41 protein-coding genes (1 of these 41 cut by a window edge) are annotated in these 42,585 nt (G+C 73.4%); 21 read left to right on the forward strand and 20 right to left on the reverse strand.

Features of this window, described 5'->3' with window-relative positions:
- The 6 genes from ABD143_RS35135 to ABD143_RS35160 all read right to left on the reverse strand — a co-directional run.
- Positions 1-1,500 carry the 5' portion of an AMP-binding protein gene (locus ABD143_RS35135; RefSeq protein ID WP_425563754.1) on the reverse strand. 111 nt of this gene lie to the left of the window's left edge, so 1,500 of the gene's 1,611 nt are visible here — the first part of the coding sequence; it begins with the start codon at positions 1,498-1,500; the stop codon falls past the left edge of the window.
- 253 nt (positions 1,501-1,753) lie between these two features.
- Complete coding sequence (locus ABD143_RS35140) at positions 1,754-3,802, reverse strand: ArnT family glycosyltransferase (protein WP_343987052.1); 2,049 nt, start codon at positions 3,800-3,802, stop codon at positions 1,754-1,756.
- A gap of 44 nt (positions 3,803-3,846) precedes the next feature.
- On the reverse strand, positions 3,847-5,109 hold the full coding sequence (locus tag ABD143_RS35145; protein ID WP_343987055.1) for a bifunctional glycosyltransferase family 2/GtrA family protein: 1,263 nt from the start codon (positions 5,107-5,109) through the stop codon (positions 3,847-3,849).
- An 89-nt stretch (positions 5,110-5,198) separates the two neighbouring features.
- The gene (locus ABD143_RS35150) at positions 5,199-7,292 is read right to left on the reverse strand and encodes a glycosyltransferase family 39 protein (RefSeq protein ID WP_343987210.1); all 2,094 of its coding nucleotides are present in this window, start codon (positions 7,290-7,292) and stop codon (positions 5,199-5,201) included.
- Between the two features lie 241 nt (positions 7,293-7,533).
- Positions 7,534-8,892 (reverse strand): sensor histidine kinase, encoded by a 1,359-nt coding sequence (locus tag ABD143_RS35155; protein ID WP_417715290.1) that lies wholly within the window; start codon positions 8,890-8,892, stop codon positions 7,534-7,536.
- Positions 8,893-8,927: 35 nt separating this feature from the next.
- Positions 8,928-9,668, reverse strand: a complete 741-nt coding sequence (locus tag ABD143_RS35160) for a response regulator transcription factor (RefSeq protein ID WP_343987061.1) — start codon at positions 9,666-9,668, stop codon at positions 8,928-8,930.
- A gap of 130 nt (positions 9,669-9,798) precedes the next feature.
- On the opposite strand from ABD143_RS35160, the gene ABD143_RS35165 reads away from it, so the two are divergent.
- Entirely contained in the window at positions 9,799-10,485 is a 687-nt protein-coding gene (locus ABD143_RS35165) for a DUF2461 family protein (protein ID WP_343987064.1), read from the forward strand.
- A 411-nt stretch (positions 10,486-10,896) separates the two neighbouring features.
- Here the strand turns inward: ABD143_RS35165 and ABD143_RS35170 are convergent, their stop codons facing one another.
- On the reverse strand, positions 10,897-11,658 hold the full coding sequence (locus ABD143_RS35170) for a maleate cis-trans isomerase family protein (RefSeq protein ID WP_343987067.1): 762 nt from the start codon (positions 11,656-11,658) through the stop codon (positions 10,897-10,899).
- 23 nt (positions 11,659-11,681) lie between these two features.
- Positions 11,682-12,728: a 2,5-dihydroxypyridine 5,6-dioxygenase NicX family protein gene (locus tag ABD143_RS35175; RefSeq protein WP_343987070.1), complete on the reverse strand. Its 1,047-nt coding sequence runs from the start codon at positions 12,726-12,728 to the stop codon at positions 11,682-11,684.
- Between the two features lie 132 nt (positions 12,729-12,860).
- Between ABD143_RS35175 and ABD143_RS35180 the strand changes: the two genes are divergently transcribed.
- From ABD143_RS35180 to ABD143_RS35215, 8 genes are all read left to right on the forward strand, one after another.
- Positions 12,861-13,355: a MarR family winged helix-turn-helix transcriptional regulator gene (locus ABD143_RS35180; RefSeq protein WP_343987074.1), complete on the forward strand. Its 495-nt coding sequence runs from the start codon at positions 12,861-12,863 to the stop codon at positions 13,353-13,355.
- A gap of 233 nt (positions 13,356-13,588) precedes the next feature.
- Positions 13,589-14,857, forward strand: a complete 1,269-nt coding sequence (locus tag ABD143_RS35185; RefSeq protein ID WP_343987076.1) for an FAD-dependent monooxygenase — start codon at positions 13,589-13,591, stop codon at positions 14,855-14,857.
- 19 nt (positions 14,858-14,876) lie between these two features.
- Positions 14,877-16,280: an MFS transporter gene (locus ABD143_RS35190; protein WP_343987079.1), complete on the forward strand. Its 1,404-nt coding sequence runs from the start codon at positions 14,877-14,879 to the stop codon at positions 16,278-16,280.
- A 4-nt stretch (positions 16,281-16,284) separates the two neighbouring features.
- Entirely contained in the window at positions 16,285-17,103 is an 819-nt protein-coding gene (locus tag ABD143_RS35195; protein WP_343987081.1) for an FAD binding domain-containing protein, read from the forward strand.
- Positions 17,096-19,477, forward strand: coding sequence for a xanthine dehydrogenase family protein molybdopterin-binding subunit (locus ABD143_RS35200; protein ID WP_343987084.1), 2,382 nt, complete (start codon positions 17,096-17,098; stop codon positions 19,475-19,477). Before ABD143_RS35195 ends, ABD143_RS35200 begins: the two co-directional genes overlap by 8 nt.
- Position 19,478: 1 nt before the next feature.
- Positions 19,479-19,994, forward strand: a complete 516-nt coding sequence (locus tag ABD143_RS35205; protein ID WP_343987212.1) for a (2Fe-2S)-binding protein — start codon at positions 19,479-19,481, stop codon at positions 19,992-19,994.
- Positions 19,991-20,644 carry an isochorismatase family protein gene (locus tag ABD143_RS35210; protein WP_343987090.1) on the forward strand — a complete coding sequence of 218 codons (654 nt, stop codon included), beginning with the start codon at positions 19,991-19,993 and terminating at the stop codon, positions 20,642-20,644. The genes ABD143_RS35205 and ABD143_RS35210 overlap by 4 nt, the downstream gene beginning before the upstream one ends.
- Positions 20,641-21,498 carry an alpha/beta fold hydrolase gene (locus tag ABD143_RS35215; RefSeq protein ID WP_343987093.1) on the forward strand — a complete coding sequence of 286 codons (858 nt, stop codon included), beginning with the start codon at positions 20,641-20,643 and terminating at the stop codon, positions 21,496-21,498. The genes ABD143_RS35210 and ABD143_RS35215 overlap by 4 nt, the downstream gene beginning before the upstream one ends.
- A gap of 144 nt (positions 21,499-21,642) precedes the next feature.
- Here the strand turns inward: ABD143_RS35215 and ABD143_RS35220 are convergent, their stop codons facing one another.
- Together ABD143_RS35220 and ABD143_RS35225 are read right to left on the reverse strand one after the other, a co-directional pair.
- Positions 21,643-23,475, reverse strand: coding sequence for a hypothetical protein (locus tag ABD143_RS35220; RefSeq protein WP_343987095.1), 1,833 nt, complete (start codon positions 23,473-23,475; stop codon positions 21,643-21,645).
- 348 nt (positions 23,476-23,823) lie between these two features.
- The gene (locus tag ABD143_RS35225) at positions 23,824-24,945 is read right to left on the reverse strand and encodes a DUF2332 domain-containing protein (protein WP_343987098.1); all 1,122 of its coding nucleotides are present in this window, start codon (positions 24,943-24,945) and stop codon (positions 23,824-23,826) included.
- Positions 24,946-25,032: 87 nt separating this feature from the next.
- Here ABD143_RS35225 and ABD143_RS35230 point away from each other — a divergent pair, with 87 nt between their 5' ends.
- Both ABD143_RS35230 and ABD143_RS35235 read left to right on the forward strand, forming a co-directional pair.
- Positions 25,033-26,175 carry an acyl-CoA dehydrogenase family protein gene (locus tag ABD143_RS35230; protein WP_343987215.1) on the forward strand — a complete coding sequence of 381 codons (1,143 nt, stop codon included), beginning with the start codon at positions 25,033-25,035 and terminating at the stop codon, positions 26,173-26,175.
- A gap of 113 nt (positions 26,176-26,288) precedes the next feature.
- Positions 26,289-26,747, forward strand: a complete 459-nt coding sequence (locus tag ABD143_RS35235; protein WP_343987101.1) for a hypothetical protein — start codon at positions 26,289-26,291, stop codon at positions 26,745-26,747.
- 97 nt (positions 26,748-26,844) lie between these two features.
- Here ABD143_RS35235 and ABD143_RS35240 read toward each other — a convergent pair whose 3' ends face one another.
- A complete protein-coding gene (locus ABD143_RS35240) occupies positions 26,845-27,588 on the reverse strand; it encodes a siderophore-interacting protein (protein WP_343987104.1) in 744 nt (247 codons plus the stop codon).
- Positions 27,585-28,184 carry a TetR/AcrR family transcriptional regulator gene (locus tag ABD143_RS35245; RefSeq protein WP_343987107.1) on the reverse strand — a complete coding sequence of 200 codons (600 nt, stop codon included), beginning with the start codon at positions 28,182-28,184 and terminating at the stop codon, positions 27,585-27,587. Before ABD143_RS35245 ends, ABD143_RS35240 begins: the two co-directional genes overlap by 4 nt.
- A 69-nt stretch (positions 28,185-28,253) precedes the next feature.
- Between ABD143_RS35245 and ABD143_RS35250 the strand changes: the two genes are divergently transcribed.
- Positions 28,254-29,738 carry a flavin-containing monooxygenase gene (locus tag ABD143_RS35250; protein WP_343987110.1) on the forward strand — a complete coding sequence of 495 codons (1,485 nt, stop codon included), beginning with the start codon at positions 28,254-28,256 and terminating at the stop codon, positions 29,736-29,738.
- Positions 29,739-29,744: 6 nt separating this feature from the next.
- Here the strand turns inward: ABD143_RS35250 and ABD143_RS35255 are convergent, their stop codons facing one another.
- Positions 29,745-29,987, reverse strand: coding sequence for a hypothetical protein (locus ABD143_RS35255; protein WP_343987114.1), 243 nt, complete (start codon positions 29,985-29,987; stop codon positions 29,745-29,747).
- 87 nt (positions 29,988-30,074) lie between these two features.
- Between ABD143_RS35255 and ABD143_RS35260 the strand changes: the two genes are divergently transcribed.
- The 5 genes from ABD143_RS35260 to ABD143_RS35280 all read left to right on the forward strand — a co-directional run bounded on the left by ABD143_RS35260 (position 30,075) and on the right by ABD143_RS35280 (position 36,563).
- A complete protein-coding gene (locus tag ABD143_RS35260; RefSeq protein WP_343987116.1) occupies positions 30,075-31,028 on the forward strand; it encodes an NAD(P)/FAD-dependent oxidoreductase in 954 nt (317 codons plus the stop codon).
- A 10-nt stretch (positions 31,029-31,038) separates the two neighbouring features.
- Positions 31,039-32,421 carry an FAD-binding oxidoreductase gene (locus ABD143_RS35265; protein WP_343987119.1) on the forward strand — a complete coding sequence of 461 codons (1,383 nt, stop codon included), beginning with the start codon at positions 31,039-31,041 and terminating at the stop codon, positions 32,419-32,421.
- The gene (locus ABD143_RS35270) at positions 32,418-33,905 is read left to right on the forward strand and encodes an AMP-binding protein (protein WP_343987122.1); all 1,488 of its coding nucleotides are present in this window, start codon (positions 32,418-32,420) and stop codon (positions 33,903-33,905) included. The genes ABD143_RS35265 and ABD143_RS35270 overlap by 4 nt, the downstream gene beginning before the upstream one ends.
- A 145-nt stretch (positions 33,906-34,050) precedes the next feature.
- The gene (locus tag ABD143_RS35275; protein WP_343987125.1) at positions 34,051-35,478 is read left to right on the forward strand and encodes a CYTH and CHAD domain-containing protein; all 1,428 of its coding nucleotides are present in this window, start codon (positions 34,051-34,053) and stop codon (positions 35,476-35,478) included.
- Positions 35,479-35,510: 32 nt separating this feature from the next.
- Positions 35,511-36,563: a PHP domain-containing protein gene (locus ABD143_RS35280; protein WP_343987128.1), complete on the forward strand. Its 1,053-nt coding sequence runs from the start codon at positions 35,511-35,513 to the stop codon at positions 36,561-36,563.
- A 33-nt stretch (positions 36,564-36,596) separates the two neighbouring features.
- Here the strand turns inward: ABD143_RS35280 and ABD143_RS35285 are convergent, their stop codons facing one another.
- Both ABD143_RS35285 and ABD143_RS35290 read right to left on the reverse strand, forming a co-directional pair.
- Positions 36,597-36,734 (reverse strand): hypothetical protein, encoded by a 138-nt coding sequence (locus ABD143_RS35285; RefSeq protein WP_343987131.1) that lies wholly within the window; start codon positions 36,732-36,734, stop codon positions 36,597-36,599.
- A 123-nt stretch (positions 36,735-36,857) separates the two neighbouring features.
- Positions 36,858-37,865 carry a carbohydrate kinase family protein gene (locus ABD143_RS35290; protein WP_343987133.1) on the reverse strand — a complete coding sequence of 336 codons (1,008 nt, stop codon included), beginning with the start codon at positions 37,863-37,865 and terminating at the stop codon, positions 36,858-36,860.
- Here ABD143_RS35290 and ABD143_RS35295 point away from each other — a divergent pair.
- A complete protein-coding gene (locus tag ABD143_RS35295) occupies positions 37,864-38,250 on the forward strand; it encodes a type II toxin-antitoxin system VapC family toxin (protein WP_343987136.1) in 387 nt (128 codons plus the stop codon). The two genes, ABD143_RS35290 and ABD143_RS35295, sit on opposite strands and share 2 nt — an antisense overlap.
- A gap of 10 nt (positions 38,251-38,260) precedes the next feature.
- On the opposite strand, the gene ABD143_RS35300 is transcribed toward ABD143_RS35295, so the two are convergent.
- From ABD143_RS35300 to ABD143_RS35320, 5 genes are read right to left on the reverse strand one after another with little or no spacing between them, the layout of a single operon-like run.
- Complete coding sequence (locus ABD143_RS35300) at positions 38,261-38,704, reverse strand: SRPBCC family protein (protein WP_343987139.1); 444 nt, start codon at positions 38,702-38,704, stop codon at positions 38,261-38,263.
- 37 nt (positions 38,705-38,741) lie between these two features.
- Complete coding sequence (locus tag ABD143_RS35305) at positions 38,742-39,344, reverse strand: hypothetical protein (protein ID WP_343987142.1); 603 nt, start codon at positions 39,342-39,344, stop codon at positions 38,742-38,744.
- 40 nt (positions 39,345-39,384) lie between these two features.
- The gene (locus tag ABD143_RS35310; RefSeq protein WP_343987145.1) at positions 39,385-40,260 is read right to left on the reverse strand and encodes a WXG100-like domain-containing protein; all 876 of its coding nucleotides are present in this window, start codon (positions 40,258-40,260) and stop codon (positions 39,385-39,387) included.
- Positions 40,257-40,556 carry a hypothetical protein gene (locus ABD143_RS35315; protein ID WP_343987148.1) on the reverse strand — a complete coding sequence of 100 codons (300 nt, stop codon included), beginning with the start codon at positions 40,554-40,556 and terminating at the stop codon, positions 40,257-40,259. The genes ABD143_RS35310 and ABD143_RS35315 overlap by 4 nt, the downstream gene beginning before the upstream one ends.
- Complete coding sequence (locus ABD143_RS35320) at positions 40,553-41,152, reverse strand: YbaB/EbfC family nucleoid-associated protein (RefSeq protein ID WP_343987150.1); 600 nt, start codon at positions 41,150-41,152, stop codon at positions 40,553-40,555. Before ABD143_RS35320 ends, ABD143_RS35315 begins: the two co-directional genes overlap by 4 nt.
- A gap of 9 nt (positions 41,153-41,161) precedes the next feature.
- Between ABD143_RS35320 and ABD143_RS35325 the strand changes: the two genes are divergently transcribed.
- The 3 genes from ABD143_RS35325 to ABD143_RS35335 all read left to right on the forward strand — a co-directional run.
- Positions 41,162-41,359 carry a DUF899 family protein gene (locus tag ABD143_RS35325; protein ID WP_343987153.1) on the forward strand — a complete coding sequence of 66 codons (198 nt, stop codon included), beginning with the start codon at positions 41,162-41,164 and terminating at the stop codon, positions 41,357-41,359.
- Between the two features lie 107 nt (positions 41,360-41,466).
- Positions 41,467-41,742: a hypothetical protein gene (locus ABD143_RS35330; protein ID WP_343987156.1), complete on the forward strand. Its 276-nt coding sequence runs from the start codon at positions 41,467-41,469 to the stop codon at positions 41,740-41,742.
- A partial coding sequence (locus tag ABD143_RS35335) for an IS110 family transposase (RefSeq protein WP_343987158.1) occupies positions 41,739-42,585 on the forward strand: 847 nt, incomplete at its 3' end. The genes ABD143_RS35330 and ABD143_RS35335, both read left to right, overlap by 4 nt.

The raw sequence follows: 42,585 nt of genomic DNA on the forward strand, positions 1-42,585 counted from the left end.
GAACCTGCTCAGCTCGGCACGCACCCAGCCGCGGACGTCGTCGGCGTCGACCGCGGACCCGGGCTCCAGTACCACGTACGCCGCGAGCCGCTGCCCGAACTGCTCGTCCGGCACGCCCGTGACGGCCGCCTCCCGCACCTCCGGCCGCGCGGCGATCAGCTCCTCGACAGGGCCGGGATGCACGTTCTCTCCCCCGGAGACGATCATGTCGTCGGCCCGGCCGGTGAGGTGCAGAAGGCCGTTCTCGTCGAGCCGCCCGACGTCGCCGGTGCCGATCAGGTCCCCAAAGCGCGGGACGTCGGCGCCCTCACGCGTATAGCCCTCGAACGGCATGTCGTTGCGCACGAAGACCCGCCCCTCCACGCCGGGGGGCACCGGGCGGTCGTCCCCGCCCAGCACGACGAGGCGCGTGCCGACCGGGGCGCGGCCCGCGGTGCCGGGCGCGGCGCGCAGATCGGCGGGAGAGCCGATGCTTACCCAGGACACCTCGGTGGAGCCGTAGAGGTTGTAGAGGATGTCGCCGAAGCGGTCCATGAACGCTGTGGCGAGCCCGGCGGGCAGCGCCGACCCGCTCACGGCGACGACCCGCGGCCGGTGCGTCCGCCAGGCCGCGTCGAGCTGCTCGGCAGGCAGTTCCAGTACCCGCTGCAGCATCACCGGCACGGCGAAGACCGCGTCGATGCGGTGCTCCTCGACCGTTCGCAGGAAGTCGGCCGGGTCGAACCGGCTCCGCAGCACGACCGGAGCGCCGTGCAGAGCGGCGAGCTGCAGCGCGGCGAGACCCCACGTGTGCAGCAGCGGCGCGGAGATCAGCACGGGCTCGCCTGCCCGCAGGGGGATCGTCGAGAGGATCGCGGCGGCGGGGGCGAGGGTATGGATGGGCGGGCGGCGCGCGCCCTTGGGCGGGCCGGTGGTGCCGGAGGTCAGCACGATCGTGTGGCCGCCCGGTGGGCGAAGGGGGAGCGGCCCGGGTCCGTCGAGGCCCGTGAGGTCGGTGATCACCCGGCAGCCGTCGGGGAGCGCCTCGAACGCGGGGCGGAACTCCTCGTCGGCGACCACGGTGTGCAGCCGCAGCTCCTCGGCGACCTCCCGGAGCTGCCCGGCCGACAGGCCCGTGTTGAGCAGCACGACGTCCGCGCCCAGTTTGCCCGCGGCCACCTGGGCCTCGATCGCGGCGCGGCGGTTGCGGCAGAGCACCCCCACCCGCACCCGGGGCCCGACGCCGGACGCCGCGAATCCCCTCGCCACGGCGTCGGTGTGGTGGTTGAGCTCGGCGAAGGTAACCGAGCCGTCGTCGTCGACGATCGCGGTGCGGTCGGGGTGACGGGCTGCCCCCGCCGCGTACCCCGTGGTGATCGAGAGCCCGTAGCGCGCGAGGCTCGTGGCCATACCGAGCAGACGGTCGGGGCGGACCGGGCGGACGACGCCGGAGCGGGTGAGAGCCACGACCGCCCGCCCCGACCCCAGCGCTGCCTCGGCCCCGGCCCGCACCGGTCCCATAAGGCGCCCAACCAGTTCGATCACAAGCCCAGTCTGGCCCCCGCGAGCCCGTGGCGCAGGCCCTGCTGCCTGGAAAGCGCACGGCTGCAAATCGGGGTCGTGGCCGCCGCCCGCAAGCTCGTCGAACTGGTCTTCTACCGGCCCCGCAGCCCGAGAACATACGCCCTGCACAGCCGGGCGCGCCCCGAACACGGGGGCGGCCCAGAAGAAAGATCACTACCAAGGACCCGGGTAGGGGGCGGAGGTCGCGGGGTCAGTTCACCGGTTGGGTCAGGTCGTAGACCGTCGTCCCGCCCACCGTCGTCGGTGCGAAGTTCTGCTGCACCCACGTGGCGATCGCCGAGCCCCCGCGCTGGAAGCCGCCGCCGCCCTGGATGAAGTAGTGCACCTCACCCGCGGCCACGAGCGTCTGGAACTGCGCCAGTGTGGGCGCCGGGTCGGACCCGCTGAACCCGCCGATGCCCATGACGGTGGTCCCGCTGGAGAGGGCGAGGCCCGCGCTGCTCTGCGCGCCGGTCGTCGCCGCCGACCACTTCGTGCCGGCGGCCTGCAAGAGCGCGATGAGCGTGGGATCGGTCGCCGCGCCCTCCGGGCCGCCGCGCATCGCCTGACCCTGGCCTCCCGGTCCCTGGCCGCCCGGTCCCCGGCCCGGCTGTCCGGGTGCGTCGCCTGCTCCCGGTCGCTGTCCGCCGCCGCCCGGTCCGCCGCTGCCCGGTCCGCCGCTGCCCGGTCCGCCGACTCCCGGTCGGCCGCCGCCGAAGCCGGACTGGCTCGGCCCGGCGGTCGGGATGCTGCCGTTGTGCGGGGTGGCCGCGGTGTCGAAGGCGTAGGCGGCCGGCGCCGCGAGGCCGGTGAGCAGCGCCGCGAGCGCGGTCACCGTCGCCAGGCGCTTCCATGTCGCCCTCACCAGGAGAGCGATCGCCGCAACCACACCGATCGCGACGACGACCCAGCGCAGCCACGGCAGGAAGTCGGGCGTGCGGGAGAGCAGCACGTATGCCCACACACCCGTCCCGGCGACGACGACGGCGAGCAGCGCACGAGCGACCCAGGTGTCCCGGGCGCGCCACAGTTGCATCCCGCCGATCCCGACGAGCGCGGCGATCCCCGGCGCCAGCGCCACCGTGTAGTACGGGTGGAAGATCCCCTGCGCGAAGCTGAAGACCAGCGCGGTCACGACGGTCCACGCGCCCCAGAGGAGCAGCGCCGCGCGGAGCCGGTCGGTCCGCGGGGCTCGCCCCACCAGCCACAGCCCGGCCACCAGCAGCACCAGCGCCGCCGGGAGCAACCAGGCCGCCTGCGTGCCGATGGAGTCGCCGAACATGCGCAGCGGACCCGGCGAGCCGCCGAACCCGATGTTGCCGCCGCCACCACCGCCGGGACCGCCGGTGAACAGCTCGGCCCCGGGAGGCGGCGCGCCCGCCGGGGCTTCCGTGGCGTTGGGTCCCTGGCCCGGCCCACGGCCCTCGCCGCCGAAGATCCGGCCGAGGCCGTTGTAACCGAATGTCAGCTCCAGCACGCTGTTGCCCTGCGACCCGCCGATGTAGGGGCGGCTCGACGCGGGCCACAGCACCGTGGCGAGGACCCACCAGCCGGCGGCCGCCACGATCGCGACGCCGGCGGCCAGCAGTTGCCGGACGCGGCGCCAGAAACCGGTGGGCGCGGCGACGAGGTAGGCCAGCGCGAGCGCCGGGACCACGACGAACGCCTGCATCATCTTCGTCAGGAACGCGAACCCGATGAGCGTGCCCGCGAGCACCAGCCACCGCGTCGACGCGGTCTCGGTCGCTCGGATCGTGGCGTATGCGGCGGCGACCATCAGCAGCACGAGCAGCGCGTCGGGGTTGTTGAACCGGAACATCAGCACGGCCACCGGCGTGAGCGCCATGGCCGCACCCGCGAGGAGCGCGGCGCCCGGGCCCGCCACACGCCGCACGGCCGCGTAGACCAGCGCGACGGTGCCGACGCCCATCAGTGCCTGCGGCACGAGCATGCTCCACGAGGAGAACCCGAAGATCCGCCCGGACAGCGCCATCACCCACAGCGAGCCCGGTGGCTTGTCGACCGTGACGATGTTGCCGGCGTCGAGAGAGCCGAAGAAGAAGGCCGTCCAGTTCTTCGTCATCGACTGCACGGCGGCGGCGTAGTAGCTGTTGGCCCAGCCGGACGCGCCGAGGTTCCACAGGTACATCAGCCCGGTGCCGACGAGCAGCACTGCGAGAGCCGCCAGCTCGCGCCGGCTGCGGCGTGATCCCGCGGCGGGGGCCTGCGTCGGACGCGGTGGCGCCAGCGTTGCACTCATGTCCCCACCTCGCTGCGTGTCGACGATTCGCTTTGCTAGCTCGGTCATGCGGCAGTCCTCCCGGCGGCGGCCTGGGCATCCCGGGCCCGGTGGCCGCGGAAGATCCACGACCGGAACGCGATGAACCGCAGCACCGTGGCGAGCGCGTTGGCGACCACCAGCACGAGCAGTTCCAGCCCCTGACTCGCGCCGGGCGCCCAGGCGGCGAGTGCGGCGAGGGCCCCGCTGGTGAGCGCGAGGCCGAGCCCGAACACGATGAGCCCCTGCACGTGGTGCTTCGCCACGCCTGAGCTGCCGCGCACCCCGAAGGTGAGCCGGCGGTTGGCCGCCGTGTTCGCCACGGCCGTGACGACGAGCGCGCCGAGGTTCGCCGCGAACGGGCCGACCGCACCGCGCAGCAGCGCGTACAGCGCAACGTAGGCGAGCGTGCTCACGACGCCGACGGCGGCGAACCGCACGAGCTGGCGCGGGAGCCCCTTCGGCACCCCGGCGACGTCGGCCGTGAGCGCGCCGCGGCCCAGCTGCGTGCGCAGCTCCGCGAGCGGGAGCCGGCCGGTGGCGAGCGCCCGGCCCACCCGGACGATGCCGCGGAGGTCGGCCAGCGCGGTCGCGACGATGTCGACGCGGCTGTCCGGGTCGTCCACCCAATCGACCGGCACCTCGTGGATGCGCAGCCCGGCGCGTTCGGCGAGCACGAGCAGTTCGGTGTCGAAGAACCACCCGGTGTCCTCCACCAGCGGCAGCAGCCGCTGTGCCACATCGGCGCGGATCGCCTTGAACCCGCACTGCGCGTCCGAGAAGCCGGCGCCCAGCGCCCCGCGCAGCAGGAGGTTGTAGCAGCGGGAGATGATCTCCCGCTTCGCGCCCCGCACCACCCGGGAGCCCCGGCCGAGCCGGGTGCCGATCGCGAGGTCGGAGTGCCCCGAGATCAGCGGCGCCACCAGCGGGAGCAGGGCGGCGAGATCGGTGGACAGGTCCACGTCGCAGTAGGCCAGCACCAGCGCGTCCGACGCCGACCACGCGCTGCGTAGCGCCCGCCCGCGGCCCTTCTGCTCCAGCCGCAGCGCGGCGACGCCGGGCAGCTCCGCCGCCAGTCGCGACGCGATCTGCGGTGTCCCGTCCGTGCTCGCGTTGTCCGCTATTGTGATCCGGAACCGGTAAGGGAACTGCCTGCTGAGGTGGGCGTGCAGCCGCCGGACCGACGGCTCGAGATCGTTCTCCTCGTTGTAGACGGGGACGACGACGTCGAGCACGTCGCGCTCGGGTCGTCCGGTGTGCACGGGCTGCGGCGCGGTCTCGACGCTCATGGGGACGACGGTCTCGGCGGCCGCTGTACCGCCGTTGTGGTGATCATGTGGACGACCTGTGCGTCGCTCGTGGTCGGGCGTGAGCGTGGTCACGACGCCGCCGAGAGGTCGTAGAGGGTGACGCCGTCGACGGTGACCGGCGTGAACGTTGCGGCGACCCAGTCAGAGATCTGCTTGGACTGGTTGCTGCCGCTCGCGGAGGCGCCGCCCATCATCATGCCGCCGCCGATGAAGTAGTGGATCTGCCCTGCTGCGACGAGCTGCTGGAACTGTGCGAGCGTCGGGGAGGGGTCGGTGCCGTTGTAGCCCCCGACGGGCATCACCGAGTCGCCGGTGGCGAGCTGGTAGCCGGCGGCGTTGTTGGAGCCGCTGGCCGCCGCCACCCACTTATAGGAGCTTGCGTCGACCTCCAGCAGTTGCACGACGCCTGCGGGCGGGGTCGATGCGCCGAGCAGGCCGCCGAAGCCCCCGCGACCACCGGCCTGGCCGGCGCCTTGCACCCCCGGTGCGCCCTGGCCGTTCCCACCGCGCGCGCCGCCGAAGCCTCCGCCGTTCGGCACGGGCCCGCCGGCCCCCGGCTGCCCTGTACCCGGCTGCCCTGTACCCGGCTGCCCTGTACCCGGCTGCCCTGTACCCGGCTGCCCTGTACCCGGCTGCCCTGTACCCGGTTGCCCTGTACCCGGTTGCCCTGTGCCCAGCTGCCGGGTCGGCCCCCCGCCGCCGCGCCCGCCGGCCATTCGCATCCCCGAGCCTTCGGGCCCTGCGGTGGGGATCGCGCCGGAGTGCGGGGTGGCCGCGGTGACGACCGAGTAGCCCGCGGGCCCGGCCAGTGCGACCACCACCGCGACGGCCACGGCGGTCACGCCGAGCGTCCGCGGCAGGCGGTTCACGGCGACCAGTCCGAACGCCGCGACCACCCCGACGACGAGCACCGTCCACGCGAGCCACGGCTGCCAGTCGGGCGTCCGGCCCAGCAGCACGAACGCCCACACGGCGGTCCCGGCGAGCACCACGGCCAGCGTGATCCGCGGTGTGAGCTCCGCCCGCCTGCGCCACAGCACCACCGCGCCGATCCCGGCGACCGCGGCGATCGCGGGCGCGAGCGCCACCAGGTAGTAGCTATGGAAGATCCCGGCCATCAGGCTGAACACCAGCCCGGTCACGAGTAGCCACCCGCCCCAGACGATGGTGGCCGCCCGCAGGTGGTCGGTACGCGGGGCCCGGCGCGTGTACCAGAGCAGCGCGAGGAGCAGCAGCAGCGCCGCGGGCAACAACCACGCCGCCTGGCCACCCATCTCGGCGTTGAACAGCCGTGTCAGGCCGGTCTCGCCCCACCGGCCGGCGCCGCCCGCGCCGCCCTGGCCGCCGACGCTGCCGACCTCGTTGCCGGTCAGTCGGCCGAAGCCGTTGTAGCCGAACACCAGTTCGAGCACGTTGTTGTCCTGCGAACCGCCGATGTAGGGCCGCGCATCCGCAGGCCAGAGATCGACGACGAGCACCCACCAGCCCGCGGTGACGAGCATCGCGACGCCGGCGAGCGCGAGGTCCCGGATCCGCCGTCCGATCCCCACCGGCGCGGCGGTCATCCAGGCCGCGGAAAGCGCGGGCAGCACGAGGAACGCCTGCAGCATCTTCGTGAGGAACCCGAACCCGATCAGCGCCCCGGCCAGCAGCAGCCAGCGCGTCCGGCCGGACTCCACCGCGCGCAGCGTGGTGTACGCCGAACCGATGAGCAGCAGGACGAGCAGGGCGTCCGGGTTGTTGTAGCGGAACATCAGCACGGCGACCGGCGTGAGTGCGAGTGCTCCCGCGGCCAGCAGACCCGCGGCGTGGCCCGCCGTGCGCCGCACCGTGGCGTACAGGAGCCAGACCGCGCCGACGCCCATCAGCGCCTCGGGGACGAGGACGCTCCAGCTGCTCAACCCGAAGATCCGGACGGACAGCCCGGTGATCCACAGGGAGGCGGGCGGCTTGTCCACCGTGATCGAGTTGGCGGCGTCCGACGAGCCGAAGAACCACGCCTCCCAGCTCTGGCTGCCCGCCTGTGCCGCCGCGGCGTAGAACGCGTTCGCCCAGCCCGATGCCGACAGGCCCCACAGGTAGAGGACGGCGGTGCCGGCGAGGAGGCCGCCGAGCGCGGCGCGCCTGGCAAGGGGAGATCCGCGCCCGGGAGGCGGAACCATCGCGATCGGACCGGCCGGAGCAGAGAGCGCCGTGGTCACGCCTGCCCCTCGCGCGCGTGCGCCGCAGGCGTGCCCAACGGGCCTGTCGTTATTGGCGGTCTCGCAAGCTGGTTCACGCTGCCCGAGAGTGGACGGGCGAGCTGTGCCGGCCCGGTGGCGTAACTGTGTGTGCGCTGTGAGCGACGCCATTGAGCGAATCATCGGCACAGCGCCCGCGCGAAGCGCCCAGCGGTGCGCAGTGTCAGCGTGGCAGGCGCACGTCGAACGCCGTGCGCCCCGGGCTGCTGCTGACGCCCACGGTGCCGCCGTGCGCCGTCACCACGGCGTGCACGATCGCGAGCCCCAGCCCGGTGCTCCCGTTCTGCCGGGACCGGGAGGACGACCCGCGCGCGAACCGTTCGAAGACGTGCGGCAGCAGGTCCGGGGCGATGCCCGGCCCTTCGTCGGTCACCCGCAAATGGGCGCCGGCGTGGTCGGCGGCGAGGGCGACCGTCACCCGGGTGCCGGGTGGGGTGTGGGCGCGGGCGTTGGCGAGCAGGTTGGCGAGCACCTGGGCGATCCGTGTCGCGTCGCCCGGTACGGTCACCGGCTGGTCGGGCACGTCAAGCTGCCAGCGGTGGCCTGGCCCGGCGGCGTGCGCGTCGCTCACGGCGTCGACGACGACCCGGGTCAGATCCACCTCGCCGCGCTCGAGCGGGCGGCCGGCGTCGAGGCGCGCGAGCAGCAGCAGGTCCTCGACGAGGGTGGTCATGCGGTCGGCCTGCGACGAGATGCGGGCGAGCGAGTGCTCGGTGTCGGCTGACAGCTCGCCACGCCTGCTCAGCTCTGCGTACCCGCGGATGGCGGCCAGCGGGGTGCGCAGCTCGTGGCTCGCGTCCGCGACGAACTGGCGCAGCTGCATCTCGCTCTCGTGCCGGGCCTCCAGCGCCGACCCGACGTGGTCGAGCATCCGGTTGAGCGCGGTGCCGACCTGCCCCACCTCGGTGCGGGGGTCGGCGTCCGGTACGCGCTCGGCGAGCGAGACCTCTCCCCGATCCAGTGGCAGCCTGCTCACGCGCGCGGCGGTGGCGGCTACACGCTCCAGGGGGCGCAGCTCACGGCGCACGACGATGGCGCCCGCGATGCCCGCAACCACGAGCACGCCCGCGGCGACGATCAGCTCGGTGGTGACGAGGCTTGTGACGGTGCCTCGGAGCTGCTGCTCCGACTGCCCGCTCACCACCACGTCCCCGCGCGGGGTGGTCGCGGCGATCAGGCGGTACTCGCCGAGCGTGCCGAGGTCGGCGCTGACCGCCCGCCCGTCGGGCACGAGGGCCGTGAGATCGGCGTACTCGGTCGCGGGCACGGGGACGGCGCCCCCGGTCCGGGGGTAGACCTGAGCGTCGACCACGGCACCTTGCCTGATGACCGCGGTGAGGCTGTCGGGTGGGCGGGGTGAGCGGAAAATTGCATCGGGGGACGACGGCGTCCCGTCGTTGCGGATGATCACGCGGCTCGCGACGCGCAGGCCGTCGTCGAGCTGGCGCATGAGGTACTGGCGCAGGACGATCGTCGTCACCACCGCGATCACCGTGGACGCCAAGGCGAGCAGCAGCAGCATGGCCGCCACCAGCCGGGTCCGCAGCGACCGTGTCCTCACCCGCCGGCCGCCGGTTTGAGCACGTAGCCTGCCCCGCGCACGGTATGGATCATCGGCTCGCGGCCGGCGTCGATCTTCTTTCGCAGGTAGGAGATGTAGAGCTCCACGACGTTGGACTGGCCGCCGAAGTCGTAGTCCCAGACCCGGTCAAGGATTTGCGCCTTGGAGAGCACCCGCTTCGGGTTGCGCATGAGGTAACGCAGCAGCTCGAACTCGGTGGCGGTCAGCTCGATCACGTCGGTGCCGCGGCGGACCTCGCGGCTGTCCTCGTCGAGCACGAGGTCGCCGACCACGAGCTCCGAGCCCTGCCGAGCGGCGGTCATGCCCGAGCGGCGCAGCAGCCCGCGCAAGCGCGCGACCAGCTCCTCCAGGCTGAAGGGCTTGGTGACGTAGTCGTCGCCGCCCGCGGTGAGCCCTGCGACCCGGTCCTCCACGGCGTCCCGGGCGGTCAGGAACAGCACCGGGACGTCCGGGGTCTCAGCGCGCATCCGCCGCAGCACCTCCAGGCCGTCGAAGTCGGGGAGCATCACGTCGAGAACCACCGCGTCCGGGCGGAACTCCCGCGCCGCGCGGACCGCCGCGCCACCCTCGCCGGCGGAGCGCACGTCCCACCCCTCGTACCGCAGCGCCATCGACAGCAGGTCCGCGAGTGTCGCCTCATCGTCGACCACCAGCACCCGGATCGGGGTGCCATCGGCTCGCCGCAGCTCAGGAGCCTGCTCCCGCATCGTCGCCATGCTAACCACCCTCGCGCGCACGGCTGTGGCGGCATTGGGCGAATCCTGTGCATCTCCTGTGGATTTGGAACCGATCCTGCCTCGGCGTCGTCCATGCCGGGCAATTCGCCCATTTCGACAGGAGGACGACATGCACGGGTTCACGGGCTGGCCGGCCGATGCCGCGAAGTTCCTCACCGAGATCGCCGCCGACAACACCCGGGACTTCTGGGAGGAGCATCGCCACCGCCACGCTACGGCCGTGCACGGGCCGATGCGGGCGCTGGCCGCCGAGCTGGAGCCGGAGTTCGGGCCGGTGCGCATCTTCCGGCCCGCGGTCAACCGGCGCTTCCGCCCCGATGCACCGCCCTACCGCACCGACACCGGCGGAGTCGCCACGAGCGCGGGCGGCTCCACGTTCTCGATCGTCCTGTCGGCAACGGCCCTGTCGGTGGCGGCCGGCCACTGGGCGTTCGACGGCGGACAGACCCGCCGCTACCGCGCGGCGGTCGACGGCCCCGCGGGCGAGTGGCTCGCCGGCCTGCTCGGCTCCCTCGGCTCCCTCGACGGGCTCACTCCCGACGATGGGCGGCCGCTCGTCGGCGCGCCACGCGGCTTCCGGGCCGACCACCCGCGGATCGCGTTGCTGCGCAGGCGCGGGCTCCAGCTCACCGCCACGTGGCCGGTCGGCGAGTGGATCGGTACCCGCGAGCCGGTGGCCCGGGTGCGGGCGGCGTGGCGGGCGGCGGCGCCGGTGGCGGCGTGGCTGGACGAGCACGTCGGCCCGGCGGCCACCGTTCCGCGACCAGCCAGTGTGGCTTCGGTTCCTTCGCCCTGACCGGTTTCGTCAGGCGGGGCCGAGGCGGCCCAACCCCAGGAACCACCTGCATCACGGCTCTCATCGAACAAGATCCACCGGACACGCCCTAGCCGAGGCACCGGCCGCCGACGCGCTTCGCGTGTGACTTTCGCGGGCGGCACGGGTTTTGATGGTCAGGGGCCATGCCGGACCGGCAGGGTGAGGCCGTCGGCCCGCGCGATGTGATCGGTGGCGGCCTTGATGGCCTGAGCATGCAGATCGGCAGCCATGCCCCGCACACTGCGCGAACGCACGTTCGAGCAAGAGTCTTGCTCGTGCGCCCTCGCGATAAAGGCGATAAAGGCACTGTCAGGATGTTGCCGATTCGTCTACGGGATGGGCATGACGCTTGCGATGCACCCACCTGGACGCCGCTTCTGCGGGCCCCCGTCACGTCCCCCGGATTGCCCCGCTCAGCAGCCGTCCCGCACCGGGCACCTCGGTGGGCAGGCCCAGCTCGGAGAGGATCCGGAACGTGGTGGCGGTCGCCGCCGAGAGCACCGGGAGGCCCACCTCGTCCTCCACTGCCTGGATCGCCGGCAGCGACGGCATCTGCACGCACGCCGACAGCACCAGCGCCTCAGCGCCGGTGAGGTCGAGCTTGCGCCAGTGCTCGCGCAGGTCGGCCGGGTCGAGCCGGGCCACGGCGAGGTTGTCGGGCACCTCGAGGGACAGCGCGTCGATCACCTCGACGCCCGCGTCCTCGAGGTACTCCACCACCTTCTGGGTCAGCGGCCGCATGTACGGCGTCACGAGGGAGACCTTCCGCGCGCCCAGTGCGGCGATGCCCGACAGCAGCGCTCCGGCGCTGGACACCACCGGCGCGTCGGAGCCCTCGGCCCGCAGGGCGCTGGTGATCGAGTCCTCCGCCGTGCAGTGGTAGCCAGGGCCCTGCGCCATGATCGCGACGAGGCAGGCGGTGGCCACGACGTCGGGCCGGGCGTCGGCGAGCTCGGTCGCGGCCCGCTCGGCCTGGGCGTTCATCGCCACGAGCTGCTCGGGGGTCACGTGCTGCATGCGGGCACGGGCGGAGTGGAACACGAACCGGTCGCCCGGATGCAGCTCCTCCCTGGCCCGCAGCATCCGGGGCAGCTCGGTCTCCATCGTGAGGTTCGAGCTGGGGACGATCATCCCGATGTGGTGGTCCCGCACGCCGGCGCTCCCTCCAACCTCGCTCATCGGCGGGCCGCCGGGCGCATCTCGGCCACCGTCAGCTCGCCCGCGTCGACGATGAGCTCGTCGTCCAGGTACAGGCTGCACCCGCGCATCGGGATGTCGAAGTGGCAGGGAGTGTCGTTCGGGCCGCCGAGCTCGTTGTTGGGCCCGATGGAGAACATCACGTTGCCGTAGAAGGAACGCAGCTCCATGCCCATGCCGCCGCCGAACTGCGTGAGGCCGTGCCAGTGGGCGCGCTCGTCGAGGCCCCAGCCCACGTGGCTCATCCCGTAGCCCCGCGGGTCGTCGAAGCTCTCGATGTAGGACTTCAGGAGGTCGGCGTCGAGGCCGGACTGGCCGGCGGCGCCGCGGATGTCGCGGATGAAGCCCTGCTCGATCGTGATCTCGACCGGCGTCTGCACGTAGGTGTTGAACGGCAGCAGGACGTCGCCGGGGGCGAGCACGATCTTCCCGTCCACGCCGTCGTCGGCGCCGCCGGTGAAGACGAACGCGGCGGGCCAGTGGTCCCAGCGGCCGGGCTGGTCGGTGTAGCCGTACTCGCTGATCGTCGGGTAGACGCCGAGCCGGTAGGTCACGTCGGTGCCGTGCGGGCTGGTGATTCGCATGCTCTGCGCCTTGGCCAGCAGCTCCGCACCGACCTCCACGCGCTCCCGCAGCTCCTTCGTCGGCATCAGCCGGGCCAGCAGCGGGGCCGGCTCGACGGCCGTGAGGATGCGGGTGCCGGCGGCCTGGATCTCGAACTGCTCCGGGCTGAACAGTAGGAACGTGCAGTCGACGAGCATGTCGACGCGCTTGAGCGCCTCGACGGCGAGCGGGTTGCGCCCGAGGCCCGAGTCGCCGACGGCCCACGCGGCCGACGCGCTCGCAGGCGCGGGCAGGCGCAGGTGGAACGTGCTCGCGCCGAGCCTCTGCGCAGCCCACATGAACGCCGAGGCGTACTCCGGGCGCTCGTCGCCGCGCGTGAGCACCGCGACCGTCTCGCCCTCGTGCACGCCGCTCAGGGTCAGCTGCTGCAGGCAGATCTCGTTGAACAGGCTCTGGTCCACGGGAGTGCCTCCTGGTCTCCGTCGGAGATAGTCCGAACACGGACGATCCCCCTCTATCGGCCTCCGGTCAAGTCGGAGCGCGTTGCGAGCCTGTGACGCCCCGTGCGGCCCGCCGTGCTTAAGGTGAATCTCGTGGGTGACCGGGAAGCGACGACGCGCACGAGCAATGGCCGGTCGAAGGGCCTGCCCGTGCCGCCGGAACTGCTCGCGGCGCCGGGCTACGTCGCGCGCCGGCTGCACCAGGCCTACGTCGCGGCGTGGGTGCGGTTGGTGGACCCGGTGCTGACCGGGCCGCAGTTCGCGGTGCTCACCGCCGTCAACGCCTACCCCGGCGTCGAGCAGGGCTCGCTCGCCTCGTCCGTCGCGCTCGACCGGTCGACGATGGCCAGCATCGTCGGCAGGCTGGAGGAGCGCGGCCTGATCACGCGGGAGCGGCCGGCCGAGGACGGCCGCAAGCGCCTGCTGTTCCTCACCGAGCAGGGTGCGGCGGCGTTCGCGGCGACCGACCGCAAGGCGCGCGAGCTCGACGTGCTGCTGATGCAGGGCCACGACCCGGACGAGCAGGAGGCCCTGCTGCGCAGGCTGACGGCCCTGTCCGAGCGCTGGGAGAGCCTCACCGACGACTGACCGACGGCCTGCCGGTCGGGGCCGGCGTCGGTTTCTTGCTCGTTACAGCTTGCGTTACCCCTTGCGGTCATGGATCGTCAGTGTTCGGATTATCTCCGCTCCCGTACCCGGAGGGCGCTTCTGAGCTGGGTGCGGGTGCGAGCGGAGCAGGCGCAGTTCCCGTCCACAGTGGACCTGCGTCGCCGTTCGGCCCGCAGGTCAGGGCCGAGGTCAACGAAGCCCGGGAGGAAACAGTGGCGGCCAGCCAGTCGTATTCGGTCACCATCGTCGGTGGCGGTCTCGGTGGCCTGACCACCGCGATCGCGCTGCGGCGGCGGGGTCTGCAGACCATCGTCGTCGAACAGACCCCCGAGCTCGGCGAGGTCGGGGCCGGGATCCAGACGGCCCCCAACGCCAGCCGCATCCTGCTGGGCCTCGGGTTGCGCCGGCAGCTCGAGGCGATCCGCACCGAGCCGCAGGACCAGGTGCGCAGGCGCTGGCGCGACGGCAGCATCATCGCCCAGCTGCCGCTCGGCGATCGGGTCAAGCGCGAGTACAACGCCCCGTACTGGCACTACCACCGCGCCGACCTGCACCGGGTGCTGCTCGACGCCTGCCTCGACCCCGACGGCGCCGGGCCGGTGGTCGAGGTGCACACCGACGCGCAGGTGACCGACATCGACCGCACCGACCCCACACGGCCCGTCGCGGTCACCGCGGACGGGCGGCGGTTCGAGGGTGACGTGCTGGTCGGGGCCGACGGGATCCGGTCGCGCGTCCGGGACGCCATGGGGCTGCCGGACACCCTGGTCTTCTCGGGCGAGATGGCCTACCGGGCCCTCATCCCCGGGGACAAGATCGCGGCCGACCCCGCGACGCGGTTCCTGGTCGACCGGTTCCACTCCACGATCTGGTACGGCCCCGACCGGCACCTGGTGCACTACATGATCCGCGGCACGGAGTACCTCAACGTCGTCGCGATCGTGCCCAACACGATCGACCTGGAGCAGGGCTGGGCCGCCCCCGCCACCGCGGACGAGATGGTCGACGCCTTCGCGGGGTGGGACGACCGGGTGGCGGCCATGCTGTCCAAGGCCGAGGGGGACGCGTCGAAGTGGGCGTTGTTCCGCCGCCGCCGCGACCCGGTGTGGGTCGACGGCCACGTCGCGCTGCTCGGCGACGCCTGCCACGCGATGCTGCCCTACCAGGCCCAGGGCGCCTCGCAGGCCATGGAGGATGCCGCCGTACTCGCCGAGGAGCTCGGCGCCGTGCCCCGCGCCGACATCGCCGGGGCGCTCGCCCGCTACGTGGCCCGCCGCGCCAAGCACGCCGGCATGGTCCAGGACGCGTCACTGGCCAACATGCGCTTCTACCACCTGCCCGACGGGCCCGAGCAGGAGAAGCGCGACCGCACGTTGCGCGAGTTCAACGGGGAGTCCGACGTCTCCTACGAGTGGCTCTGGCGCGGTACCCCCTTGAACGACCCCGACCTTGAGTCATTCTCCTACCCCTTCGTGCGCTGACCCGAGAAGCGGAGCCACCATGCGTACAGGCGACCAGATCGTGCAGGACCTCCCCTGGAAGTGGGGAGTGCAGGGAAAGATTTTCATCATCGGCGGGCTCGGCTACATGTTCGACGCCTGGGACGTCGCCCTCAACGGGTTCCTCACCCCGCTGCTCGGCACCGAGTTCGGCCTCTCGACAGGCCAGCGCGGGCTGGTCGCGACGGCGAACCTCGTGGGCATGGCGGTCGGGGCGGTGGCCTGGGGCACGGTGGCCGACCGGCTGGGCCGCAAGCGGGCCTTCAGCCTCACGCTGCTGATCTTCGCGCTGTTCTCGGTGCTGGGCGCGCTGTCGCCGAGCTGGGAGATCTTCCTGGCGCTGCGCTTCCTCGCCGGCGTCGGCCTCGGTGGCTGCATCCCGGTGGACTACGCGCTGGTCAGCGAGTTCTCCCCGCGCAAGCAGCGCGGCCGGGTGCTGGCCGCGATGGACGGGTGGTGGCCGATCGGCACCACCCTCGCCGGTGTGACCGCGACCTTCCTGGTGCCGATACCGGGCAGCTGGCGGTGGATGCTCGCGCTGATGGTGTTGCCCGCACTGCTCCTGTTCTGGGTGCGCCGCGGCATCCCCGAGTCGCCGCTCTACCTCGTCCGCACCGGGCGCGAGGCCGAGGCGCGCGAGGTGATCGACGACATGGTGGCGCGCACCGGGGCCCCGCCCGAGCCCTACTCGATCGCCGCGGCGCCGGAGGCCACCGGCCGCAAGCGGGGGATCGCGGCCGCAGTCGAGCAGCTGCGCCGCGTCTGGGCCTTCGACCCGAAGATCACCGGTGTCGCGTGGGCCCTGTTCATCAGCGTCATGCTCGTCTACTACGCCGCGCTGTCCTGGATGCCGTCGATCCTGCGCGCCCAGGGCATGGGCGAGGTCGCCGCGTTCGCCAGCACCACGATCATGAACGCGGTCGGGATCCTCGGCGTGCTGACGTCGGTGCTGCTCGTCGAGGTCGTGGGCCGCAAGTGGGTCATCGGGGTGTCGGCGCCGCTCGCCGCGCTCGCGCTCGTGGTGTTCGCGCTGGTCCTCGGTGCCCCGACCGCGGCCGTCACGATGATCGCGGTGTTCGGGTTCCTGTCGCTGACGGCGATCCCGGTGATGTACGCCTACGTGTCCGAGCTGTACCCGACGGAGCTTCGGGCCAGCGGGTTCGGGTGGGCGTCCTCGTCCAGCCGGGCGGTCACCGGCTTCGCCCCGCTGCTGTTCGGGAGCGTGCTCTGGCCGGTGCTCGGCCTGCCGCTCACGTTCACCGTGCTCGGCGTGCTCGTGGTGGCCGCCATAGTGTTCATGGCCGTCGCCGCTCCCGAGACACGCGGCCGCGAGCTCGACAACATCACCGGCACCGACGAACGTGCCACCACCGGCGACACGAACCCCGCCGCCGTACGGAGCTGACGACGTGAAGCCCGCCGCCTTCACCTACCACCGCGCCCGCACCGTCGCGGGCGCGGTGGGTTTGTTGACCGAGTTCGGGGACGACGCGAAGGTCGTCGCGGGCGGGCAGAGCCTCGTCGCGATGATGAACTTCCGGCTCGCGCGCCCCGAGCACCTGGTCGACATCTCCCGGATCCCCGGCCTCGACACGATCACCCGCGACGGGCCCGCGCTGCGGCTCGGGGCGCTGGTCACCCATCACACGGTGGAGACCGCCGACCTCGGCGCGGACTTCCGCGTGCTGTCGGAGGCCATGCGCTGGGTGGGGCACCTCCCGATCCGCACCCGCGGCACCGTGGCGGGCAGCCTCGCGCACGCCGACGCGACCGCCGAGTGGTGCCTGCTCGCGGTGCTGCTCGACGCCGAGGTGGTGGCCGAGGGTCCGGCCGGGCGGCGGGCGATCCCGGCCGCGGAGTTCTTCCACGGCGTGTTCACCACCGCGCTCGAACCCGACGAGGTGATCGTCGAGGTCGTGTTCCCGCGCCCGGCCCGGCGCGCGGCGCTCACCGAGTTCGCCGAGCGGCGCGGCGACTTCGCGATCGTGGCCGCGGCCGTCGACCTCGACGCATACCGGGTGGTGCTCGGCGGGGTGGCGCCCGTGCCGCTGCGGGTGCCCGCGGCGGAGGCTGTCATCGCCGGCGGCGGCAGCCCGTCCGAGGCGGGAGAGGCGGCGACCGCCGCGATCGAGGTCCGCGACGAACCTGGTGTGAGCGCCCGCTACCGGCGGGCGCTGACCCGGACACTTGTCGTCCGAGCCTGCGAGGAGGCTGCAGCCCGTGTCTGAACCGCACTTCCGTCGCGACGGGACGTGGGTGGGGGCGTCGGTGCCCCGCCGCGAGGACCCCCGCCTGCTCGCCGGTCGCGGCCGGTTCGTCGACGACATCTCGTTGCCGGGCATGCTGCACGCGCAGTTCGTCCGCAGCACCGTCGCACACGGCGGCGTCACGTCCGTCGACCTCTCCGAGGTGCGCGAGGTGCCCGGGGTCGTGGCCGCGTTCTCCGCCGCCGACCTCGATCTCGGCGACATCACCGCGCTGCTCGACCGCCCGCCGCACGAGTTCGTGCCCACCGACATGCCCGTGCTCGCCCGCGACCGCGTGCGGTTCGTCGGGGAGCCGGTGGCGATCGTCGTCGCGCAGGACCCTTACGCCGCGGAGGACGGGGTGGAGGCCGCGGTCGTCGAGTACGAGGAGCTCCCGCCCGTCGTGTCGGACACGGCGGCGCTCGCCGAGGGCGCCCCGCTCGTGCACGCCGAGGCGCACGCGAACACGCTGGTCGACGTCTCGTTGTTCGCCACCGAGGGCATCGACGACGTGTTCGCGCAGGCCGACTGCGTGGTGCGGGTGCGCACCAAGACGGGCAGGCAGAACGCGCTCCCGCTGGAGACGCGCGGGGTCGTGGCCGACTGGGACGACCGCGACGAGCAGCTACGGGTACAGACCACCACGCAGGTGCCGCACCAGGTGCGGACGGTGCTCGCCCGGTGCGTCGGCCTGCGCGAGCAGCAGGTGCGCGTCACGGTCCCGGACATGGGCGGCGGGTTCGGACAGAAATGCGTGGTCGGCCGCGAGGAGATCGCCACCGCGGCCGTGGCGCTGCGGCTGCGCAGGCCCGTCAAGTGGATCGAGGACCGCCGCGACGCCCTCACCGCCGCGTTCCTCGCCCGCGAGCAGCGCTACGACGTGCGCGCCGCGTTCGACGCCGAGGGCCACATCCTCGGTCTCGACGCTGACGTCGTCTGCGACATGGGTGCCTACTCCTGCTATCCGTTCACGGCCGGGATCGAGCCATTGATGGCGTCGGCGGAGATGCCGTCGGTCTACAAGGTGCCCGCCTACCGGGTGCGCGGGCGGGCCGTCACCACGAACAAGGCGCCGACCGGCCCGTACCGCGGGGTGAGCAGGCCGCAGTACGTGATGGTCGTCGAGCGGCTGATGGAGCGGGCGGCTCGCGAGCTGGGAATCGACCCCGTCGAGGTCCGGCGCCGCAACCTGATCACCGTGTTCCCCTACACCGGGATCAACGGGATCACCTACGACCCGGGGTCCTACCGCGAGTCCCTCGACCTCTGCGAGCACGTGCTGCGCGACGAGGGCTGGTACGACGTCCGCGCCGAGCAAGGCCGGGTGATCGGCATCGGCTACGCGTGCTTCTCCGAGCGCACCGGCTACGGCTCCGGGGCGTTCGCGCAGCGGAGGATGCAGGTCGTGCCCGGTTTCGACATCTCCGAGGTCCGGATGGATACCTCCGGCTCTCTCGTCGTCACGACGGGAACGCTGAGCCACGGCCAGAGCCACGAGACGACGATGGCGCAGATCGTCGCCGACCGGCTCGGGGTCGACCTGTCCCGCGTGAAGATCGTCCAGGGCGACACCGACCGCGTGACGTACGGGTTTGGCTCGTTCGCGAGCCGCTCGATCACGATCGGCGGCAGCGCGGCCGCCGCCGCGTCGGTGAAGCTCGGCGACCAGCTCCGCGAGATCGCCGCGCACCTGCTGGGGGTCGACGTCGACGCGACGGAGCTGGACGGCGCGGGCGGCGTGCGCGTCCGTGACGACCACGGGCGCAGGCTGTCCTACGAGGACATCGCCGACGTGGCCTACCTGCGCGCGCACCTGCTCCCCAAGGGCGTCGGACCCGGGCTCTCGGCAACCGCGAGCTTCGACGTCGGCGGCGACGGGACGTTCTCCAACGCCACACACGGGGTGGTCGTAGAGCTCGATCCCGGCACCGGCGGGGTGGAGATCCTGCGTTACGTCTGCGTGGAGGACTGCGGAGTCGCGATCCACCCACAGGTGGTGGAGGGCCAGTGCCGCGGCGGGATCGCGCAGGGCATCGCCGGAGCGCTCTTCGAGCAGGTGACCTACGACGACGCCGGGCAGCCACAGAGCCCGAGCTTCATGGAGTACAAGGTGCCCACCGCGGCCGAGATCCCGGATGTCGAGATCCACCACCTCGAGACCCCGTGCGCCTTCACCGCGAACGGTGCGAAGGGCGCGGGTGAGGGCGGCACGATCGGCGCGCCCGCTGCCGTGCTCAACGCCGTGAACGACGCCCTGCGCGCCACGGGGGTGGAGCTCGACGACACCCCGATCGCCCGCGAGACGGTGCACGCCGCCCTCAACGGGCAGCCCGCGCTGGAGGACGCCCGTGCCTGACATGTCCCGCGTCCAGCTCGTGGAGCTCACCGTCAACGGCGAGCGCCACGAGCTGGCGATCGAGCCGCGCCGCACCCTCGTCGACGTGCTGCGTCACGACCTCGGGCTCACCGGCACGCACGTCGGGTGCGAGCACGGGATCTGCGGGGCCTGCACGGTGCTCGTCGACGGCGCTCCGGTGCGGGGCTGCCTGGTGTTCGCCGTGCAGGTCGAGGGCGGCGAGATCCGCACGGTCGAGTCCCTCGCGGCGCCCGACGGGAGCCTGTCGGACCTGCAGCAGGCGTTCTCCGCCCACCACGCCCTGCAGTGCGGCTTCTGCACGCCGGGCTTCCTCATGCTCGCCGAGGGCTACCTCGCCGAGCGGCCGGAGGCGACGAAGGAGGAGATCCGCGAGGTCGTCGCCTCCAACCTCTGCCGGTGCACCGGCTACCAGACCATCGTCGAGGCGATCGACGACTGCGCGGGACGGCGCCGGGCGGCGCTGCAGGCGCGGCTCGACGCCGGGAGGAGCGCATGAGCACGCAGGACGAGATCTACGCACGGGCCGGGTTAGGAGCTGCGGTTCGCCGCGGGCAGCGGCCGGCGATCGTGGTGGTGGACCTGACCAACGGCTTCACCGACCCGGCCGCGCCGACCGGCTGCGACCTGTCGGAGGTCGTCGCGGCGACGAACGAGCTGATCGCCGCGGGGCGGCCCGCCGGAGTGCCCGTGGTGTTCACGACGATCGCCTTCACCCCGGCCGAGGCCGACGGTGACGCCGTGGCGTGGCTGACCAAGGCGCCCGGGATGCGGGCGCTGCGCGAGGGGAGCGCTGCGGTCGCGCTCGACCCGCGGCTGCCGGTCGACCCGGGCGACCACCTGATCACCAAGAAGGGGGCCTCGGCCTTCTTCGGCACGGGGCTGGCCGCGCTGCTCACGGGACTGCGGGTCGACACGGTGCTGCTGTGCGGGGCGACCACCAGCGGATGCGTGCGCGCCAGCGCCGTCGACGCCGTCCAGAGCGGGTTCGGGGTGCTCGTGCCGCGGCAGTGCGTCGGCGACCGGGCGCATGGCCCGCACGAGGCCAACCTGTTCGACATCCAGGCCAAGTACGGCGACGTGGTCGAGCTCGACGACGCCGTCGGCTACCTGGCCGGGCTGCGCGACTCCGCGGCGGTGGCGCGGTGAACGCGCCTGCCGTGACCGGCACGCGGAGCGTGCTGCAGTCGGCGCTCGCCGACCTGGCGGACGTGCCGGCGACGAGCCGGTGGGTGCGGTCCGGGAACCTGCGGTTGCACGTGCTCGACTACGGAGGCCCCGGGGTGCCCCTGGTGGTGCTCCCCGGCATCACCAGCCCGGCGATCAGCATGGACTTCGTGGCCCGGGAGCTGACCGACCTCGTCCGGCCGATCGTCGTCGACATCCGGGGGCGCGGGCTCTCCGACGCCGGGCCCTCCTACACGCTCCTCGACTACGCCGACGACACCGCCGCCGTGATCGCCGGGCTCGGGCTGGACCGGCCGCTGCTGCTGGGGCACTCGATGGGGGCCCGGATCGCCGCCGTCACCGCCGCCCGCGAGGTGCCACTGCGGGGCACGGTGCTGGTGGACCCGCCCATGAGCGGTCCGGACCGCGGCCCGTACCCGACCACGCTGGAGGCCTTCCTCGGGCAGCTCGCCGAGGCGCGGCGGGGGACCGACGCGGACGAGGTGGCCCGGTCATGGCCCCGCTGGCCGCGCCGCGAGCAGGAGCTTCGGGCCCGCTGGCTCGCGAGCTGCGACCCCGAGTCGATCGCCGCGACGCACCGCGGGTTCGAGACCGAGGACTTCTTCACGTCCTGGCCGTCGGTGCCTGCGCCGACTGTGCTGGTGTACGGCACCGCCAGCCCGGTCGTCACGGCCGAGGGTGCCGCCGAGGCCGGCAGACGCAACCCCGGGGCGCGCCTGGTGGCCGTGGAGGACGCCGGGCACATGGTGTTCTGGGACGAGCCGGCCGCGGCTCTGGCGCGGCTGCGGGAGGTGCTGGCCGGGCTGCTGGGCTGATCACCCTTCTCAGTCCCGGGCGGTCCACTCCAGCCAGGCCGAGCCAGGGTGTGCGCGGCCGAGCAAGGCGCCGGTCGCAGAGGGTCTCGACGGTGGTGCTCAGGCGGGCAGGGCCGTCGAGACCGGCCGGCGGATCGCGCCCAGTTACCCGGTGAGGTTGCCGATCACAGTGGAACCGCGCGAGGTCTGGACCTGGTACTGGGTGTAGGTCACGTTCGGCGCGGGCCGGGGCCGGACGTCCCAGGCCCCGGCGGCGTCGACCGGCGACGTCCCGATCTTGACCCATGCTGCGGTGGCCGAGGTGCGGGCGTAGACGACGATCTGGGTGGCAGGGGTGACCGACGCCTGACCGTTCAAGGTCGATGTGCCCGCCACTCGCAGGTCCGAGCCCGCCCGCGAGCGGGCGTTGGTAATCGTGACGGCGTCGCTCACGGGGGTGAGCGTGACGGTGGCCGAACTGGTCGCGGCGCCGTTGCTTGCGGTGAATGTGACGGTCACCGGGGCCGTGCTGAACGCCGGACGCGGGGCGGCGTCGTTGACGGCCGCGAACGGGTTGACCGTGACCGTCGGTCGGTTGGTGGTCTCGTTGGTGATCGTGACGCGCGGGTCGGTCGTGGTGGTGGAGAACGCGGTCGCGTTCGTCGACGTGCTCCCGTCGATCGCGATTGGGAGGTTCACCGGCGCCGAGAGGGTTGCCGAGGCAAGGCGGGCGGTCGGGGCGGCGTCGGCGGGCACGCCACCCGGACCGCACGGGCTCGGGTCGCAGACCGGCGGGACGTTCGGCCCGACCGGCGGCGCGGTGGTCCCGGCAGGTGAAGCCGGGCCGCCGGTGATCACGACCGGCGCGGTGACGCCGGCGGCTGTCCCCGATGAGACGGTGATCGTCGCGGGCGGGGCGAGCATCGGGTAGGTCGCCGGCAACGCGTCGGGCAGGATGCCGATGGTCGTCGCCCCCGCCTTCACCGTGAGGGGGTACGCCGCCGGAGCGGTCGAGGACGCGGCGACGGTCAGGATGGCGCCGTCGTAGGTCGCCTGCTGCACGGACACCCCTTGGACCGGGATCCGCGCCGTGCTGGCGGGATTGTCGCCGTTGTTGCGGACGACCACCTCGGTCACCGCTCCGGTGACGGGCACGCGGGCGTAGAACCGGCCGTCCTGGCCGCTCATGATCGTCGTCGGGAAGATCCCTTCCTGGCCCACGACCTCAAGAGCGGCGCCCGTGGTCGAGGCGAACACGTCGACGAAGTCACCTCCGGCGACTGCGGCGTCGCCGGTCACTCCGGTGTTCGTGGCGATGCGGCCCTGCACGGTGAACTGGTCCGTGGAGAACGTCTCGTCCCCGTTCGGGCCGGGCTGGGTCATGGAGAACACGTTGCCGTTCGGGCCGCCGGTGACGGTGCTCGGCTCGGCGGGGTTGCCCAGGTAGCCCGCTGGGGCGTTGGCCGCCTTGAGGAAGGGCCCGACGTCACCCCGGAGCGCCAGCGTGAAGTTGCCGACCGACGGTGCGACGTCTCGGACGAGCCGCCCGTCGCCGGCGCCGTCGGTGTCGATCGTCAGTGCACCGTAGGGATGGGTGAAGGTCACGGTGCTGTTCGGCGTCGCCCCGCGTACGACGACCCGGATGCGGCTGAACACGACCTGCTCACCGGGCTGCACGTCGTTGAGGAACGCCGCCTCCAGGCCGGTGGTGTACACCGCGCGACCGCCGGTGGGCAGGACGATCTCGGCTCCGGCGAGGAAGTAGAAGAACTCCGCGGGGAAGTTGGCAGGGAAGGCGACCGGCTGCGTCGGGTCGGGGATGTCGCCGGGGAGGAAGCCGCAGAGCGGGTTGTCCCCCTCCAGGCACGGCTCGATGCGCGTCCCGGTCTTGTCCAGGTACCACGTCGGGAAGCCGTGCTCACTGCTCACCGGTCCGGCCTCCTGCAGGCCGGGGCTGCTGGCGACGGTTACACCGGTCGCCGCGAACGCCGAGGGCACCGCGATGACGGTGAGGCACACCGCCAACAGCGCGGCGACGACCTTCCGGGACCGACTTAGCCGCGGTGAACGCCATCGAACCGTGCGGACCCTCGTTGTCGACGTGCGCGACATCCCCCACCCCCGCTTCGCGCCCCACCACGTCGGTGCCCAGCACCGACCCTCTCCAGGCTGGCTGGTGTCGCCGTGGCGACCCAGCCGAGAGTGAGGGGCCGCGCACCCCCTCAAAATGGGGGAAGGGCGGGGGTTCGAGACCGACGACTTCTTCGCCTCATGGCCGTCGGTGGCCGTGCCGACCGTGCTCGTGTACGGGGCGGCCAGCCGGTCGTGACGGCTGAGGGTGCCCCCTCAGTCCTGGGCGGTCCACTCCAGCCAGGCCGAGCCGGGGTGTGCGCGGCCGAGCACTGCGCCGGTCCGTACGCCTCTGCGTACGCTGACCCGGCCGATCACCCCGAAGACTCCCTGCTCCCGGTTGTCGCGGATCCACTCCGCGGGCACGTCCAGTCCCTGCACGGTGGCCCTGGCGTCCGGGCCGAGCGGCACCAGCGGGTCGACCGAGATCCAGTCCAGGTCGCGGTCGCGCCCGATCCGGTCGACGAGCGCGTCGAACCGGGCCCGGCGGTCGGCCGGCAGGAAGACGTGCACGTAGGTGTCCACCAGGCACACCAGCGCGTCCGCTGGTAGCCCGGCCACCACGGCGGGCAGCACGGCGAGCAGATCGCCGCGGACGACCGGCGCCGGATCCCCCCTCGCCACGGCCGCGGCGGCAGCGAACCGGGAGACCGCGCCCGCCTCGGGAGGCACACAGGCCGCGAGCCATGCGGCCGTCGGCGGGTCGGTGAGGTCGAGGGGTTCGGTGTCCACGCCCACGCGCGCGGAGAATGTGATCGGCCGTTCCGGCACCGGCGGCCGGCCCGAGCGGACCGCGCAGCTCAGCGCGACGGGCGAGCCCGGGTCGCCCGTCACCAGGCTGGCGCCGTCGGCGAGGTCGTAGGAGTAGCGGTAGCGGTCCAGGTGCAGCCCCAGCCCGGCGCCGGTGCCGAGGTCGACGAGGGCGAGCGGGCGCGGGTCGGCGGCGGTGAGCTGCGCGAGCACCGGGAGCACGTCCAGGCAGCGGCCGACCTCGTTCATCTGGTAGCGGTGGGCCGCGCAGAGCCGGGCGAGCGCGTCCGCCTGGGAGCGGCAGAATGCGCGCAGCGCGGGCCGGAAGCCGTCGTCGCGCGGAGGCTGGGGGCCACCGGGCTGGGGGAAGTAGCCGACCAGAGGTTGCGGGCGCTGCCCGGTCACCAGGAACCGGATCGCCGCGCTGAGCACCAACGGCGGCAGCCGCTCAGCGGGAACGGCGGCGGCGAGGTCGAGGAGCACGTCGTCCTCGGCGATGGCCCGGAACGTCTCGGCGGTGAGCCACCAGTTCGCCGGGGCGTCCGGGGGAGACCAGGCGGTCGCGACGGCGCCGGCCTGCGCCGCCACAGCGGCACGGTGTTCGGCACCGTCCATGCGGGAGGGTCGGGCGATGCCTCGCGGGCGTTACCGCCCCGCGTAGCGTGCGGCGGCGTGATCACTGACCCGTGGTGCACTGACGAGCGGCGCGCCCTGCGGGAGCTGGTCGCCGACTTCACCGAGCGCGAGGTCGTGCCGCACCTGGCTGCGTGGGAGGAGGCCGGCGAGGTGCCGCGCGAGCTGCACCGCAAGGCCGCCGCGGTGGGGCTGCTCGGGGCCGGGTTCGCGGAGGAGGTCGGCGGCAGCGGCGGCGACCTGATCGACGCGCTGGTCGTCGCCGAGCAACTGATCCTCTCCGGTGGCTCCGGCGGGCTGGTCGCCGCGCTCCTGACGCATGGCATCGCGCTGCCGCACATCGTCGCCACCGGTGACGCGCACCTGATCGACACGTTCGTCCGGCCGACGCTCGCCGGGGAGCTGATCGGCGCGCTCGGGATCACCGAGCCAGGCGGCGGGTCGGACGTCGCGGGGCTGCGCACCCGGGCCGTTCGCGACGGTGACTCCTACGTGGTCGACGGGGCCAAGCTGTACATCACCTCGGGCGCGCGGGCGGACTTCGTCACCACCGCGGTGCGCACCGGCGGGGCCGGGCATGCCGGCGTCTCGCTGCTGGTGGTCGAGCGCGACCGGCCCGGCTTCGCCGTCTCCCGGAAACTCGACAAGATGGGCTGGCGCTGCTCCGACACCGCGGAGCTGGCCTACTCCAGCGTGCGGGTCCCCGCGGCGAACCTGGTCGGCGCCGAGGGCAGCGGGTTCGTCCAGATCGCGCAGCAGTTCCCGACCGAGCGGCTATCGCTTGCCGTGCAGGCCTACGCCACCGCGCAGCGCTGCTTCGACCTCGTCGTTCCGTGGATCCGCGAGCGGGAGACGTTCGGGAGGCCACTCTCGTCGCGGCAGGTCGTGCGGCACGACATGGCGGAGATGGCCCGCGAGATCGACGTGGCCCGCACCTACACCAGGTCGGTCGCCACCCGCCGGCTCGCCGGCGAGCCGATGCTCGCGGAGACGGCGATGGCGAAGAACACCGCGGTGAAGGCGTGCGACACCGTCGTGCACCGGTGCGTGCAACTGCTCGGGGGCATGGGATACATGCGCGAGCACGAGGTGGAGCGGCACTACCGCGACGCGCGCATCCTCGGCATCGGTGGCGGCACCACCGAGATCATGAACGAGATCATCGCGAAGGTGCTCGGCCTGTAAAGGGGTGTGCTCACAGAGGGCTCCTCGGCGTCGCACAGCTTGCTCCCAGCCGGTGCGGCCAGGTTCGGTCGGGCCGCGGCAAGGGTTCGCGGCAGGAAAGAGGAACGCCGACGATGTCAGTGATCCAGACCGGCCGCCGGAGGCTGTGGCTCGGTGCCCTGCTCGCTGGGGCCGGGGTGGTCCTCCTGGCCGGATGTGGCTCGTCCGCGAGTGGCACGGAGAGCACCGGCTCCACGCAGAGCACCACCGGCGCTGACGCAAGCGGAGGGGCGGCGGCAGGCGGCGACATGCAGGCGTTCACCAGCTGCCTCGCGGCGAACGGGGTCACGCTGCCGAACGGAGCTGGGGGCGGCGGTGGCGGAGCGCGGCCGTCCGGTGGGGCCCGTCCGTCGGGGGCGCCGCATCCCCCCGGAACGCCGCCGGCCGGCGCGAGCGGGACGCCCGGGGCCACACCCCAGGCTCCGCCCGGCGTCGACCAAGCGGCGTGGGACGCGGCGATGAAGGCGTGCGCGAGTGTGGCGCCCGCCCACTTCGGCGGGGGCGGCGGGGCGCAGTCGGGCGGGGGCGCGTAGCTCCGGGAGCCCCCTGGACGTCAGCGGGGTGGCCTTACTGACGTTCAACGTCAGCGGGGCCACCCCGCTGACACATGTGGAGGCCAGCACAGGCCAGTCAGCGGGCGCGCCAGTAGCCCGTCGCGTAGACCCGCCTGCGGTCGAAGCCGCGATCGTCGAGCAGGTGCTTGCGCAGGTCCCGCACGCACGCCGACTCACCCGAGAGCCACGCCTGCCCGTCGCCTGCCGGAAGCGCGGCTGCGGTCACGGCCTCGCTGAGCGGGACGCCCGGCTCGCGCTCTCCCCGGTGCACCCACCGGATGTCGGCGGTGCCGGGCAGCTCCTGCTCCTCGCCCGCATCGGCGACCTCGAGGAACGCGAGTCCGGGCACGCCGGCAGGCAGCGCGTCGAGCACCGTGGCGACCGCGGGGAGTGCCGTCTCGTCGCCGATCACGACGTGGAAGGCCGCGGCCGGGTCGGGCTCGTACCGGCCGCCGGGCTCGGAGACCCCCACCCACGACCCCGGCTGTGCGTCCCGGGCCCACGCCGCGGCCGGGCCGTGGCCCTCGTGCAGCACGAAGTCGACGTCCAGCTCACCCGATCCCGGGTCGAAGCGCCGCACCGTGTAGGTGCGGATCGTCGGCCGGGGCTCGCCCGCGGGCCACAGCGGGCCGCCGGACGTGGCGCGGGGCACGGCCGGGCGCTCCTGGCCGGGCACGGGGAAGAACATCTTGATCCGGCGGTCGGGGCCTTCGCCGCCGAAGCCGGCCAGCTCGTCGCCGCCGAGTGTCACCCGCACCATCCGCGGGGTGACCCGGATGCTGCGGCGCACCTGCAGGAGCCGGGGGGCCGTCGTACTCATCCCGACGATTGTGCCGCGCACGCGAGACCCGCCCAGACCAGGTCCATCAGGTATTCGGTGGCCTGCTCAGCGGACACCGTACGGTCCCGGCTCCGCCAGTGCGCCAGCCGCTCGCACGCCCCGACGATCACCTGCGCCCAGCCCTGCAGTTGCTGCGGCTTGGCGTGGGGTGCCTGCCCGGCGAGCAGCGCGGCGATGAAGTCGGTCTGCTGGGCACGGATGCCTTCGAGCGCCTCGCCCGCCACACTGGACTCGGAGTACAGGAGCGTCCACGCGGGGGCGTTGCGTTCCAGGTAGTCGAAGAACGCGCGGGTGCTGCGGCGCAGCATCTCCTCGGGGGCGCCTGCGGACGCGGCGGCCTCGGAGGTGACGGCCAGGAGTTCGGCGCGCGCCCGGGTGATGCAGGCGAGCAGGAGCCCATCCTTGGATCCGAAATGCGTGTAGAGCACGGGCTTCGTGACGCCGACGCGTTCGGCGACCTGGTCCATGGAGGCCGCCTGGTAGCCGCGTTCGCCGAACACCGCGAGGGCGGCGTCGAGGATCTGCTGTTCGCGCTCCGCCCGGCCCACCCGTCTGCGCGGAGTCCTGGTCTCCACGGCGCGACCCTACCGGAGGTAGCTTACCCGTGGTAACTTACTGGCGGTAACACCTGCGGGAGGAGACGCGTGACCGAGCAGAACCCTGGGCAGAACCCTGGGCAGACCGTGGACGTCGCCATCGTGGGCAGCGGGTTCGCCGGGCTCGGCGCGGCTATACGGCTCGCCCAGGCCGGGCGCAACGACTTCGTGGTGCTCGAGAAGGGCGCCTCGCTCGGCGGCACCTGGCGCGACAACACCTACCCCGGCTGCGCCTGCGACGTGCAGTCGCACCTCTACTCGTTCTCCTTCGCGCCCAACCCGAACTGGAGGCGCAAGTTCGCCACGCAGCCCGAGATCCGTGCCTACCTCGAGGACGTCGCCGACCGCTACGGGCTGCGCGCCCGCATCCGGTACGGCGCCGAGGTCGCCTCCGCGGAGTGGGTGGGCAAGGGCTGGACGCTCCGGCTCGCCGACGGCTCCACCGTCAGCGCCCGAGTGGTCGTGTGGGGCACCGGCGCGCTGCACGAGCCGTCCATGCCCGAGATCGCCGGCATCGACGAGTTCGAGGGCGAGGTCTTCCACTCCGCGCAGTGGAACCACGACCACGACCTGCGCGGGAGGCGCGTCGCCGTGGTCGGGACGGGCGCGAGCGCGATCCAGTTCGTCCCCGCGATCCAGCCGGACGTCGAGCACCTCACGCTCTTCCAGCGCACCGCGCCATGGGTGCTCCCCAAGCCCGACCGGGAGGTGCCGCCGCTGATGCGGCGGCTCTACCGGGCCTTCCCGGTGGCGCAGAAGCTGCAGCGCTCGGTCATCTACGCCCGCAACGAGAGCCTGGTGAGCGGGTTCCTCAAGCCGAAGCGGATGGAGCTGGTGCAGAAGTTCGGACGCGCGTACCTCGACCGCAAGTTCGCCGACCGCCCCGACCTCAAGGCCAAGCTCATCCCGGACTTCACGATCGGCTGCAAGCGGATCCTGCTCTCCAACGACTACTTCCCCGCACTCAAGCAGCCGAACGTCGAGCTCGTCACGGAGAAGATCGTGCGGGTCACCCCGAACGCCGTGGTCACGGCCGACGGTGTGGAGCACGAGGTCGACACGATCATCTTCGGCACCGGCTTCAAGGTGGCCGAGGGCCTCGGCCGCTCGGTGCCGATCGTCGGCCGTGACGGCCTCGCCCTCACCGAGGTATGGCGGGGCGGCGTCGAGGGCTTCCTCGGCACGACGATCGCCGGGTTCCCCAACCTGTTCGTGCTCACCGGGCCCAACACCGGCCTCGGCCACAGCTCGATGATCTTCATGATCGAGTCGCAGCTCAACTACGTGCTCGACGGCCTGCGCCTGCTGGACGAGAAGCGCGCGGTGGCCCTCGACACCCGCCGCGACCGGCAGGACGCCTACAACAGGCAGATCCAGCGGCGGCTCGACGGGTCGGTCTGGCTGAAGGGTGGCTGCGCGAGCTGGTACCTCGACGCCGATGGCCGCAACCGCACCTTGTGGCCCGACTACACGTTCCGGTTCCGCCGCCGCACCCGCCGGGTCCGGGCAGGAGACCACGAGCTGCTCGCCTAGCCTCCGTCACCACGGCTGCCGCGGCGCGGGCACGGGTGCCTGAATCAACCCGCTCAGCCCGAGCACGAGGCACAGCGACCAGCTGAAGACGATCCTCAGCGCGTTCGGCCCGGCAGGTGAGGGCGGCGTCGGCGTCAGGGGTGGCCTGGCGATCCCCGCTGGAGGCGGGCCGGGGAAGGGTGGGTTGTAGTACGGCAGCGGGGGCCGGGGCGCGGGCGGCTGCTGGTGGGTGGGCATCTGGGGGTGCACGGCGCCTCCTGGGTCTCACGCTCCCCGCGGAGCGGCACCAGGGACGACCACCGTCGGGCCCCCACGGTTGGGGCCTACGGTCGGGGAGTGCGAGTTGTGGTGGTCGGAGCGGGGATGGCCGGGGTGGCGTGCGCCGTGCAGCTCGCGGCCGCGGGGGTGGACGTCCGGGTGCTCGAGCGGTCCGACGGGCCCGGCGGGCGGATGGCCGGCCCGCAGCTCGGAGGCCGGGCCGTCGACATCGGGGCGGCGTACTTCACCGCCCGCGACCCCGAGTTCAGCGAGGTCGTGAAGCGGTGGCTCACCGCGGGGCTCGTGCGGCCGTGGACCTCCGCGCCCGCCGTGCTCGAGGCCGGACGCCGCGGCAGCTCGCCCGGGCCCGTGCGGTACGCGGCGCCGGGCGGGTTGGGCAGCCTCGTCGCCGACCTGGCCACCGGGCTCACCGTCGAACCGGGACACGAGATGCGGCACGTCGGGCCCGGCCCTTCGGTGGCCGGCGAGCCCGCCGATGCCGTGGTGCTCGCGATGCCCGACCCGGAGGCGGAGCGGCTGCTCGACCCGGACAGCAGCGCCGCGGCCGAGGTGGCGGGCCGGGAGTGGCGGCCGGTGATCGCGGTCGCGGCGGGATGGTCGCAGCGGGAGTGGGCGGCGTTCCCGTTCGCCTTCGTCAACGACCACCCCGTGCTCACACTCGTCGCCGATGACGGCGACCGCCGCGGTGACGGTGCACCCGTCCTGGTCGCCCACACCACTGCCGACATCGCGCACGCCCACGCCACGGACCCCGCAGGCGCCGTTGCGCCCGTTCTGGACGCGCTGCGCGACCTGCTCCGCGTCACGTCCGCTCCGGTCTGGACCACGGCGCACCACTGGCCGTACGCGTCCCCGGCGGCGCCGCGCGACCGGCCGTTCCACCTGGGCGCGGACGGGATCGGGCTGGCGGGCGACGGCTGGGGCAGCCCCCGGATCGAGACGGCCTGGCGCTCCGGCACCTTGCTGGGACGTGCGCTGATCGACACCCGATCGGGCCCTCCGACGCATTAACGTCCGGGGCATGACCGCCGATGCGCTCGTCGACGAGGTCCTCGCCGCCCTGCCGCCCGACCGCGTACTGCTCGATCCGGACGTCGTCGCCACATTCCTGCACGACGAGGCCGAGTGGGCACCGCACGGGCGGGCGGCCGCGGTCGTCCGGCCGCGCAGCACCGCGGAAGTGGCGGCCGTCGTGCGGGCCTGCGCGCGGCACGGGCGCCCGCTGGTACCCCGCGGCGCGGGCACCGGCCTGTCCGGCGGGGCCAACGCCGTGGACGGGTGTGTGGTGCTCTCCACCGAGCGGATGCGCGAGATCGTCGAGATCAACAGCGACGAGCGGCTCGCCGTCGTGCAGCCGGGTGTCGTCAACGACGACCTGCGGGCGGCCGTCGCCGTGCACGGGCTCTGGTACCCGCCCGACCCGGCGAGCTCCCCGTGGTCGACGATCGGCGGCAACGTCGCCACCAACGCGGGGGGCCTCTGCTGCGTGAAGTACGGCGTCACCCGTGACTACGTGCTCGCCCTGGAGGTCGTCACGGCCGCGGGTGAGGTGGTGCGGGTCGGGCGGCGTACCGCGAAGGGTGTGGCGGGATACGACCTCGCCGGCCTGATGGTCGGTTCCGAGGGCACCCTCGGCGTGATCACGGAGGTCACCGTGCGGCTGCGGCCGCTGCGCACGGGCACCCCGCGCACGGTCGTCGGGTTCTTCGACACGCTGGCCGCGGCGGGCGACGCCGTCGCACGCGTCACCGCCCGCGGGCTCCAGCCCTCGGCCTTCGAGCTGATCGACAAGGTCTGCCTGCAGGCGGTCAACACGTGGAAGCACGCCGGGCTCCCGGAGAACGCCGCTGCGCTGCTGCTCGCCCAGACCGACCTGCCGGAGCCCGCAGCGGGGCAGGAGGCGGCCGCGATCCACGCCGAGTTCGCGGCAGGCGCGCGGGACGCGATGGCGTCCACCGACGCGACAGAGGCCGAGGCGCTCTTCGACGCGCGGCGGCTCGCCTATCCGGCGCTGGAGCAGCGGGGCGAGGCGATGCTCACCGAGGACGTCTGCCTCCCGCGTGGGCGGCTCGCGGAGATGCTCGGGCGCGTCGAGGAGATCGCGGCCCGCCACGACGTGCTGATCGCCAACATCGCGCACGCAGGCGACGGCAACCTGCACCCGCTGCTACTCACCCCACACGGCGACGAACCGGCCAAGCTGCGCGCCCAGGCGGCGTTCGAGGAGATCGTGGCCGCGGCGCTAGCCCTCGGCGGCACCGTCACCGGCGAGCACGGCGTCGGCCTGCTCAAGATCCCGGGCATGCGCGCCGAGCTCGGCCCGGAGGTGCTCGCGATGCAGCGCGCGGTCAAGCAGGCGCTCGACCCGCAAGGCATCCTCAACCCCGGCAAGGTGGTCGGATGACCACCGAGGCCCCGACCGCCGACGACCCGATGGAGGCCACGTCCGTGACGCCCCTGCTGCCTGCGCTGCTCGACCCGCCGGACCGGACCGCGCTCCGGTTCCGCGCCGCGGACGGGGGCGACGACGAGCTGAGTTACGCCCGGCTCGCCTCGGCAGCGGGCGCGCTCGCCACGAAGATCGCCGGCCGCGAGCGGGTGGCGGTGCTCGCCACACCCACCGCACACACCGCCGTCGGCGTCACCGCGGCGCTCCTGGCGGGTGTCGCGGCGGTCCCGCTCAACCCGAAGCTCGGGGAGCGGGAGCTGGGGCACGTGGTCGGCGACTCGGCGCCCGACGCCGTGCTCGCGGTACCGGGCGCGGTACTGCCGGGACCGCTCGCGGCGCTCCCGCGGGTCGACGTCGACCTGGCCGCCGACGGCACCGTCCCCGCGGACGAGCCGCCGCCCGACGCCACCGCGTTCGTGATCTACACCTCGGGCACCACGGGTCCGCCCAAGGGCGCTGTGCTCTCCCGCTCGGCCGTCATGTCCAACGTGGACGGGCTCGCGGAGGCGTGGGAGTGGACCGCCGACGACCTGCTCGTGCACGCGCTCCCGCTCTTCCACGTGCACGGGCTGATCCTGGGAGTGGTAGGGCCGCTGCGCCGCGGCGGGACGCTGCACCACATCGGCGGGCTCGACGCCCGCGCGCTAGCCGCGTCGGGCGCGACGCTGGTGTTCGGGGTGCCGACGCAGTACCACAGGCTCGCCGACCAGCTGGAGAGCGACGCCGAGTCCGCTGCGGCGATCGGGCGGGCGCGGCTGCTCGTGTCCGGGTCGGCCGCGCTCACCGCCGTCGATCACGCCCGGCTGCACCGGCTCACCGGCCTCGCCGTGCGCGAGCGCTACGGGCTGACCGAGACGCTGATCCTCACCGCCCAGCGGGCGTCGGACGAGCCCGAGCCGGGCACCGTCGGGCGGCCCTTGCGCGGCACCGAGGTGCGGCTCACCCCGCTGCCCGGCGACCAGGGCAGTGACCAGGGCGGGGGGCTTGGAGCGGTGGAGGCGCGCGGGCCCGGCCTCTTCTCCGGCTACCTGAACCGACCTGACGCCACCGCCGCCTCGCGCACCCCCGACGGCTGGTTCGCCACCGGAGACATCGGGCGCTGGTCCGAGAGCGGGGCGCTCGCGCTCGTCGGGCGCAGCGCCACCGACCTCATCAAGTCCGGCGGTTACAAGATCGGGGCGGGCGAGATCGAGAACGCGCTGCTTGAGCACGCCGGGGTCGCGGAGGCCGCGGTCGTCGGGTTGCCGGACGCCGACCTCGGGGAGCGGATCGTCGCGTTCGTCGTGCCGGTGGGTGCGGCGCCGCCGGAACGCGAGCTGGTCGACCACGTCGCCACGCTGCTCGCCCCGCACAAGCGGCCGCGCGAGGTGCGGTTCACCGACGCGCTGCCGCGTAACGACATGGGGAAGGTGCAGAAGTCGCGGCTTCCGCGTGAGTGATCAGGCGGCGCAGCGGGAAAACAGTCAGATGACGCAGGCGACTCCGCGAACCCCGAACCGGACCTTCCGTGGACCCGCCGGAGCGGGCGCCCCCCGGCTCAATTCGCTGCCGGGCGTCGATCGGGCGGAGGTCGCACCACGTGAGGTGCTCGAGATCGAGCGCTACGACACCGACGACCACCGGCTCGCGGCCGCGGGGGTCGTGCTCGTGTTCCACCAGGGCACGCGGGAGGGCGAGCAGGCGCAGTGGCGGCTCGACCTTGCTGAAGGCGAGGGAGGTGAACACCTGCGCGTCCCACTCGCGGCCGACGCCGGAAACCCGCCCGCCGTGCCCAGCGAGCTCGTTGCGCTCGTCCGCGGGATCGTGCGGGAGCGGGCCCTGCGGCCCTCGGGCCGGATCCGGCGGGTGCGCATCGAGACGCGGCTGCGCGACGCCGGTGACCGCCTGTTCGCGACCGTGGTGCATGACCACGTCACGGTGGCCACCCTCGGCCGGTCCACGGACGTCGAGTCGTGGACCGACGTGGAACTGCGGGCTGCCGCAGCCGACGACGAGCTGGTGACCGAGCTCGAACAGCGGATCACGGAGAGCGGCCTGCAGAAGGCGGACACGGACGCCGAGGCCGAGCTGGACCGGTTGATGCGCACGGCGTCACCCCCGGCCCGGGAGGCCACACCAGGGAAGCCCGGATCCGCCGGGGCGGCACTCGTCGGCTACATCGCCGAGCACACCGACCGGCTCGCGGCGGAGGACCTTCGCGTCCGCCGCGGCGAGCCCGACGCCGTACACCAGATGCGGGTGGCGTCACGCCGGGTGCGTAGCGCGCTGCAGGCGTTCCGCCGGCTGCTGGACCGGGAGAAGATCGACCCGCTGGTGGACGAGCTGCGTGAGCTGGGCCAGGCGCTCGCGCCCGCCCGGGACGCCGAGGTGCTGCGGGAACGGATCTCCGAGGGCCTGCGCGATCTCGATCCCGAGCTGCGGATGGGGCCCGTCGAGCAGCAGGTGACGCGGTACTTCGCGCGCCGCGAGGCCGAGGCGGGGGCTGCCGTGCTCTCCACACTCGACGGCGACCGGTACGCCCGGCTGCGCACCGCGCTCGACGATCTCGTGCGGAATCCGCCGTTCACGGAGCGGGCCCCACGGCCGGCGCGCAAGGAGCTTCCGCGGCTCGTCGCCCGCACGGCCCGGCGGCTCGAGCTGGCCGTCAAGACCGCGCTGGACCCCGCGCGGCCGGCGGAGGAGCGTGACGAGGCCGTGCACGCCGCTCGCAAGGCCGGCAAGCGGCTGCGCTACGCCACCGAGGTCGCGGAGCCGGCCGTCGGCAAGGACGCCAAGCGGTTCGCGAAGACGCTCAAGGGCTTCCAGACGGCGCTGGGGGAGCACCAGGACACGGTCGTCGCCCGCGACGCACTCCGTGAACTGGGCGCGCTCGCACACTCCGGCGGCGTGAACGGGTTCAGCTTCGGGGTGCTGCACGGGAAGGACGCCGAGCGCGCGGCCCGGATCGAGGAGGACCTTCCCCGGCTGTGGAAGAAGGCGTGGACCCGCCGCAACCGCCGCTGGCTCAGCTGAGGGAGGTCCAAGGGGCGTGCGACGATCGCCCCATGAGTGAGCGCGACGCTGTCGCGGACTTGCGCCGCATCGCCTTCCTGCTGGAACGGGCGCACGAGTCGACCTACCGCGTGCGGGCCTTCCGCACGGCGGCCGCCGTGCTGCGCACGCGCGACCCCGACGAGATCGCCCACCTGGTGCGCTCCGGCGAGCTGGTGCGGCTCAAGGGTGTCGGCGAGGTGACGGCCCGCTGCGTCGCCGAGTCGGTGGCCGGCGAGGAGCCGGTCTACCTGCGGCGGCTGGAGGCCACCGAGAGCACCCCGCTGGACGACGCCGCCGACGCGTTGCTGACCGCGATCCGCGGCGACTGCCACAGCCACACCGACGCCTCCGACGGTGGCTCCCCGCTGCGGGAGATGGTGGAGACGGCGCAGTTCCTCGGCCACGACTACCTCGTGATCACCGACCACTCCCCGCGGCTCACCGTGGCCAACGGGCTCTCCGCCGAGCGGCTGCGGGCGCAGCTCGAACAAGTCGCGGAGCTCAACGCCGAGCTGGGCAGTCACGAGCTGGGCAGTCACCCGGAGGGGAGGGCCTTCCGCGTGCTCACCGGCATCGAGGTCGACATCAACGAGGACGGGTCGCTCGACCAGGACGAGGACCTCCTCGCCGAGCTGGACGTGGTCGTCGCGTCGGTGCACTCGAAGCTGCGGATGCCCCGGGCGGAGATGACCGAGCGGATGCTCACGGCCGTCGCGAACCCGCACGTCGACGTGCTGGGGCACTGCACGGGCCGGATGGTCACCGGCAACCGGAAGCGTCCGGAGTCGCAGTTCGACGCCGACGCAGTCTTCGCGGCCTGCGCGGAGAACGGGGTGGCGGTCGAGGTGAACTCCCGGCCGGAGCGGCTCGACCCGCCAAAGCGGCTCCTGCGGCTCGCCGTGGAGGCCGGGTGCTCGTTCACGATCGACACCGACGCCCACGCCCCCGGCCAGCTCGACTGGCTGCGCAACGGCTGCGAGCGGGCGGCGGCGTGCGGGGTGCCGGCCGAGCGGGTGCTCAACACATGGCAGGTGGACGAGCTGCTGGCCCGCTCGCGCGCGTAGGACGGCGGTCAGCGGGCGCTGCGCACCTTCGCGTCACCGATCAGCGTGATCACCCGGAACCCGGACGACCGGTGTGCCCGGGACCCGGGGGACCGGGGCCAGGTCGATCTTCCGGTCGCCCAGCAGCGAGAAGCCCGTCAGCTCCACCTCGACGCCCTCCGGCGCGATCACCACCGCGTCCCCGATGAGGCCGAAGGCGTTGATCGTGATGTCGTCGTCGCCGCTGATCAGGGCCCCGCGAAGGTCGACTCCACCGAGTGGCCCCGGAGTGGAATGGCGCCGAACTGAGGCCGGTCAGCACTGGCGGGCGAGCAGGTCGCCTGCGGTGGGCGGGTCGGCGCCCCGCCGGGAACAGGTGATCGCGGCCGCGAGCGAGGCCTCGTCGAGCAGCGCGTCGAGGGTGTCGGCGTCGACGGCGCGCAGCGTGGACCGCGCCCCGGCCCCGAGCATCCCGCGGCGGTGCAGCCCGGCGAGCAGGGCGGCCGAGAACGTGTCACCCGCCCCCACCGTGTCGACCACCTGGACCGGCACGCCCGGCCGCCGCGACCGCACGCCGTCCGCGGTGCCGGCGAGGACACCGTCGCCGCCGAGGGTCACGGCAACAACCGCGGGGCCGCGGCCCAGCCAGTCCTCGAGCACCTGCTCGGGGGAGCGGCCGGGGGTGAGCCACTCGAGGTCCTCCGAGCTCACCTTCACGACATCGGCCACGCCGAGCAGCTCGTGCGCACCGGCCAGGACGTCGGCCGGGTCGCCCATCAGCAGCGGGCGGCAGTTCGGGTCGTAGCTGATCGTCGCGGTGTCCACGGCGCGAGCGATCAGGTCCCGCAGCACCGCCGCACCAGGTGGCGTGGTCAGCGCGAGCGAGCCGGAGTGGAGCGCGACCACCGGGCCGTCGAGAGCCCCGGCCAGCTCGTCGGGCGTCCACTGCCAGTCGGCCGTGCCCGCGATGCGGAAGTCGTAGGTGGGCCCGCCGTCGGGGCCGACCGCGACCATCGCCATCGACGACTGCTCGCTCGCGGCCAACGCGTGGTCCATCTCCACGCCGTTGCCCGCGAGGTGGTCACGGATCCGGCGGCCGAGCATGTCGTCGGCGATGCGGGCCAGCAACCGGGCGCGGACGCCGAGGCGGGCGAGCGCGACGGCCACATTGGCCGGGCTGCCGCCGGGCGCGATCTCGAAGTAGCCGCCGACGGGCGCGGGCACGAGGTCGGCGAGCGCCTCCCCGGCGACGGCGACGATGCCGTGGGGCGCGGACGGGTCGATGACTGCCTCCTCGCTGTAGCTGATCGTCGGGTTCCGCATGCTCGCACACACCGCCGAAACGCACGCCTTGCTGTGGTGGTTGTTCCAGCTTCCGCATCTCGGCCCGCGCGCCACAGCGGCGATCGAAGATCCTGCCTCGGACGTCTACGTCTCGGCGCTGACGGCCGGCGAGATCGAGATCAAACGGGCGGTGGGCAAGATGGACGGCCCCGACGACCTGAACGTGCAGGTCGAGCTCAACGACTTCATCGAGCTGCCCTTCACGATCCGGCACGGCGTGGCTCTCCGGGAAATGCCGATGCACCACAGGGATCCGCTCGACCGGATGCTCGTCGCCCAGGCCCGCGCCGAGGGGCTCACCCTCGTCACCGCGGACCGGGCGATGAAGGCCTACGACGTGCCGATCCTCCCGGCGACCAGCTGACGAGCGCCCCTCAGTCCCGCACGGCGCCGACGAGGTTCGACAGGAGCCCGTCGTGGATGCGCTGCAGGCCCTTCGGCGCGAAGGTCCGCTCGAAGAACCCGCCGATCCCGCCCGCGCCGTCCCACGTCGTCTCGACCGCCACGACGCTGCGGTCGTCGCCCTTCGGGGTGACGGTCCAGGTCGTGACCATGCTGGAGTTGGTGTCTCGCTCGACGATGCGGTCCTCGGCCGGGACGCTCACCTCGACGAGCTGGTCGCGTACCCGATTCTTTGTGGCCTGCAGCTTCCAGTGCACGCGGCTACCGGTGCCGTGGCCGCCCGCCTCGACCCGGTAGTCGCTGTAGTGGTCGGTGAGGATCGCCGGCCGCACGGACTCGTAGTCGGCGAGCGCGGCCCGCACCCGGTCCGCCGGTGCGTCGATCGTGCGCTGCGTGCGTGAGGTCACCTGTGCCATGCGCTCATCCTGCCGCGCGCGTCGACCCGGGCCGGCATCACCTGGCCTTCCCGCCCACCGGGGTGACGGCGAACCACGTGCCCCCGACGCCCTGACCGCCCGTGGCGCCCGGGGTGGTGTCACGGGCGTACCGGTACACCGGCCAGCCGGCGATCGTGAGCTGGCTGGAGCCGTCGGGGCGCTGCACCATGCCGACCGCCGAGCGCTCCACCCCCTGCAGGTCGAGCGCGCCCTCCGGGTCCACGATCACCGGCGGCCAGTTCGCCGCGCACTGGTCGACGCACGTGGACGCGGGTGGCCGGGAGCTGTCCTTGTCGAACCGGTAGAGCGTGAATCCCTGGGCGTCGGCGACGACCGTGCCCAGGTCCGGGGTCCGCCGCGCCACGAGCCGCACCCCGCCCGCGGGCGGTGCGGCCGGGACGGCGGCAACCGGAGCCGCCGGCGCCACCGTCGGGGCGGCGGGCGCAGGCGGGGTCGTCTCACCCGGCAGGGGCGGGGGCCCCAGCACGGGGACCGGGTTGGCGCTGTAGTCGCCACCCTCGTCGTCGGCGCACCCCGCGAGCGCGAGCACGGCTGCGACGGCGGCGACAAGCAGAAGGATGCGGGAGCGGTGCATGCGGTAGTGCCTCCAGGAGCCCAACAGGTCGACTCCTCTGACACGAGCGCCCGTGGGAAACGGTTCAGCCCTCCGCCGTCCAGCCGCGCTGCTCCTGCTCGGCGCCGGTGTGCTGCTTTCCGGCCTCGACCACCCAGTCGGCGCTCACGCGACGGGCCGCGCCGTGCAGGATCTGCGCGCCGTCGACCATCGGGCCGGGGGCGAGCTGCGCCGCCGCATCCCGCATGGCCTGGCCGAGCCCCCGGGCCGTGACGCCGGCCTCTTCGAGCCGGTCGAGCAGGCCGGACATCCGCTGCACGAACATCCGCGCGAGCGAGGACGCCTGCTCCACGACGGCGGCGATCAGGGCCGCGAGGGAGAACCCGGCGGTGACGGGCGCGGCGGCCAGCGCGGCGACGACCCACTGGATCACATTGGCCAGGAACCGTGCGATCGCGTCGCGGATCAGCGCTCTGAGGGTGCCCACCGCCGCACCCGTGCTGACCACGACGTTCGCGAGCTGCTCGGCGTCGCGGGCTGCGGTGTCCATCGCGACCGTGCACCGCCGCACGTCCAGGGCGTACGCGTCGGCGGCGGCGCCGTCCCACCCGGTGGCGACCGTCGCCGCAGCCGCGCGGTAGTCGATCGCCGCGGCGCTCAGCTCGGCCGAGACGCCCTGCCAGGCGCGCGCCTGCTGGAGAACGGCTCCCGGGTCTCCCGCCAGGGCGTCGAGAGGCTCGGAGAGGAACTCGACGTGCTCGATCAGCCAGCCGATGCCCGCCTGCAGGAGCGAGCCGAGCGGGTTGGTCACCAGACCGAGCGAGTCGAGCCCCGCACCCGCCGCCGCGAAGGCGACCTGGGCCGGGTCGACGTGCTTCTGCGCGAGCGCGTCGGCGAGGTCGGCGTAGCTGGAGATGATCCTGGCACCCTCCCAGGTGGAGGGGCTCGCGTCGGCGCTCACCTCAGCTCCCGCAACTGTTTCGCGCAGGCACTGTCGGCGGCGGCATAAGAGTCGTGGGTGCTCCGGATGCCCTCGCCCCGGCGGCGAACGCCCGCGGCCATGTCGGCAACGCCCTGCGATGCCGTGCGGCTCGCCCGCTCGGCCGTGTCGGCGAACACCTGCCCCAGGAGGCCGTACGCGTCGCGCCGCAGCGGCTGCGCGGCGTTCGCGGCGCGGCCCGTGCGCTCGGCGAGGGCCTCGACCTCCGCGACGTGCGCCGCGACCACGTCCCCCGCGACCCAGAAGCCGTCGATCATCGGTCGGCGCTCCCGCGCTCGGTCCCGGTGCCGGGGAGGTGCGACCGCAGCAGGGACATGCCCGTAGTGCCCTCGCCGAGCAGCGGTGCCACCGCCGCTGCGGCGAGCTGGGCCGCCTCCGCACGGGCCCGGCCGGCCGTGCCGAGCACGGCGGCGGCGAGCTGCTCGCGGGTGAGCCGCTCCGCCGCCTCGCCGAGAACCAGCGAGCGCAGCTCCCCTGCGGGGTCGGTGGTGACGGTGACGGCCCCGTCGGGGCTGGTCGCCGTGGCCTCCACCCCAGCCAGCTCGCGCTGCGCCTGCTGCGCGCGCTCGTTGATTTCATCCAGCCGCTCCTCGTAGGAGGCGAGCCACGCGCGTCCGTCCATGGCCAGGGACGGTACGGAGGTCAGGTGCCTCCGCGGGGCCGTTCCGCGGAACTCGAGCGGGAAGGCGGCGAGGTCGTCGTTGCGCGGCCGCCCCGGCGCCGACCGGTAGGCGACCAGCACCACCGAACCCGCAACCCACTCCGCCGCGACCGGCGCACCCGCCAGCCGGGCCGGGACCTTGCCGCGCGCCAGCACCACGTCGGCCTGGAACGGCTGCGGAAGGAGCTGCACGGCCAGAGCGTGTTTCTGCGCGAGGGCGACCGTGTCTTCCACACCTACTCGGCCTATGCGAGGGGCACGGAGCTGGTCGGTGGGATGCACTACTACCTGGACCTCACCGCGCTCGGGCGGCAGGAGGACTGGGAGGAACCGAAGGGGCGCGCGGTGGGCGCCCCCTCGGCGGGCGACCCGCGGATCCGGCTTCGCGCGGATCGCTGATATCTGTTCCGGCGTGGCTCCCTCGTTGTGATCGCTGAAGGTGCCACAAGGAGATCGTCAGTCTCGGTGGCCGGGTGACCCGGCCTGATCTCCCGCCGGAGGTGGCGATGCGAGCGATCGATGAGCAAGTCGTGGGGTGGACCGCGCGGAGCGAGGAGGTGCCGCTGCGGCAATTGGTGGCGGTGCCAGTGGACGTGGGCAAGTCCTCGGCGATGGTGATGGCGTGCGACTTCACCGGGCGGACGATCATGCCGGCGGTGGAGTTCCCGCTGACCCGAAGCGGGGTCGCGGTGATGCTCGCCGGGCTGCGCACCTGTCTGCCGGCCGATGTGCGGCTGGTGCGGGTCGGGTGGAAGCGGCCGGGCACTACCACCAGCCCATGATCGCGCCGGGGGTGTGGCCCCAGGACTGGCAGGTGGTCGAGCTCAACCCGGCGCATGTGACCGCGCAGCGGCGGGTCAATGGCAGCCGCGGGGTCAAGACCGACCGGATCGACCTGACCGCGATCGCGGATCTGCTGCTGGCCGGGCGTGGGGTGCCGGTCATCGTCGGCGACGCGCCGTTGCTGGAGCTGCAGGCGTGGGTGGCGCATCGGCGGCGCCGGGTCGAGGTGCGCACCGCGACGAAGAACCAGCTGCTCGGCCAGCTCGACCGGGCCTTCCCCGGGTTGGGCGGGACGCTGGCCGACGTGCTGGGCAGCAAGGTCGGTCGGCTGGTCGCCGCCCACTTCCCGGACCCGGCGCGGCTGGCCCGGCTGGGCGCCGAGCGGTTCCGCGACTACGCCGCCCGCCGCGATGTGCGGGTCAGCCGGCCGATGGCCGAACGACTGGTGGCCGCTGCCCGCGACGCGCTGGCCACCCCGGGCGGTGCGGTGGCTCGTGAGGTGCTCGCCGCCGACCTCGCCCTGCTCGATGATCTCGACGACCAGATCGGGGTGGCCGCGAGCCGCATCGGCGCGCTGCTGCCCGCCACCGACTACCAGGTCCTGACCACCACCCCGGGCTGGAGCGTCATCCGGGCCGCGAGCTACGCCGCCGCGCTCGGCCCCCGCAGCCGCTGGCCCTCGGCCGCCAAGATCTACCGGGCGGCCGGGTTGACCCCGATCCAGTACGAGTCCGCCGGTCGCCGCCGCGACGGCGGGATCAGCCGCGAAGGCTCGGTCCATCTGCGCCGCGCCCTGATCGAGCTGGGCATCGGGCTGTGGCAGCGTGACCCCGCCTCCCGCG

It is taken from the genome of Pseudonocardia aurantiaca (genome assembly GCF_039526725.1).
Classification (GTDB): domain Bacteria; phylum Actinomycetota; class Actinomycetes; order Mycobacteriales; family Pseudonocardiaceae; genus Pseudonocardia; species Pseudonocardia aurantiaca.

What these genes read in the sequence shown, in the direction of transcription:
- ABD143_RS35295 (WP_343987136.1), top strand. Translation starts at nt 37,864, where the DNA reads ATGCTCGCACACACCGCCGAAACGCACGCCTTGCTGTGGTGGTTGTTC.
- ABD143_RS35145 (WP_343987055.1), bottom strand. Translation starts at nt 5,109, where the DNA reads ATGAGCGTCGAGACCGCGCCGCAGCCCGTGCACACCGGACGACCCGAG.
- ABD143_RS35160 (WP_343987061.1), bottom strand. Translation starts at nt 9,668, where the DNA reads ATGGCGACGATGCGGGAGCAGGCTCCTGAGCTGCGGCGAGCCGATGGC.
- ABD143_RS35140 (WP_343987052.1), bottom strand. Translation starts at nt 3,802, where the DNA reads ATGAGTGCAACGCTGGCGCCACCGCGTCCGACGCAGGCCCCCGCCGCG.
- ABD143_RS35155 (WP_417715290.1), bottom strand. Translation starts at nt 8,892, where the DNA reads ATGCTGCTGCTGCTCGCCTTGGCGTCCACGGTGATCGCGGTGGTGACG.
- ABD143_RS35315 (WP_343987148.1), bottom strand. Translation starts at nt 40,556, where the DNA reads ATGATCGACGGCTTCTGGGTCGCGGGGGACGTGGTCGCGGCGCACGTC.
- ABD143_RS35280 (WP_343987128.1), top strand. Translation starts at nt 35,511, where the DNA reads ATGAGTGAGCGCGACGCTGTCGCGGACTTGCGCCGCATCGCCTTCCTG.
- ABD143_RS35235 (WP_343987101.1), top strand. Translation starts at nt 26,289, where the DNA reads ATGTCAGTGATCCAGACCGGCCGCCGGAGGCTGTGGCTCGGTGCCCTG.
- ABD143_RS35210 (WP_343987090.1), top strand. Translation starts at nt 19,991, where the DNA reads ATGAGCACGCAGGACGAGATCTACGCACGGGCCGGGTTAGGAGCTGCG.
- ABD143_RS35205 (WP_343987212.1), top strand. Translation starts at nt 19,479, where the DNA reads ATGTCCCGCGTCCAGCTCGTGGAGCTCACCGTCAACGGCGAGCGCCAC.
- ABD143_RS35240 (WP_343987104.1), bottom strand. Translation starts at nt 27,588, where the DNA reads ATGAGTACGACGGCCCCCCGGCTCCTGCAGGTGCGCCGCAGCATCCGG.
- ABD143_RS35150 (WP_343987210.1), bottom strand. Translation starts at nt 7,292, where the DNA reads ATGGTTCCGCCTCCCGGGCGCGGATCTCCCCTTGCCAGGCGCGCCGCG.
- ABD143_RS35190 (WP_343987079.1), top strand. Translation starts at nt 14,877, where the DNA reads ATGCGTACAGGCGACCAGATCGTGCAGGACCTCCCCTGGAAGTGGGGA.
- ABD143_RS35300 (WP_343987139.1), bottom strand. Translation starts at nt 38,704, where the DNA reads ATGGCACAGGTGACCTCACGCACGCAGCGCACGATCGACGCACCGGCG.
- ABD143_RS35330 (WP_343987156.1), top strand. Translation starts at nt 41,467, where the DNA reads ATGCGAGCGATCGATGAGCAAGTCGTGGGGTGGACCGCGCGGAGCGAG.
- ABD143_RS35290 (WP_343987133.1), bottom strand. Translation starts at nt 37,865, where the DNA reads ATGCGGAACCCGACGATCAGCTACAGCGAGGAGGCAGTCATCGACCCG.
- ABD143_RS35165 (WP_343987064.1), top strand. Translation starts at nt 9,799, where the DNA reads ATGCACGGGTTCACGGGCTGGCCGGCCGATGCCGCGAAGTTCCTCACC.
- ABD143_RS35270 (WP_343987122.1), top strand. Translation starts at nt 32,418, where the DNA reads ATGACCACCGAGGCCCCGACCGCCGACGACCCGATGGAGGCCACGTCC.
- ABD143_RS35265 (WP_343987119.1), top strand. Translation starts at nt 31,039, where the DNA reads ATGACCGCCGATGCGCTCGTCGACGAGGTCCTCGCCGCCCTGCCGCCC.